The organism is Bacillus badius NBRC 15713 (genome assembly GCF_001591605.1).
Taxonomy (GTDB): domain Bacteria; phylum Bacillota; class Bacilli; order Bacillales; family Domibacillaceae; genus Pseudobacillus; species Pseudobacillus badius.
Genome location: NZ_BCVF01000020.1, coordinates 1 through 56573, shown reverse-complemented (window position 1 = coordinate 56573; position 56573 = coordinate 1). Strand labels below are relative to the sequence as shown.

General features: G+C 44.5%; 62 protein-coding genes and 1 riboswitch (1 of these 63 running past the window's edge). Of the genes, 40 read left to right on the top strand and 22 right to left on the bottom strand.

Annotation, left to right across the window (positions count from 1 at the left end):
- From trmL to BBA02S_RS11445, 5 genes are all read left to right on the top strand, one after another.
- Positions 1–98 carry the 3' portion of a tRNA (uridine(34)/cytosine(34)/5-carboxymethylaminomethyluridine(34)-2'-O)-methyltransferase TrmL gene (gene trmL / locus BBA02S_RS11460; RefSeq protein WP_041099052.1) on the top strand. The gene continues 376 nt to the left of window position 1, outside the view, so 98 of the gene's 474 nt are visible here — the last part of the coding sequence; the start codon falls outside the window, past its left edge; it ends in the stop codon at positions 96–98.
- 327 nt (positions 99–425) lie between these two features.
- Positions 426–2321 carry a PrkA family serine protein kinase gene (locus BBA02S_RS11455; RefSeq protein ID WP_041099054.1) on the top strand — a complete coding sequence of 632 codons (1896 nt, stop codon included), beginning with the start codon at positions 426–428 and terminating at the stop codon, positions 2319–2321.
- 114 nt (positions 2322–2435) lie between these two features.
- Positions 2436–3572, top strand: a complete 1137-nt coding sequence (gene yhbH / locus BBA02S_RS11450) for a sporulation protein YhbH (protein ID WP_041099056.1) — start codon at positions 2436–2438, stop codon at positions 3570–3572.
- Positions 3573–3685: 113 nt separating this feature from the next.
- Entirely contained in the window at positions 3686–3817 is a 132-nt protein-coding gene (locus BBA02S_RS20675; protein ID WP_087903765.1) for a 3-methyladenine DNA glycosylase, read from the top strand.
- A 76-nt stretch (positions 3818–3893) separates the two neighbouring features.
- The gene (locus BBA02S_RS11445; RefSeq protein ID WP_041114049.1) at positions 3894–5027 is read left to right on the top strand and encodes a zinc-dependent alcohol dehydrogenase; all 1134 of its coding nucleotides are present in this window, start codon (positions 3894–3896) and stop codon (positions 5025–5027) included.
- Between the two features lie 205 nt (positions 5028–5232).
- Here BBA02S_RS11445 and BBA02S_RS11435 read toward each other — a convergent pair whose 3' ends face one another.
- From BBA02S_RS11435 to BBA02S_RS11425, 3 genes are all read right to left on the bottom strand, one after another.
- On the bottom strand, positions 5233–6531 hold the full coding sequence (locus BBA02S_RS11435; protein ID WP_041099062.1) for an NCS2 family permease: 1299 nt from the start codon (positions 6529–6531) through the stop codon (positions 5233–5235).
- A gap of 397 nt (positions 6532–6928) precedes the next feature.
- On the bottom strand, positions 6929–7927 hold the full coding sequence (locus BBA02S_RS11430; RefSeq protein ID WP_041099064.1) for an inorganic phosphate transporter: 999 nt from the start codon (positions 7925–7927) through the stop codon (positions 6929–6931).
- 14 nt (positions 7928–7941) lie between these two features.
- A complete protein-coding gene (locus BBA02S_RS11425) occupies positions 7942–8559 on the bottom strand; it encodes a DUF47 domain-containing protein (RefSeq protein WP_041099066.1) in 618 nt (205 codons plus the stop codon).
- Between the two features lie 190 nt (positions 8560–8749).
- Here BBA02S_RS11425 and BBA02S_RS11420 point away from each other — a divergent pair, with 190 nt between their 5' ends.
- Entirely contained in the window at positions 8750–9598 is an 849-nt protein-coding gene (locus tag BBA02S_RS11420; RefSeq protein ID WP_041099068.1) for an aldo/keto reductase, read from the top strand.
- Positions 9599–9677: 79 nt separating this feature from the next.
- On the opposite strand, the gene BBA02S_RS11415 is transcribed toward BBA02S_RS11420, so the two are convergent.
- Positions 9678–10580: an RluA family pseudouridine synthase gene (locus BBA02S_RS11415; protein ID WP_231557203.1), complete on the bottom strand. Its 903-nt coding sequence runs from the start codon at positions 10578–10580 to the stop codon at positions 9678–9680.
- Between the two features lie 125 nt (positions 10581–10705).
- On the opposite strand from BBA02S_RS11415, the gene BBA02S_RS11410 reads away from it, so the two are divergent.
- Entirely contained in the window at positions 10706–11107 is a 402-nt protein-coding gene (locus BBA02S_RS11410) for a DUF5365 family protein (protein ID WP_052475227.1), read from the top strand.
- Positions 11108–11182: 75 nt separating this feature from the next.
- On the opposite strand, the gene BBA02S_RS11405 is transcribed toward BBA02S_RS11410, so the two are convergent.
- The 3 genes from BBA02S_RS11405 to BBA02S_RS11395 form a co-directional block, all read right to left on the bottom strand.
- Entirely contained in the window at positions 11183–11653 is a 471-nt protein-coding gene (locus BBA02S_RS11405; RefSeq protein ID WP_041099072.1) for a thioredoxin family protein, read from the bottom strand.
- A 1-nt stretch (position 11654) separates the two neighbouring features.
- Positions 11655–12071 (bottom strand): disulfide formation protein C, encoded by a 417-nt coding sequence (locus tag BBA02S_RS11400; protein ID WP_041099074.1) that lies wholly within the window; start codon positions 12069–12071, stop codon positions 11655–11657.
- Between the two features lie 157 nt (positions 12072–12228).
- Entirely contained in the window at positions 12229–12447 is a 219-nt protein-coding gene (locus BBA02S_RS11395; protein WP_041099076.1) for a YhdB family protein, read from the bottom strand.
- 179 nt (positions 12448–12626) lie between these two features.
- Here BBA02S_RS11395 and BBA02S_RS11390 point away from each other — a divergent pair, with 179 nt between their 5' ends.
- Together BBA02S_RS11390 and BBA02S_RS11385 are read left to right on the top strand one after the other, a co-directional pair.
- The gene (locus BBA02S_RS11390; protein ID WP_041099078.1) at positions 12627–14042 is read left to right on the top strand and encodes a SpoVR family protein; all 1416 of its coding nucleotides are present in this window, start codon (positions 12627–12629) and stop codon (positions 14040–14042) included.
- A 137-nt stretch (positions 14043–14179) separates the two neighbouring features.
- On the top strand, positions 14180–14833 hold the full coding sequence (locus BBA02S_RS11385) for a TrkA C-terminal domain-containing protein (protein WP_041099080.1): 654 nt from the start codon (positions 14180–14182) through the stop codon (positions 14831–14833).
- Positions 14834–14952: 119 nt separating this feature from the next.
- Here BBA02S_RS11385 and BBA02S_RS11380 read toward each other — a convergent pair whose 3' ends face one another.
- Positions 14953–15780 carry an EcsC family protein gene (locus BBA02S_RS11380; protein ID WP_041099082.1) on the bottom strand — a complete coding sequence of 276 codons (828 nt, stop codon included), beginning with the start codon at positions 15778–15780 and terminating at the stop codon, positions 14953–14955.
- 149 nt (positions 15781–15929) lie between these two features.
- Positions 15930–16031: riboswitch (purine riboswitch) on the top strand.
- A gap of 93 nt (positions 16032–16124) precedes the next feature.
- Between BBA02S_RS11380 and BBA02S_RS11375 the strand changes: the two genes are divergently transcribed.
- Entirely contained in the window at positions 16125–17417 is a 1293-nt protein-coding gene (locus BBA02S_RS11375) for an NCS2 family permease (protein ID WP_041099085.1), read from the top strand.
- 140 nt (positions 17418–17557) lie between these two features.
- Here the strand turns inward: BBA02S_RS11375 and BBA02S_RS11370 are convergent, their stop codons facing one another.
- Complete coding sequence (locus tag BBA02S_RS11370; protein ID WP_052475228.1) at positions 17558–17977, bottom strand: low molecular weight phosphatase family protein; 420 nt, start codon at positions 17975–17977, stop codon at positions 17558–17560.
- A gap of 123 nt (positions 17978–18100) precedes the next feature.
- The gene (locus BBA02S_RS11365) at positions 18101–18406 is read right to left on the bottom strand and encodes an ArsR/SmtB family transcription factor (RefSeq protein WP_041099087.1); all 306 of its coding nucleotides are present in this window, start codon (positions 18404–18406) and stop codon (positions 18101–18103) included.
- Positions 18407–18613: 207 nt separating this feature from the next.
- On the opposite strand from BBA02S_RS11365, the gene BBA02S_RS11360 reads away from it, so the two are divergent.
- The 12 genes from BBA02S_RS11360 to fumC all read left to right on the top strand — a co-directional run bounded on the left by BBA02S_RS11360 (position 18614) and on the right by fumC (position 34625).
- Positions 18614–19849: a dicarboxylate/amino acid:cation symporter gene (locus BBA02S_RS11360; RefSeq protein ID WP_041099089.1), complete on the top strand. Its 1236-nt coding sequence runs from the start codon at positions 18614–18616 to the stop codon at positions 19847–19849.
- A 166-nt stretch (positions 19850–20015) separates the two neighbouring features.
- Positions 20016–20183: a twin-arginine translocase TatA/TatE family subunit gene (locus tag BBA02S_RS11355; RefSeq protein ID WP_061786752.1), complete on the top strand. Its 168-nt coding sequence runs from the start codon at positions 20016–20018 to the stop codon at positions 20181–20183.
- Positions 20184–20542: 359 nt separating this feature from the next.
- On the top strand, positions 20543–22498 hold the full coding sequence (locus BBA02S_RS11350) for a transglycosylase domain-containing protein (RefSeq protein ID WP_041099091.1): 1956 nt from the start codon (positions 20543–20545) through the stop codon (positions 22496–22498).
- Positions 22499–22926: 428 nt separating this feature from the next.
- Positions 22927–24591: a dihydroxy-acid dehydratase gene (gene ilvD / locus BBA02S_RS11345; protein ID WP_041099093.1), complete on the top strand. Its 1665-nt coding sequence runs from the start codon at positions 22927–22929 to the stop codon at positions 24589–24591.
- A gap of 428 nt (positions 24592–25019) precedes the next feature.
- On the top strand, positions 25020–26735 hold the full coding sequence (ilvB, locus tag BBA02S_RS11340; RefSeq protein WP_041099095.1) for an acetolactate synthase large subunit: 1716 nt from the start codon (positions 25020–25022) through the stop codon (positions 26733–26735).
- Complete coding sequence (gene ilvN, locus BBA02S_RS11335; RefSeq protein WP_041099097.1) at positions 26732–27253, top strand: acetolactate synthase small subunit; 522 nt, start codon at positions 26732–26734, stop codon at positions 27251–27253. The genes ilvB and ilvN overlap by 4 nt, the downstream gene beginning before the upstream one ends.
- A 28-nt stretch (positions 27254–27281) precedes the next feature.
- Positions 27282–28307, top strand: coding sequence for a ketol-acid reductoisomerase (ilvC, locus tag BBA02S_RS11330; RefSeq protein WP_041099100.1), 1026 nt, complete (start codon positions 27282–27284; stop codon positions 28305–28307).
- Positions 28294–29841, top strand: a complete 1548-nt coding sequence (locus tag BBA02S_RS11325) for a 2-isopropylmalate synthase (RefSeq protein WP_041114051.1) — start codon at positions 28294–28296, stop codon at positions 29839–29841. The genes ilvC and BBA02S_RS11325 overlap by 14 nt, the downstream gene beginning before the upstream one ends.
- Before the next feature lie 18 nt (positions 29842–29859).
- On the top strand, positions 29860–30969 hold the full coding sequence (gene leuB / locus BBA02S_RS11320; RefSeq protein WP_041099104.1) for a 3-isopropylmalate dehydrogenase: 1110 nt from the start codon (positions 29860–29862) through the stop codon (positions 30967–30969).
- A 121-nt stretch (positions 30970–31090) separates the two neighbouring features.
- Positions 31091–32503, top strand: a complete 1413-nt coding sequence (gene leuC / locus BBA02S_RS11315) for a 3-isopropylmalate dehydratase large subunit (RefSeq protein WP_041099106.1) — start codon at positions 31091–31093, stop codon at positions 32501–32503.
- A 12-nt stretch (positions 32504–32515) separates the two neighbouring features.
- Positions 32516–33109 carry a 3-isopropylmalate dehydratase small subunit gene (gene leuD / locus BBA02S_RS11310; RefSeq protein WP_041114052.1) on the top strand — a complete coding sequence of 198 codons (594 nt, stop codon included), beginning with the start codon at positions 32516–32518 and terminating at the stop codon, positions 33107–33109.
- A 142-nt stretch (positions 33110–33251) separates the two neighbouring features.
- Positions 33252–34625 carry a class II fumarate hydratase gene (gene fumC / locus BBA02S_RS11305; protein WP_041099111.1) on the top strand — a complete coding sequence of 458 codons (1374 nt, stop codon included), beginning with the start codon at positions 33252–33254 and terminating at the stop codon, positions 34623–34625.
- Positions 34626–34689: 64 nt separating this feature from the next.
- On the opposite strand, the gene BBA02S_RS11300 is transcribed toward fumC, so the two are convergent.
- Positions 34690–34893: an alpha/beta-type small acid-soluble spore protein gene (locus BBA02S_RS11300; protein ID WP_041099113.1), complete on the bottom strand. Its 204-nt coding sequence runs from the start codon at positions 34891–34893 to the stop codon at positions 34690–34692.
- Positions 34894–35185: 292 nt separating this feature from the next.
- On the opposite strand from BBA02S_RS11300, the gene BBA02S_RS11295 reads away from it, so the two are divergent.
- Positions 35186–35446 carry a metal-sensitive transcriptional regulator gene (locus BBA02S_RS11295; protein WP_041099115.1) on the top strand — a complete coding sequence of 87 codons (261 nt, stop codon included), beginning with the start codon at positions 35186–35188 and terminating at the stop codon, positions 35444–35446.
- A 70-nt stretch (positions 35447–35516) separates the two neighbouring features.
- Here the strand turns inward: BBA02S_RS11295 and BBA02S_RS11290 are convergent, their stop codons facing one another.
- On the bottom strand, positions 35517–35720 hold the full coding sequence (locus BBA02S_RS11290; protein ID WP_041099117.1) for a hypothetical protein: 204 nt from the start codon (positions 35718–35720) through the stop codon (positions 35517–35519).
- A gap of 130 nt (positions 35721–35850) precedes the next feature.
- Positions 35851–36063, bottom strand: a complete 213-nt coding sequence (locus BBA02S_RS11285) for a YheE family protein (RefSeq protein ID WP_041099119.1) — start codon at positions 36061–36063, stop codon at positions 35851–35853.
- A gap of 130 nt (positions 36064–36193) precedes the next feature.
- Here BBA02S_RS11285 and BBA02S_RS11280 point away from each other — a divergent pair, with 130 nt between their 5' ends.
- From BBA02S_RS11280 to BBA02S_RS11265, 4 genes are all read left to right on the top strand, one after another.
- Positions 36194–37327 carry a DUF445 domain-containing protein gene (locus tag BBA02S_RS11280; protein WP_041099121.1) on the top strand — a complete coding sequence of 378 codons (1134 nt, stop codon included), beginning with the start codon at positions 36194–36196 and terminating at the stop codon, positions 37325–37327.
- Between the two features lie 67 nt (positions 37328–37394).
- A complete protein-coding gene (locus BBA02S_RS11275; RefSeq protein WP_041099123.1) occupies positions 37395–37748 on the top strand; it encodes a YlbF/YmcA family competence regulator in 354 nt (117 codons plus the stop codon).
- A 166-nt stretch (positions 37749–37914) separates the two neighbouring features.
- Positions 37915–38778 carry an HAD hydrolase family protein gene (locus tag BBA02S_RS11270; RefSeq protein ID WP_041114053.1) on the top strand — a complete coding sequence of 288 codons (864 nt, stop codon included), beginning with the start codon at positions 37915–37917 and terminating at the stop codon, positions 38776–38778.
- 105 nt (positions 38779–38883) lie between these two features.
- Positions 38884–40374 (top strand): coproporphyrinogen III oxidase, encoded by a 1491-nt coding sequence (locus BBA02S_RS11265; RefSeq protein ID WP_370670955.1) that lies wholly within the window; start codon positions 38884–38886, stop codon positions 40372–40374.
- Positions 40375–40466: 92 nt separating this feature from the next.
- On the opposite strand, the gene BBA02S_RS11260 is transcribed toward BBA02S_RS11265, so the two are convergent.
- The gene (locus BBA02S_RS11260; protein WP_041114055.1) at positions 40467–40649 is read right to left on the bottom strand and encodes a YhzD family protein; all 183 of its coding nucleotides are present in this window, start codon (positions 40647–40649) and stop codon (positions 40467–40469) included.
- 134 nt (positions 40650–40783) lie between these two features.
- Here BBA02S_RS11260 and BBA02S_RS11255 point away from each other — a divergent pair, with 134 nt between their 5' ends.
- From BBA02S_RS11255 to BBA02S_RS11240, 4 genes are all read left to right on the top strand, one after another.
- The gene (locus BBA02S_RS11255; RefSeq protein ID WP_041114056.1) at positions 40784–41680 is read left to right on the top strand and encodes an ABC transporter ATP-binding protein; all 897 of its coding nucleotides are present in this window, start codon (positions 40784–40786) and stop codon (positions 41678–41680) included.
- A complete protein-coding gene (locus BBA02S_RS11250) occupies positions 41673–42917 on the top strand; it encodes an ABC transporter permease (RefSeq protein WP_041114094.1) in 1245 nt (414 codons plus the stop codon). The genes BBA02S_RS11255 and BBA02S_RS11250 overlap by 8 nt, the downstream gene beginning before the upstream one ends.
- Positions 42918–43002: 85 nt before the next feature.
- Positions 43003–43944, top strand: a complete 942-nt coding sequence (gene yhaM / locus BBA02S_RS11245) for a 3'-5' exoribonuclease YhaM (protein WP_041099136.1) — start codon at positions 43003–43005, stop codon at positions 43942–43944.
- 75 nt (positions 43945–44019) lie between these two features.
- Positions 44020–44193 (top strand): sporulation YhaL family protein, encoded by a 174-nt coding sequence (locus tag BBA02S_RS11240; protein ID WP_041099139.1) that lies wholly within the window; start codon positions 44020–44022, stop codon positions 44191–44193.
- Between the two features lie 42 nt (positions 44194–44235).
- Here BBA02S_RS11240 and BBA02S_RS11235 read toward each other — a convergent pair whose 3' ends face one another.
- The 5 genes from BBA02S_RS11235 to BBA02S_RS11215 form a co-directional block, all read right to left on the bottom strand.
- Positions 44236–45132 (bottom strand): peptidylprolyl isomerase, encoded by an 897-nt coding sequence (locus tag BBA02S_RS11235; protein WP_041099141.1) that lies wholly within the window; start codon positions 45130–45132, stop codon positions 44236–44238.
- A gap of 234 nt (positions 45133–45366) precedes the next feature.
- Positions 45367–45552 (bottom strand): hypothetical protein, encoded by a 186-nt coding sequence (locus tag BBA02S_RS11230; protein ID WP_041100212.1) that lies wholly within the window; start codon positions 45550–45552, stop codon positions 45367–45369.
- A gap of 156 nt (positions 45553–45708) precedes the next feature.
- Positions 45709–46245, bottom strand: a complete 537-nt coding sequence (locus BBA02S_RS11225) for a DUF3267 domain-containing protein (RefSeq protein WP_041099143.1) — start codon at positions 46243–46245, stop codon at positions 45709–45711.
- A gap of 176 nt (positions 46246–46421) precedes the next feature.
- Complete coding sequence (locus tag BBA02S_RS11220; RefSeq protein WP_041099145.1) at positions 46422–46991, bottom strand: HTH-type transcriptional regulator Hpr; 570 nt, start codon at positions 46989–46991, stop codon at positions 46422–46424.
- 151 nt (positions 46992–47142) lie between these two features.
- On the bottom strand, positions 47143–47502 hold the full coding sequence (locus BBA02S_RS11215; protein WP_052475229.1) for a YtxH domain-containing protein: 360 nt from the start codon (positions 47500–47502) through the stop codon (positions 47143–47145).
- Positions 47503–47681: 179 nt separating this feature from the next.
- On the opposite strand from BBA02S_RS11215, the gene yhzF reads away from it, so the two are divergent.
- Positions 47682–47870 (top strand): membrane protein YhzF, encoded by a 189-nt coding sequence (yhzF, locus tag BBA02S_RS11210; RefSeq protein ID WP_041099147.1) that lies wholly within the window; start codon positions 47682–47684, stop codon positions 47868–47870.
- Positions 47871–47949: 79 nt separating this feature from the next.
- Here yhzF and BBA02S_RS11205 read toward each other — a convergent pair whose 3' ends face one another.
- Positions 47950–48468 (bottom strand): tryptophan transporter, encoded by a 519-nt coding sequence (locus BBA02S_RS11205; protein ID WP_041099149.1) that lies wholly within the window; start codon positions 48466–48468, stop codon positions 47950–47952.
- A gap of 145 nt (positions 48469–48613) precedes the next feature.
- The gene (locus BBA02S_RS11200) at positions 48614–49033 is read right to left on the bottom strand and encodes an HIT family protein (protein WP_041099151.1); all 420 of its coding nucleotides are present in this window, start codon (positions 49031–49033) and stop codon (positions 48614–48616) included.
- A gap of 152 nt (positions 49034–49185) precedes the next feature.
- On the opposite strand from BBA02S_RS11200, the gene BBA02S_RS11195 reads away from it, so the two are divergent.
- Positions 49186–49923: an ABC transporter ATP-binding protein gene (locus BBA02S_RS11195; RefSeq protein WP_041099153.1), complete on the top strand. Its 738-nt coding sequence runs from the start codon at positions 49186–49188 to the stop codon at positions 49921–49923.
- Positions 49920–51140, top strand: a complete 1221-nt coding sequence (locus tag BBA02S_RS11190; RefSeq protein ID WP_041114057.1) for an ABC transporter permease — start codon at positions 49920–49922, stop codon at positions 51138–51140. The genes BBA02S_RS11195 and BBA02S_RS11190 overlap by 4 nt, the downstream gene beginning before the upstream one ends.
- Before the next feature lie 87 nt (positions 51141–51227).
- On the opposite strand, the gene BBA02S_RS11185 is transcribed toward BBA02S_RS11190, so the two are convergent.
- Entirely contained in the window at positions 51228–51743 is a 516-nt protein-coding gene (locus tag BBA02S_RS11185) for an antibiotic biosynthesis monooxygenase family protein (protein WP_041099157.1), read from the bottom strand.
- Positions 51744–52041: 298 nt separating this feature from the next.
- On the opposite strand from BBA02S_RS11185, the gene hemE reads away from it, so the two are divergent.
- From hemE to BBA02S_RS20995, 6 genes are all read left to right on the top strand, one after another.
- The gene (hemE, locus tag BBA02S_RS11180) at positions 52042–53085 is read left to right on the top strand and encodes a uroporphyrinogen decarboxylase (RefSeq protein WP_041099159.1); all 1044 of its coding nucleotides are present in this window, start codon (positions 52042–52044) and stop codon (positions 53083–53085) included.
- A 19-nt stretch (positions 53086–53104) separates the two neighbouring features.
- Positions 53105–54046, top strand: coding sequence for a ferrochelatase (hemH, locus tag BBA02S_RS11175; protein WP_041100216.1), 942 nt, complete (start codon positions 53105–53107; stop codon positions 54044–54046).
- A gap of 21 nt (positions 54047–54067) precedes the next feature.
- A complete protein-coding gene (gene hemY / locus BBA02S_RS11170) occupies positions 54068–55474 on the top strand; it encodes a protoporphyrinogen oxidase (RefSeq protein ID WP_041114058.1) in 1407 nt (468 codons plus the stop codon).
- A 118-nt stretch (positions 55475–55592) separates the two neighbouring features.
- Positions 55593–55766 carry a hypothetical protein gene (locus BBA02S_RS20670; protein ID WP_156136630.1) on the top strand — a complete coding sequence of 58 codons (174 nt, stop codon included), beginning with the start codon at positions 55593–55595 and terminating at the stop codon, positions 55764–55766.
- Positions 55759–56154, top strand: a complete 396-nt coding sequence (locus tag BBA02S_RS11165) for a hypothetical protein (protein WP_052477345.1) — start codon at positions 55759–55761, stop codon at positions 56152–56154. Before BBA02S_RS20670 ends, BBA02S_RS11165 begins: the two co-directional genes overlap by 8 nt.
- 23 nt (positions 56155–56177) lie before the next feature.
- Positions 56178–56339, top strand: a complete 162-nt coding sequence (locus tag BBA02S_RS20995) for a hypothetical protein (RefSeq protein WP_169799360.1) — start codon at positions 56178–56180, stop codon at positions 56337–56339.
- Positions 56340–56573: the final 234 nt, after the last annotated feature.

Sequence of the window (56573 nt, the reverse complement as noted above, 5' to 3'; positions counted from 1 at the left end):
CGATGAATGGAAATGTAAGATCGTTAAATTTATCCAATACAGCGGCCATTTTGGTCTACGAAGCTCTGCGTCAGCAGAACTTCTTGAAATTATCTTAAGAAAAAAGCACTGCAGCCCGGCTGCAGTGCTTTTTTTTGTGTTCATTAGGCACCTGGTTTATCTTCGTATCCAGCAGTGAAGATTGCGGCAAGGAAGGCAACGATCACGCCTAAAATGAGTAATAGATTCATTTTTCGTACCCCTTTCTTAAGAAGTCTTTTCCTGCACACTATTTTTATTATAGCTGAAAGCACCTGCAAAGAAAACGCCAACTTCTTTCAAATTAAGGACAATCTATGATTCCGCTTTTTCATTAGCATGTTAAGAGATGTACGGGCATAGGATTTAGTAATCGTTCTCTAATTACGCAAAAGCGGGAGGTCTATATGGATATCTTAAAAAAAGTCGAACAATACCGTGAAGAAGAAGAAAAATTAAAGTGGGAAGGCACTTTTGCGGAATACCTGGACATCGTCAAACAAAAGCCTTGGGTAGCTCAGTCAGCTCATTCTAGAATTTACCATATGATTAAAGACAAAGGAATTGAAACAGAAAATGGCGCCAAAACATACAGCTTTTTCAGCTCCGAGCTTTATGGGCTGGAAGAGGCACTGGAGCGCCTCGTAGAAGAATATTTCCACCCTGCAGCCAAACGGCTGGATGTGCGCAAGCGAATTTTATTGCTGATGGGGCCGGTCAGCGGCGGGAAATCCACGCTCGTGGCTATCTTGAAAAAAGGAATGGAGGCTTATTCAAGAACAGAGCGAGGCGCTGTTTATGCGATTAAAGGCTGTCCGATGCATGAAGATCCTCTCCATCTAATCCCGGAACATTTACGGGGAGATTTCCATGAGGAATATGGCATCCGCATTGAAGGCAACCTGTCGCCGTTAAACATGATGAGATTGCAGGAAGAGTACAATGGACGGATTGAAGATGTAATGGTGGAGAGAATCTTTTTCTCAGAGGATAAGCGGGTAGGGGTCGGCACGTTTAGTCCATCCGATCCGAAATCTCAGGATATTGCCGATCTGACAGGCAGCATCGATTTCTCGACGATCGCCGAGTACGGTTCGGAATCTGATCCGCGCGCTTACCGGTTTGACGGGGAATTGAACAAAGCCAACCGCGGGCTTATGGAGTTTCAGGAGATGCTGAAATGCGATGAAAAGTTCTTGTGGCATTTACTTTCCTTAACCCAGGAAGGCAACTTTAAAGCAGGAAGATTCGCTCTTATTTCCGCCGATGAATTAATTGTGGCCCATACGAATGAAACAGAATACCGTTCATTCATTTCCAACAAAAAGAACGAAGCGCTTCACTCCCGGATCATTGTTATGCCGATTCCGTATAATTTAAAGCTGTCGGAAGAAGAGAAAATCTATGAGAAAATGATTCGTGAAAGTGATGTGTCCGATGTCCATATCGCGCCGCATACGCTGAAAGTGGCTGCCATGTTCACGATTTTAACTCGCTTGAAGGAGCCGAAGCGCGGCGACATTGACCTTGTCAAAAAAATGAGGCTATATGACGGAGAAAGTGTAGAAGGATATAACTCCGCCGATGTCGACCAGCTGAAAAAGGAGTACCAGGATGAAGGGATGAGCGGCATTGATCCACGGTATGTCATTAACCGCATTTCATCTACAATCATTCGTAAAGAGGTAGCTTCCATTAATGCGCTTGATGTTCTCCGCTCCCTGAAAGAGGGACTCGATCAGCATCCGTCTATTTCAAACGAACAGAGAGAAAAGTATTTGAACTTTATTTCTGTCGCCAGAAAAGAATACGACAATATTGCCAAGAAAGAAGTGCAGAAAGCATTCGTTTATTCATATGAAGAATCAGCCAAAACGTTAATGGACAATTATTTAGACAACGTGGAGGCGTACTGCAATAAATCAAAAATGCGTGATCCGCTGACAGGAGAAGAAATCAATCCGGATGAAAAGCTAATGCGCTCCATTGAAGAGCAAATTGGCATTTCTGAAAACGCCAAGAAAGCATTCCGGGAAGAAATATTAATCAGAATTTCCGCATATGCCCGAAAAGGAAAGCGATTCGACTACCATTCTCATGACCGCCTTCGGGAAGCCATTCAGAAAAAGCTGTTTGCTGACTTGAAGGATATTGTCAAAATTACCACTTCCACAAAAACTCCTGATGAACAGCAATTGAAGAAGATTAACGAAGTGGTGGCCCGCTTAATTGATGATTACGGTTATAATTCTGTATCAGCCAATGACCTGCTGCGCTATGTGGGCAGCCTGCTGAACAGATAGGAGAAGAGGCAGCCTTTTGGGCCGCCCTCTTTTTTCCTTTTTCGATGGCAACGTTCGTACAACTGCACCCTGGCAGGCATACAATAAAATGAAGGAAAGGAGAGAGGATAGGAGATGAGTGAGCATCATGTATCCCGCGAAAATTGGTCTCTTCACCGCAAAGGATTTGATGATCAAGAACGGCACAAAGAAAAAGTGCAGGATGCCATAAAAAAGAACTTGCCTGATTTGGTGACGGAAGAAAGCATCATCATGTCAAATGGCGATGAAGTCATCAAAATTCCGATTCGCTCGATTGAAGAATATAAAATCCGATATAACTATGACAAAAACAAGCATGTGGGGCAGGGGGACGGCGACAGTCAAGTAGGGGATGTTATCGCCCGCGACGGCAGCCCTGCCGATGGCCCGGGAAAAGGAAGCAGTCCAGGCGATCAAGCCGGAGAAGATTACTATGAAGCAGAAGTTTCCTTTATGGATTTAGAAAAAGCCTTCTTCAGTGAACTGGCACTGCCTAACTTAAAACAAAAAGAGGAGGCGCCCTTTACTGTTGAAGATATAGAATATAACGACATTCGGAAAACTGGGTTAATGGGCAACGTTGATAAAAAGAAGACGCTGCTGTCTGCCTATAAGCGGAATGCTTTGACGGGTGAAGCGAAATTCCACCCGATTTTGCCTGAGGATTTAAAATTTCGAACATGGACGGAAATAGAGAAGCCGGAGTCCAAAGCGGTGATTCTGGCAATGATGGATACGAGCGGCTCTATGGGGGTCTGGGAGAAATATATGGCCAGAAGCTTCTTTTTCTGGATGGTCCGCTTTTTGCGGACAAAATACGAAACAGTAGATATTGAATTTATTGCCCATCATACCGAGGCCAAAGTAGTCAGTGAGGAGCATTTCTTTTCTAAAGGAGAAAGCGGGGGAACCATCTGTTCATCCGCCTATCGCATGGCATTGGAGCTGATCGAAGAGAAATATGATCCGGTCCGCTACAATATCTATCCGTTTCACTTTTCAGATGGCGATAATTTATCTTCTGATAACTTGCGCTGTGTCAAGCTTGTAGATGAATTAATGGCTAAATCCAATATGTTTGGCTATGGCGAAGTCAATCAATACAATCGTAACAGCACGCTGATGAACTCTTATAAAAATATTAAAGACAACAAGTTCAGGCATTATATTTTAAGGCAAAAAGCAGATGTCTTTTATGCAATGAAAAGCTTCTTCGGAAAAGAAGAATAAACGAAGGTACCTTATTGAAGCAAAGCTTCTTGTTCAATAAGGTACTTTTTTTTGTTTAGTTCGCCTTGATCAGGAAATAAATAAAAAGAGCAAACAAAAGGAGCGATGGCTAAATGAATAAGAAGGATAGCAACTATCAAGAACGGGAAAATCTGTCTATTGAACAAAAGGAAAAGAAAAAGCGCGGGGAAGATATTGAACCGCAGCGTGAAGTCGACAAGCCGACGGCCCGTTCGGATTCGTAACATAGAGAAAGAAGCAAGTTATTAGCAAGCGGTCACCGGGTATAGGACGAAGAAGCCGATCAGAAGGAGGGTGCCTATGAAAGCTGTCACGTACCAAGGAGCGAAAGATGTACAAGTGAAAACTGTAGAAGACCCCGTTTTGAAGAAAAAAGATGATGTGATTGTCCGAATTACATCAACAGCGATTTGCGGATCAGATTTGCATCTTTATCAAGGAAATATGCCGCTGCGTCCGGGATATATTATTGGCCATGAACCAATGGGGATCGTTGAGGAGGTCGGCCCGGATGTGACCAGGGTGAAAAAAGGGGACAGAGTCGTCTTGCCGTTTAATGTCGCTTGCGGGCATTGCTATTACTGTGAGCATGATATGGAAAGCCAATGTGACAACTCCAACCCGCATAAGGATACAGGAGGATACTTTGGCTATACAGAGCAATATGGCGATCACCCGGGCGGCCAGGCAGAGTATTTGCGGGTGCGTTTCGGAAACTTCATGCCGTTTGTCGTGCCGGAATCATGTGAACTGGAGGACGAGGCCCTGCTATTTATGTCCGACGTTCTGCCGACAGCTTATTGGAGCATCGAGCATTCCGGCATGAAGCCTGGTGATACTGTCGTTGTGCTCGGGAGCGGTCCTGTCGGATTGATGGCTCAAAAGTTTGCCTGGATGAAAGGAGCGAAGCGGGTCATTGCCGTTGATTATCTGCCTTACCGCTTGGAGCTTGCCAAAAAAATGAACAATGTGGAAGCGTATAATTTTTCCGAGTATCCTGAAATGGGAAAGCACTTGAAGGAAGTAACGAATGGCGGAGCAGATGTGGTCATTGATTGCGTCGGCATGGATGGAAAGAAATCGGCGATTGAGAAGATTGAACAAAAGCTGAAGCTGCAGGGAGGCACTTTAAGCGCCATCAATATGGCCAAAGATGCGGTCAGAAAATTCGGCACCGTTCAGCTGACAGGCGTATATGGCTTAATGTACAATATGTTTCCGCTCGGCAACTTCTTTGAAAGAAATGTGACACTGAAAATGGGACAGGCCCCGGTGATTCATTATATGCCTGAATTATTTGAGAAAATCACGGCCAATGAATTGAATCCGGCAGAAATTATTACTCATATTATGCCGCTTGATCAAGCACCGCTCGCTTATCAGATTTTTAACGATCATGAAGATGAGTGTATAAAAGTGGTATTGAAGCCTTAAAAGCCGGCATTTTCGCGCTCTGCCAAGCCCAGGTGGCCTGCTTTTTTCACTCTTGGAAAGCGAAACGCCTGGAATGGAAAGCAGCTGTTCCCATTCACAAGCTAAATAAAAAAGGCCTCAGACCCGCTCCCTTATCAGCGAGTTTGTCTGAAGCCCGAGAAGAAGCCAAATTTCGGCTTCTTCTTTTCTCATTCTATCCTTGATATTAGTGAGGCAAAAAGGCCAGCTGATAAAAGAACAGAATGGCAAAGATATAAACAAGCACATGCACTTCACGGAATTTTCCGCGGACGACCTTCAACAGCGGATAGGAGATAAATCCAAGGGCGATACCCGTGGCGATACTGGACGTTAAAGGCATGCTCAAAATAATTAAAAATGCCGGGAATGCTTCATCAAGTTCGTTCCAAGTGATTTTGGCCACACTTTCCATCATTAAGCAGCCAACAATAATAAGGGCCGGAGCCGTAATTGCCGGCAAGCCTGATACCGCACTGACGAGCGGCCCGAAGAAGGCGGCCACCACAAACAGTGCGGCCACAACAACTGTCGTAAGACCTGTCCGTCCTCCGGCAGCAACTCCTGTAGAGGATTCAATATAAGCGCTTGTCGGACTTGTACCGAAGATGGAACCGGCAGTCGCGGCAACAGAATCGGCTAGAAGCGCCTGGCGCGCGCGAGGCAGTGTTTTGCCCTTCATCAATCCAGCTTGCTGGGCGACAGCAATCATCGTCCCGGTTGTATCAAAAATCGTCACCAGCAAGAAGGAAAATACGACCGCATATAAGTCATGCTGGATCACATCGCCGATAGCAGCCAGCGGGTTGGAGATAATGAGTCCTTCAGGCAGAGAGGGTGCTTCGATCACTTTGGTGATTTTCAGCTGGCCGGTAAAGTAAGCGATGATACTTGTAACCAGCATGCCAATAAACAATGCACCATTGACCCTTAATACCATCAATACAATCGTAATGGCCAGTCCCGCTAGAGCTAAGATCGCTTCAGGGCTATGCAGATCACCAAGCTTAACTAAGTTCTGCGGGTGGTCCGCAATCAATCCAGTCTGGCGCAGGCCGATAAAGGCAATAAACAGTCCGATTCCCGCTGTAATGCCGTGCTTCAAGTTATCAGGAATCGCAATAATTAATTTTTCACGGAAAGGCGTAAGAGATAAAGCAATAAAGATCAGTCCGGCCACGAAAACAGCAGAGAAAGCAGTTGCATACGTAATGTCAGTATGAGAGCCGACAACAGAGTAAGCGAAGTAAGCATTCATCCCCATTCCGGGAGCGATCGCGATCGGATAGTTGGCCATCAGAGCCATCCATAGCGTACCAATGACAGTAGCGATGATCGTAGCAGTAAAGACTTGATCAAATGGCACTCCCGCATCTTTCAGGATAATCGGGTTAACAACAACGATATAAACCATTGTTAAAAAGGTCGTCAAACCAGCGATAATTTCTTTTTTTGTATTTGTTCCATTTTCCTGTAATTTAAACATTGGAAACCTCCAAAATACGAACATTAAAAACCACACTTAATATAATATTCGTTTTGATAACCTGATGCAATAGGAAAATAGAAAGCCCCCGCTTTTTAACCGTCAAGTCTTCAGCAGGGGCGGCAGGCAAGCGAAAGCCTTTCAGCGTTTTCATTGAGCTGGGCGGGATATCCGGTTAAGATAGAATTAATAGCGGGCGCACCGTGTAAAGAAAGGACATCGGAAAGGAGAAGACCTATGCCTGGAAGCAAGCAAGAAAAGATACTGATTATTTTAATGTTTGTCATCGCTTTGGTTTTATTTTTAAATATATTGAGGAAATACGTGCTCTAATAAGAGGCTTTAATGCAGTCAGTTAAAAAAAGCTGTCCCGCAATCTGATTGCGGAACAGCTTTTTTATAGGAACAAATTAAGAATAAAATAAGTTAAGCCGGCAATAGCTGCAGAAATCGGCAGTGTAATCACCCACGTAATCAGCATGCGCTGCGCCGTTCCCCATTTGACCCCGCGAATCCGGTGGGAAGCGCCGACCCCTAAAATGGAAGACGAAATGACGTGTGTGGTACTGACCGGCAAGTGAATAAACGTTGCACTGAAGATAATAGCGGCTGAGGTTAAATCGGCTGCCACTCCATTCACCGGGCGGATTTTCATGATCTTTCCGCCAACCGTTTTAATGATTTTCCAGCCCCCGATGGATGTTCCAAGTCCCATAGCGGCCGCACACGAAAATTGCACCCAAAATTGAATGTCGGTCGTTGATTGATAGTTGTTGGCAATCAGTGCCATAGTAATGATCCCCATCGCTTTTTGGGCATCATTTGTTCCATGTGTATAAGACTGCAAAGCCGCCGTCGCGATTTGAAAGTGGCGGAAGCGGCGATTCGTTTTTGGAAGGTTGTTGTCCTTAAAGACGACTTTGAATATGCTGTAAATAATAAAGCCGCCGATGAAAGCAATGATCGGTGAAAGAATCAGCGCTTGGATGATTTTAAGGAAACCGCCGTAATTTAAAACGCCCACACCGGCTGCTGCAATGGCTGCCCCGGCGATCGAACCGATCAAGGCATGGGAAGAGCTGCTCGGAATCCCGTAATACCACGTAATTAAATTCCATAAGATAGCGGAAATTAAAGCGGCCAGGATAACGGTTGAACCGTTCTGCAGCATGAAGGGATCAACGATATCTTTCGTGATCGTCTTGGCCACTCCGGTAAAAGTCATGGCGCCTAAAAAGTTCATGGTAGCTGCTAAAATAATAGCATGGCGCGGCTTCAAGGCTTTGGTGGAAACTGAAGTAGCAATAGCATTCGCTGTGTCATGGAAGCCGTTAATAAAATCAAACGATAAAGCGCAAACAACGATCAGTACAGTAATCATAAGTAAAGAATCCATAAATAAGGCGCTCCTTAAGCGTTTTTCATGATGATAGTTTCCAGAGTATTAGCCACGTCCTGGCAAAAATCAGCAATTTGCTCCAAGCTCTCGTAAATTTCTTTCAGCTTAATCAGCTGAATCGGATCCTTCTCTGTCACAAAGAGATGTTTAATGGACTGGCGGCGGACGCCGTCACAAGTGGTTTCATAATCTTTAATTTTAATGACATGTTCGCGGATGGATAGCAACTTTTTCGTTTCCAGCAATTCAACAGCCCGCTCAATTTCAGCGGCACAACTCCGGATCGCTTCAACGAACTTGACCATATATTCATCAGCATTGATGATGGAGTACATTTCAAACATCGCCGCTGTTTCTTCTAAGCCATCAAGGACATCATCCATGCTCATCGCAAGTGCCAAAATGTCTTCCCGCTCGATTGGCGTGATAAACGACTGATTTAATTCTTTAATGACTTCATGAATTAATTCATCGCCTTTTGTCTCGAACGTTTTCATTTCGTTATAAAAGATTTTCAAGTCGCTGGCGTTCTGTAGCTTATAGTCAGCAAAGTAATTGGCACTTTCCTTCAAATTAACTGCAATTGAATTAAGCAAGACAGTAAATTTATCCTTCTTTTGTTTAAACAATTTGAAAAGCCTCCTAATTATAAAAAAATGGCTAACAGCACTATTTTACTTGAATAGAGCAGAAGAAAAAAGAGTTTGTCGAAAAAAGGCAGAAAAAAATTATCAATTTCAGCAGCTATTAAGATTGAAATAGTCGCTTCCACTTTTATTTGGCGGTAAAATAAAAACAAAGTCGAAAGGAGGAATCAAAATGAAAGTTGCTGTGAACTTGCAGGATACGTTGACATTAAACAATGGACTGGCTATGCCGCAGGTAGGTCTGGGCGTATACAAAATGACGGATGAAATCGAGGCCAACTTTGCCATTCAGTCAGCACTGCGCATGGGATACCGGCTGATTGATACGGCATCTCTGTATGAAAATGAACAGATCGTTGGTGATGCTGTCAAAGAAAGCAGCCTCCGCCGTGATGAAGTCTTCCTTACGACAAAGGTGTGGAACAGCGATCAAGGATATGATCAAACGCTGAAAGCCTTTGAAACCTCTTTGAACAAGCTGCAAACAAGCTATTTGGACCTGTATTTGATTCATTGGCCTGGAAGAGAGAAAGAGAAATACCGGGAAACATGGCGGGCATTCGAACGATTATATAGTGAAGGAGCTGTCAAAGCGATCGGTGTATGCAACTTCCAGGTTCATCACCTAGAAGATCTGCTTGCTGTCTGCAATGAAGCCCCGGCAGTCAATCAAATTGAAAACCATCCATACTTGACCCAGGAAGAAGTGAGAGCGTATTGCCGGGAAAAAAACATGATCGCAGAAGCTTGGTCGCCGATTGCCCGCAACAAGCTCGCCAGTGAACCGACGCTTAACCATATCGCCAAAAAACATGGTAAATCTGTTTCGCAAATTATTTTGCGCTGGCATCTGCAAAACGGAACCGTCGTGATTCCGAAGTCTGTTCACCCGGAACGAATTAAAGAAAACAGTGAGCTTTTTGATTTTCAGTTGTCTCTGGAAGATATGAAAAACATTAACGCCCTAAATAAAGGAGAAAGGTTTGGCCCTGATCCTGATGAATTTAATAATGGATTTTAGAATTAAGAGAGCCGGCCGCTTAGGCATACCTGCTGGAGCCGTTTCGAGCTCCAGCAGATTATTTGCAATATCCGATTCCTTACTCAAAGAGTGAGCGGATGTCGTCCGGAACAGCGGATTGGCAAGTCAGCGTTTCCCCGGTAAACGGATGCGGAATTTCAATTTCCGCCGCATGAAGCGCCTGCCTGTGAACGATCGGCTTTCCTCCATAAAGAAGGTCGCCGGCAAGAGGGTGGCCAATGGCAGAAAAGTGGACGCGGATTTGATGGGTGCGTCCGGTCGCAAGCTGGCACTTTATGACAGACAGCTGACGGCTTTTATTATGCTTCAGCACTTCAAAGCGGGTGAGTGCCGGCTGCCCGGATTTTGACACGCGCCTTTTCGTCGGGTGATGCCTGTCCCTTCCAATCGGTTCATTAATCGTTCCTTGAGCTTTTCGCAGGATGCCATGAACAGCGGCCACATATGTTCGTTTAATCAGCCGGTTTTCTAATAAGCGGGAAAGGACAGTGTATGCTGCTTCATGTTTCGCGAATAGAACAACGCCGCTTGTCTGTTCATCCAGGCGATGAACGTGGCGGATAAAGCTCCTGTCGCCGGCTGATTGCAGATGATAGGCAGCCGCGTTCAGCAGCGAGCCGTTTTCTTGCTCGTCGTTAGGGTGCGTTTTCACTCCTGCGGGCTTATCCACAACCAGTAAATGATCGTCTTCATATAAGATGGCAATGTCAAGGTATGAAGGAGCAGGAGCATCCCCGGCATCACGGAACAGGGGAATATGCAAAACATCGCCTTCTTGAAGAGGCGTTTGCCAACTTAAGGATTGACCATTGACTTGAACCGCTTTCTCCATTCTCCACTGATGAATCATTTTTTTAGAAAGCTGCCACTCATTTTTTAAAATAAAGTCCACTGTTTTGCCGATCCATTCTTTAGGAAGGCTCAGCTCATAAACAGGGCCTTTTCGCTTCGTCTTATACAAAATGTTCCCACCTTTCATCTATCTTATCCCATTTCACAAAATTACCAACGTTATTAAATAGGTTATATGTTATCCTTGAATTATCTATCATATGATGAATCAGATATAGCAGGGAAGGTGTTTTTTTGAAAGTAATTATTGCCTCCACTATTGAACAAGAAGAGAGAATCAAGGAGCTAGTCGGGCAGTTGAAAGAAGAAATATTCCCGCGTTTCTTTGAAAAGGAAGAATTGCAGTCTATGTATAATTTCGGCATACTGCAATTGACAGAATATCACTTTCAGCGTTTTGACAATCTTCAAGATGCTTTTCAAGTGATTTCCAGCCTCCAGACGATTATATCTATCCTTGAAACAGACGAGCCTGCTGAGTTACCTGTGCACTATCAGGAAATGTTTGAAAGAAACACGCTGATTTTGCAGGAGTTTGATATTGATTTCCCTTTCTTTCTCAGCCACTTCACGCACAAAAAAACCCCTGCATCCTATTTAGCCTTCGCCATACCGGCCAATACGTACTTAATTTAAGCCTTCTGCTCAGCCAGAAGGCTTTTTTCATTTATGACAAAACAATCCCCTGCCGTTGCAGGCAGGGGGATAAGGCTACTTGCCTTTGTATTTGTCCAGGAATTGCGCCAATGCTTCTTCGGGCTGGCCGCCGACAAGGCGTTCCTGTTCCACGCCGTTTTTAAAATAAATAAGAGTCGGCGTCCATTCGATTTGATAAGGAGCTCCTTCTTTTTCAAATTCAAGCAGGTTAAATTGCTTAATATCAACATTTTTCTCTTTAGCCATCGGCATCAGCACCGGTGTTGTCGCTTTGCAATGAGAACATGTCGGGCTGTAAAAATAAACAAACAGATCTTCGCCGTTTTTCAGCTTTTTGTCGAGCTCGTCCGGCAGGATCAGGTTGCTGTAATTCGGGTCATCCAGCTGTTTAATCGTTTCAGGATGAAGCTCTTTTTTGCCGTAAGGATTGTCCTTAGCGGCTTGATTTTGCTGGTACTTTGTCAGAAAGACAATTCCGCCAAATAAAACTAAAACAACAGCTGCAAAAATAATGATTTTTTTCATGCTAAGCCACTTCCTTTCTTTTAATTACGAGCAGGCTGGCTGTGAAAATAATAATGAATGCTGTAAGCGCCAGAAAAGGGATGGTAATAAAACCAAACCAGTTAATGTACATGCCTGTACAAGGCACCCTGCCGCATGCCGGAGCTGTATTGGTCAAAAAATCAACCTTTTGAATGGCATAATGGTAAAGGGAAATACATCCTCCAACAGCTGAAAGGGCCAATGAATAACGGGCGGCTGCTGTATCCTTCTTGATGATGGCAAGGCCGAGAATGAGGACGAGCGGGTACATCAGGATTCTCTGGTACCAGCAAAGCTCGCAAGGCTCGTATTTCATCACTTCAGAAAAATACAAGCTGCCAAGCATCGCAATAAAGGAAGCTCCCCAAGCGATGAAAAGCAGATTTTCTTTTTTCATACGTTCTCCTTCTTTGTATAAATTTCTCTAGATGATTATAGTATTAGCCGCAGAAGAAAGTAAAATAATCAGCATGCAGAAAACAGAACATCATTAAAAAGCAGCTGGAAAGAATGATGAACACTCTTCCCAGCTGCTTGTCACTGGTGGAATTTTCCTAGGCATTTAATGAATTGGCATGTTCTACATAGTGGAACAATGTATAAAAAGTTTTTTCCACAGCAGAATAGGAATTAGGGAAGGAGCGGGCGTGAAGAAAGTGTTCAATTTTCTTCGACAGCAAATGATCTTTCGTCCGCACCATTAAAATGAGCAGGTTTGTCCAATCTGAGCGATGGACATAGTACAGAACACGGTCATAATCTGTATAATCCATTGCTTATCTCCCCTCCATTAGAGGACTATCTATAGTATATGTCCCTGCCGATAAAACTCTCACTGTAAATAATGGGATGGCAGCCGGTTGAAAATAGCAGGCGGATTTTGGGAAAAGGGGTATGACCTTTTGCTTTTTTTCATAAGTATTTGTTAAAGGGCAAAAGGGGGAAAGCGAAAATGAATGAGGCAGAAATGAAGGACCTTCAGTATGCCATTGATGAAATTACTGAAATTGCGACGGGATTCGGCCTTGATTTTTATCCAATGAGATATGAAATTTGCCCGGCGGAAATTATTTATACGTTTGGCGCTTACGGGATGCCGACAAGGTTTTCCCATTGGAGTTTCGGCAAACAGTTTTTCAAAATGAAACTGCAGTATGATCTAGGCCTTAGTAAAATATATGAGCTCGTCATTAACTCTAATCCATGCTACGCGTTCTTGCTTGACACGAATTCATTGATTCAAAATAAGCTGATCGTCGCTCATGTGCTTGCCCACTGCGATTTCTTCAAAAATAATGTCCGGTTCCAGCAAACGAACCGTCATATGGTGGAAAGTATGGCAGCGACAGCTGACAGAATACGCCAGTATGAAATCGATCACGGCAAGGAAACCGTAGAAGAATTTCTGGATGCGGTTCTGGCGATTGAAGAACATATCGATCCATCGCTTTTGCGGAGACAGCTGAATTGGCAGGCCGAGGAAGAAGAGCTGGAAACGGAAACAGAAAAGAGAAAAGGACCGTACGATGATCTTTGGCGGCTTGATGAAGCAGCAACTGTCGATTTGGTGCCGAAGAAGATGAAAAAAACAATTCCGCCGCGCCCTGAAAAAGATGTGATGCTGTTCATTGAACAGTACAGCCGGGAATTGGAGGACTGGCAGCGAGACATCATGACGATGGTCCGTGAAGAAATGCTTTATTTTTGGCCGCAGCTGGAAACAAAGATCATGAACGAAGGCTGGGCTTCTTATTGGCATCAGCGCATCATGCGTGAGCTGGATTTAACATCAGGAGAAGCGATCGAATTTGCCAAATTAAATGCCGGTGTCATCCAGCCGTCCCGGACGTCCATCAATCCTTATTATTTAGGATTGAAAATGTTTGAGGATATTGAAGAGCGTTACAATCATCCGACGGAAGAAATGAAGCGCCACGGAGTTAAGCCAGGGTCCGGACGGGAGAAGATGTTTGAAGTTCGGGAAATTGAATCTGACATTTCTTTTTTGCGCAATTATTTAACGAAAGATTTAGTTTTGAGAGAAGACATGTATTTATTTCAGAAAAAAGGGAAAGACTATAAGATAACCGATAAAGAATGGACAAACGTCCGCGATCAGCTTGTCAGCATGAGGGTCAACGGAGGATTCCCTTACTTGACCGTAAATGACGGCGATTACATGAAAGCCGGAGAGCTGTATATTAAACATTGGTACGAAGGCATTGAATTGGATCTGAAGTATCTAGAAAAAGTGTTGCCGCATTTATATACACTTTGGGGAAGAACGGTTCACTTGGAGACAATGGTAGAAGACCGCGAAATCCTCTTTAGCTTCAGCGGCCATAAAGTGCAGCGCAAATATTTGTAGCAAGCGGGTGTCCGGATTTCCCGGCCGCCCGTTTTTAGTGTGCGCCCATTTCTGCCAGGCTGTTTTTTATTGTAGTTTTATTTCCAAAGAAGAAGGGAAATATTTCTTGAGGCTAACTTCCAGATGGGGGGAAAACAATGGGAATCGTTTTTATGGTTCTTTATTTCTTTATTGTTGCTTTTGTTATCGAAATTTCTGTTATCTTATTTAATTTAACCGGGCTTGAGGAGGAGGTTTCCCGTTACCAGGTTGTTTCCATGCTTACAAATACAGGGTTTACCACAGACGAGGCCCAGCTGATTATTGATCATCCTGTTCGCAGGCGGTTAAGTATGTTTCTTATTTTGTTTGGCGCTTTTTCACTTGCGGTCATTATTTCTTCTATTACCAACATTTTATCAAGCGATTTACGTTTAAAAGAATTAATGATTATTAATCTGGTGCTGCTTGTCCTTTTGATGACGGGAAAAACGCCCATCATTCGAAAAAAGCTAAAAACGAAATTGAACAGCGAAATGGAGAAGAAGCTGGAAATTTCAGAGCTGCCAATTAAGGATGCCCTTTATTTAGAGGAAGACGATTTAGTGACGGATATAGTGATCGAAGAGGATTCTCCGTTTATTGATGCCAAAGCAAAAGATATTATCGGCAAAGAGGAGGATATCAGTATCTTATTTATTAAGCGCGGCAAAGTGAGCATTCGCCATAAGCTCTATGACGAAACGCTTCATGAGGGTGATCAGTTGTTTATTTATGGAAATAAACAAGCAATTGAGAAAAAATTTTCTTAAGCAGAGAGGAACAGGTCCCTAGGAGATGTTTCTGCTGCTGAGAAGCCTTTATGGCTTTCTATCCCTGTGGACTGCTCCTCTGCTTTGTCGTTGCGAATAGCCTCCAAAGATTGGAAAGGTTAGTAAGAAGAATGTTCAGATTCAGAGTGGGAGGCGTGCAGCCGTTCCATCACTCTGCGTTTCTTATACAGCATAGCTGCATTCTCTGCTACATCAAGAACAGCCGTCCGGTTTGTGAAGGCACCGAAGACTATGCCCGCTATTGGAATAAGCTGAAACATTTTTTTAGACCCCAATTGATCGCGGTACGTATACATTACTTCCCGCCACCCTTGCAGCTGTGATATCATTTCCTGGCTTTGTCTTCGCCCCTGGTAGAAGCTTGCCAATTCCGTTAAAATGGCTTTTTTGCCGACCACATCGGAAGAAGTGAATTGCAGGCATTTAATAATGAAGACACGCTCTTCTTTTTGTTTTGGATCATAGCCATAGGCGATGGCTATTTCCTGAAGCGTTTTCAACGATAAACCAAGCAAAAGAGGAATATCTGCAGCCAGCGTAAATACGCCGCCGACCCCGGTTGAAGCGCCTTGAACGGTTGCCATATTGGCGCGCGATTGCTTTAGCTCCTCTGCTACAGCATCCATCTTTTTTAATGGGACGGCCGCTGCATCAGCAACTGATTCAACGGTTATCCCCGGATTAGCTGCTTCAATTTTCTTTAGAATGCTTTTTTCCTGCACAAGATATTGTCCGCCTGTTTGTACGAAGCTGCCAACCTCCTCAAGCAGCAGCGCGAGCTTGTTTTGAATGATTTTCGGTGTTACTTTATCGAGCAATTTAAAGGGAAGGCGCGCCATCTTGTCCCAAATCCCTAGGTGTTTTTGTTCGTTCTCCCATTTTTCAATAGCCGCCAGTTCGGCTGCCAATTGCTGCTTCGTTTCCATAGTTATCCCAACCCTTTCCTGTGTTAGTTAATGTACGGCAGCAATCCGCCGCAAGTTTCAAAAAAATGAATGGCTGCCGTAAAGTAAAGAAGATTGCGAATTTAAGAACGCGAATTTACTTGTGATTTAGAGTCTGATATAATTCTCGCAATATAATGAAATAAACCCTTTGTATATGTTCAAGAATAGGGCTTGAACGTTTCTACCAGGCTGCCGTAAATAGACTGACTACAAAGGATTGCAGACAAGCTGTTTCATTTGTTTGCGATCCTGTATGACAGTTGGCAGCTTCCGTCTTAGACGGGAGTTTTTTTATTGGAATCCAAATAGCGGGGGAGCGCACAATGAAACATTTTTTTGCTTTTCAAGAACGGGGAACGACCTATAAGCAAGAAACACTGGCGGGCATTACCACATTTTTATCAATGGCTTATATTCTCGTCGTGAATCCGATTATCTTAAGCCAGTCCGGAATGGATAAAGGGGCCGTATTTACAGCGACGGCTTTATCAGCTATCATCGGCTCTTTGTTGATTGGCCTGCTGGCTAATTATCCAATTGGGATTGCGCCAAGCATGGGGCTTAATACATTTTTCACTTTTTCGGTCTGCGTTGGTATGGGAATTCCTTGGCAGACAGCCTTGACGGGTGTCTTTATTTCTGGTGTTTTATTTGTTATTTTGAGCTTGTTGAAAATCCGTGAGATGATTATCAACGTTATTCCACAAGATTTAAAGCATGCGATTGCCGGCGGAATCGGCTTTTTTGTGGCTTTCATCGGCCTGAAAAACGCCGGCATCATTACCGCAAATGAAGGAACCTTTATCGGAATCGGCGACTTGCATTCTCCGACTGTGCTGCTAGCGATCTTCGGCTTTATTGTCACGGTGATTATGATGATGCGCGGCATTGGCGGCGCCATTTTCTATGGAATGGCGATTGCCACTATCGCCGGCATGCTCGTTGGCTTAATTCGTGTGCCTGGAGAAGTGGTGGGCGCCATTCCTAGCCTTGAGCCGACCTTCGGTGAGGTATTTTCCCATTTGCATAGTATTTTCACACCGGAAATGCTTGCGGTTATTTTTACTTTTCTCTTCGTTGCTTTTTTTGATACAGCAGGTGCGCTCATTGCGATTGCAAGCCAAGCAGGATTAGTAAAAGACAATAAAATTCCAAACGCCGGAAAGGCGCTGCTCGCTGACTCGGCTTCAACGGTGATCGGCTCAGTTCTCGGCACTTCTACGACAGCAGCAATGGTCGAATCAAGCGCCGGCATTGCCGCAGGAGGAAGAACGGGCTTTACATCTATCGTCATTTCCGCTTTGTTTGCAGTGGCGCTATTCTTTTCTCCGCTGTTGTCCGTTATTACGGCAGAAGTAACCGCACCGGCTTTGATCATAGTCGGCTCTTTAATGGCGACAGAAATCAAGCATATCCGCTGGGAACGGGTTGAAATTACGATTCCTGCTTTTATTACTATTATTATGATGCCTCTTACTTCCAGTGTGGCCAGCGGCATCGCTCTTGGTTTTATTCTTTATCCAATCGCCATGATTGCAAGAGGACAAGCGAAAGAGATCCATCCTTTGCTATATGTTTTATTTGCAGCTTTCCTTGCCTATTTTATTTACTTGTAAACCATTCGCTCTGTAAGGCCTTCATATTCCTGTCTTAATCGCTCATGTAAAGGAGCAAAATGGGATACAGGCATCGGCAGCATTCTTTAATAAAGCTAAAAAATTAAGCCTCTTTATCGACACTCAGAAGATAAAGAGGCTTAATCTAATTCATGGAGCAAGTTTTTTACATGTCCAGCAAGCCTATCGCATACGATTTGATAAGCCGCCCATTTCTCTGCTATATCTTGACAATACTTCGGGTTTGGAACATCCCAATGAAGGACTTTCTTGTTAGAGGCAGGTAAGAGGAGGGGTTCCTGATCACGCTCAAAATCATAAATATTCACGATCAAGTCCGCTTTTTGTATTAAATGAGGCGCCAGCAGAATCGGCTTTTTTGCGGTAATATCTATATTAACTTCCTTCATTGCTTCAATTGAAAGATCATTCTCCCGGACTTTGGTGAACGAGGCACTCACAAAGTTCAGGGAAGGATCATTCAACTTGGAGGCCCATCCCTCTGCCATGATGCTTAAGTCATTTGCTGTAGAGAGAAACAAGATGTTTTTATTATTCATTTTCAAAGCCCCTTTGCCATCGTTCTATTTCTTTTTTACCCCCTTTTTCTAAAAATATGCCTCACTATCAAAATGATTGCCAGGCAATAAGTTTAAGGTATTAGGCATAAAGAATGAAGCTGGTTAATGGTGTTTGGCATGTTCGATGGCTTGAGAAAGAAGATCGATCACATGTTCATCGTCATGGGAATAGAACAAAGTCGTCCCTTCCCGGCGGTATTTAACGAGACGCAGGTTTTTTAAAAAACGGAGCTGGTGGGAAACTGTTGACTGAAGCAGCGACAGTTTTTCAGCAATTTCATTAACTGAATGCTCACCGTTAAACAGTAAATTTAAAATCCGGAGACGAGTGGGATCTGAAAGGGCTTTAAAGGTTTGAGACACAATAAATAATGTTTCTTCATCCAGATCGATATGTTTCTTTTTCATCCAATTCCTCCACTAATCTTTTTATTTATCGTACCAAATCAATGAAATAGCTGTCACTGCTAAAGTAAAAGAGGCGGTGGTTTAAAAATAAGAAAAAAGAGGTAAATTTAACTATGTTTCACATTTTTTATTTTTTTATCTTTTTTGTTTTTTTTGACTATGATAAAATTTGTGTCTGATGACCGATTTTAGGAAAGGGGAACGTGAATGAAACTCACTGGGAAAATTATCATCGCTTTAATTGCCGGTGCCATAGTCGGGCTGCTGCTCAATATATTTGCACCAGATGCCTACAACGTTTTAGATCCTTATCTTTTTACCCCGCTTGGCCGTATTTTTCTCAATCTCATTAGCATGCTGGTTGTGCCGATCGTATTTTTATCTATTATTCTAGGAGCCGCAGGGCTTGGCGATCCGAAAAAATTAGGTCGGATTGGATTGAAAACGGTTTCTTATTTTTTAATTACTACTACTATTGCTATTGTTATTGGCTTGAGCATTGCCAGTATCGCACAACCCGGAAAAGCGGGAGATTTCGATACGAAAAACGCCGAGTTTACTGCTGAAAAGGCCCCTCCTGTCGGAGAAACCTTGCTGAATATTATTCCAAAAAATCCGCTTGAGGCAATGACCCAAGGGAATATGCTGCAAATTATCGCATTTGCTCTTTTTATCGGGCTTGCCCTAACTGCTTTAGGAGAAAAAACAAAGGGACTGCTGAATTTGGTCGAACAAGGCAACGAGGTTATGATGTATCTTGTCGGCTTTGTCATGAAGTTCGCTCCGTACGGCACGTTTGGCTTGCTGGCTTCCGCCATCGGAAGCCAAGGGTTGTCTGCGATCAAGGCAATGGGAGTTTATATGATTTGTGTGCTTGCGGCTTTGTTTATTCATGGAGCTTTGACGTATGGAGGAACGATTTTGCTGCTGGCTAAAAAGAGCCCGCTTTGGTTTTTCAAAAACTTTGCACCGGCCATGAGTGTTGCTTTCAGTACATCAAGCAGCAATGCTACTCTTCCGCTTTCTATGGAAGTAGCTCAAAACCGCTTAAACGTGCCGAAGTCCGTCAGTTCCTTCGTTCAGCCGCTTGGCGCCACTATCAACATGGACGGAACTGCTATTATGCAAGGGGTTGCTACAGTATTTATTGCGCAGGTATACAATGTAGATTTAACGATGGGCGAACTGACGACTGTTGTTCTTACTGCCGTATTAGCCAGTATTGGAACAGCCGGCGTACCTGGTGTCGGTTTAATTATGCTGGCTATGGTTTTAAGCAGTGTCGGTCTGCCTGTAGAGGGCGTAGGACTGATTTTGGGTATTGACCGCATTCTTGATATGACCCGGACAGCTATCAATATTTCCGGTGATGCCGCTTGTGCTGTGTACGTAGCAGAAACAGAAAAGAAGAGAACGATTAAAGCTCAGCGCACCGGTGCTTAAAAAGAGATCAATCTAAATAGATAGAATCATTTGAGGATATATTTCTTCGTCTCGCCGCAGGTGTGTCAAAAAAGGCACACTTGCTTCTTTTTTATTTTTATATTTTTCCTTCTTGTTGTATAATATCGCTATTAACAGCTTGTAAAGCAAAAGGAGATAATTGTGTATGAATCTCGGTTTCGGAGAAATAGCTATTATTCTTATCGTAGCCTTATTGCTTTTCGGACCTTCCAAGCTTCCGCAGCTCGGAAAAGCAGCTGGACAAACGCTGCACGAGTTTAAACGTGGCATGAAAGGCATTATGGACGAGGAAGAGGAGAAAAAATTAAAATAAATAAAAGATAGAAGCTGACGGCGGCCGGCCGCCGGCTTTTTTTTGCATTGAAAGGAAACCGAGCTCTGCCCAAAAGAGAGACGGCATATGTTCAGTTGTAAAACGCCGTTTGTTTTATTGCTTATAATTTTACTTAAATAGATTTTATTTACTTAAATGGAGGTAATTTAGGTGATTTTTTACCCGAATTGACTTGAAAATTGGCGATTCAAAGCCGATCAGTTATAATAAAGCTCTGATTGTGTCTTAATTAGTTATTGTAAAAGAATGTAATTTATAAATAAGAGACACAATTAGATCAGGCTCTTAGCCTAAAGGCAAAGAGGAATTTGCTTATTCAGGAGGCAAGAAATAAAGGTATGAATGCTATTAGCAAAATGATCAAAAATTTGTGGAGAAAATTTCATCTCACGCAAATTATGATTTTACTTGTATCGGTTATGGTTTTAGCCGGTTTAGGGTTTATCGTTTACTTTATGAAGTCAGCGGACGTGGAGACCTTGAAGAAAGGGCTGTCTCAATCCACGATTCTTTACGATGTAAATGGTGATAAAGCGAGCAAGCTGTCGGCCAACCGCTCGGACAGCGTGCCGATTGCCAAGATGCCAAAGCACTTGCAGAATGCTGTTGTCTCTATTGAGGATCACCGTTTTTACGAGCATAATGGTTTTGATTTAAAAGGAATGAGCCGGGCCCTTGTGAAAAACACATTTTCCGGCGGTGTCGTGCAAGGGGGAAGTACGATTACCCAGCAATTGACCAAGAATGCGTTGCTGTCACCAGAGCAAACCTACAAAAGAAAAGTAGAAGAGCTGTTTTTGGCTATTGAGATTGAAAAGGTATATAAGAAAAAAGAAATACTGGAAATGTATTTAAATACCATCTATTTTGGAAGCGGGGCATGGGGCGTACAAAACGCTTCAAAAAAATACTTCGGGAAAGACGTCAGCGATTTAACTCTTAGTGAATCGGCTATGCTTGCCGGGATCATTAAGGCGCCATCTGTGCTTGATCCATATAAGAATTTGGATAAAGCGGTTGATCGCAGAAATGTCGTGCTGAGTCAAATGGAGAAGTATGGATACATCACGAGCGAAGAAGCGGCAAGCGCTAAGCAGGCGCAGCCGGAGCTTGATGACCGGAGCGGCGATCCATTGAAAGGGAAATATCCGTATTATACGGATGCTGTCATTAATGAAGCGATCAACCGTTTTGGTTTGACACAAAATGAGCTCCTGACAAAGGGATATGAGATCTATACTTCCATGAATCAGGAAGTGCAGGCGGGTCTTGAACGAGTATACAAAAAAGACTGGCTGTTCCCGGATTCAGTCAATGGCGACCCTTCTCAAAGCGCGGCTGTGCTGATCGATCCAAAGACAGGCGGGGTAATGGCGATCGTTGGGAAACGCGGTGAGCACGTATTTAGAGGATTTAACTACGCTACCCAGATGAGAACATCCCCTGGCTCAACGCTAAAGCCGCTTGTCGTGTATACACCTGCTCTGGAGGAAGGATACACGCCGACATCCATGCTGGAGGACAAGCCGCAAAAATTCGGAGACTATGAGCCAACCAATTATGGAGGCAGATACCGGGGAGAAGTAACAATGAACAAAGCGCTTGAAAAATCCCTGAATGTGCCTACTGTGTGGCTGTTAAATGAAATTGGCTTGTCTAAGGGGCTGGATGCGCTGGAACGCTTCGGCATCCCAGTGGAAGAAAGCGATAAGAACCTGTCGGTTGCGCTAGGCGGAATGACAAAGGGGGTATCTCCTTTGCATATTGCTCAGGCCTATACGACATTCCCGAACGGGGGAATTCGCAAAGACGGCTTCTTTATTCAGAAGATTATCGGCCCGGATGGCGAGCTGCAGCCGAAATGGATGCCGAAAGAAACGAAAGTGACAACGAAAGAGGTAACGGATGATATGAATGCCATGCTCTTAAACGTTGTTGAGCGCGGTTCCGGAAAGAAAGCAAGAATACCGGGAATGGAGCTGGCAGGCAAAACAGGATCGACCCAAGTGCCGATCCAGGGGGTTACAGGAACGAAAGACCAATGGTTTGTCGGTTACACTCCAGACGTTGTCGGAGCAGTATGGCTCGGCGTGGAAAAGGCGAGCGAAACGAACCACCTCGCTACGAACAGTTCCGAGGGGGCAGCTCCGCTGTTTAAAGAGATTATGGAAAGAACACTTCCAGAGCTTGAAGGCACCTCCTTTGATGTCGATTCGATTGATGAAGAAGAACAAAAGCCGGAGAAAAAAGGCTGGCTGGATAAAGCGCTGGATAAGCTGAGCGAGCTATTTTAAAGAAGGCCTCTTCAAATCCGTTTAACAACGGAATTTGGAGGGGCTTTTTTATATATTAATTTCTCCAACACCAGAGTGAATGGTCGTTCATAGAGAGGAGAGCAAAAATCCATGAAAAAAGTTTTACTTTTTATGAAATTTTTTCAGAAAAACAAAAAGCGGTCATATCAACCTTGTAAGCGATTGCACTTTTATGGCAGGAAAGGCTAATAATTTTAATTGTCTAAAAATTTACGAAAAAGGTGTTGACCTCTAGGAAAAAGCAGGATATGATTGACCACAACATAAACTTAATTTTCAGATTTGATCGATAAATGATTATTGACGAAATATTAGAAATTAGGGCTAATGCACTTGCAGCAGCTTGATTTTTAAAACACCATCATTTTTAGCAGTGTATGCAGCTAGAGAACACCTGGAGGGATATTATGCGCAGCGATATGATAAAGAAAGGGATCGACCGTGCTCCCCACCGAAGCTTGCTTTATGCAGCCGGAGTGAAAACAGAGGATCTTCATAAGCCTTTTATCGGGGTTTGTAATTCCTATATTGATATTATTCCGGGGCATGTGCATTTAAACAAATTTGCCGAAGTAGTTAAGGAAGCAATCCGCGAAGCTGGAGGCGTTCCTTTCGAATTTAACACAATCGGCGTAGATGACGGCATCGCAATGGGGCATATCGGAATGAGGTATTCCTTGCCAAGCAGAGAGCTAATTGCCGATGCAGCCGAAACAGTCATTAATGCTCACTGGTTCGACGGAGTGTTCTATATTCCTAACTGTGACAAAATTACGCCCGGTATGTTAATGGCAGCTGCCAGAACAAATGTCCCTTCCGTATTCGTTTCCGGCGGACCGATGGAAGGCGGAAAAACAAAAGCAGGAAAGCACCTATCGCTTGTTTCGGTATTTGAGGGAGTCGGCGCTCACCGCTCAGGAAAAATGTCAGCCGAAGAGCTGCTGGAAATTGAGGAGAATGCTTGTCCGACTTGCGGCTCATGCTCAGGAATGTTTACAGCTAACTCCATGAACTCTTTGATGGAAATGCTCGGCATGACACCGCCAGGAAACGCTACGATCGTAGCGACATCGACAGAACGCCATAAGTTAATCAAACAGGCTGTTCATCATTTAATGGATTTAATTAAAAACGATATTAAACCAAGAGACATTATTACAAAAGAAGCAATCGACGATGCATTCGCACTGGATATGGCTATGGGCGGCTCAACGAACACGGTTCTTCACACGCTGGCAATCGCACATGAGGCGGAAATTGATTACGACTTAAGACGAATTAATGAGATCGCCGAAAAAGTGCCTTATTTAGCTAAAATCAGCCCAGCTTCTGATTACACTATGCAGGATGTTCACGAGGCGGGCGGCATCAGCGCCATTATTAACGAACTTTGCCGCATCGGAGTTCTAAATAGAGATCGCGTGACAATTACAGGGAAATCTGTTTATGAAAATGTACAGCAAGCGGATATTACGAACGAGGCAGTTATTCGCAAAAGCGACAATCCATATAGTCCCGTCGGCGGGCTATCGATCTTATTCGGCAACCTGGCTCCGGATGGAGGAGTCATTAAAGTCGGAGCTGTGGATCCTTCCATTCAGACATTTATGGGAGAAGCCATTGTATTTGATTCACAGGAAGAAGCTCAGGAAGGCATCAACAATGGGACTGTACGGGAAGGTCATGTCGTGGTGATCCGCTACGAAGGACCTAAAGGCGGACCGGGCATGCCGGAAATGCTGGCCCCAACAGCGGCCATAGCCGGACGAGGCCTTGATAAAAAAGTCGCGTTAATTACAGACGGAAGGTTTTCTGGAGCTTCAAGAGGCATTTCTATCGGTCATATTTCACCGGAAGCTGCTGAAGGAGGACCAATTGCCTTCATTGAAAACGGCGATCAGATTATCATTGATTTGCCGAATAGAACGATTAACGTGGTTTTAACAGAAGAAGAACTGGCTGAACGAAAGCAAAACTGGGAACAGCCGGAGCCAAAAATTAAAAAGGGCTATTTAGCCAGATACTCCAAGCTTGTCACTTCTGCAAATACAGGCGGAGTGATGAAAATTTAATTATTAAATCGTTGACGAGGAAAAAGTTGTAAGAAAAGGTATTCACAGAGAGCCGGCGGGGCTGCGAGCCGGTATACCCCTTACAGCGACATCCCCTCTGAGTGCCGGTCTGAACGGAAACAATTAGGATCGGTCGAGTAGAACTTACTCGTTATCAAAAAGGACAATCACTGTTCGATTGTCCATGAGGTGGCATTTGCGAAAATGTCATAAACCAGGGTGGTACCGTGAAAGGAAAAGTCTTTTCACCCCTGCGCTTAGTAGATTAGTAGGCGTGAGGGTGTAAAGACTTTTCTTTTTGTTTTTATTCAGGCTATGCAGCACCATGAGGATGATTTCAGCTCATGAAGTCACAGCAGCATTGCCTTTGCTTAAAGAGCCCAATCACTCTTGCGATTTAGGAAAACAACAATTTGGAGGGAAATTGGATGAACGCAAAAGTAGAAACAAAAGCCAAACCGTTGAAGCAGGCCATGAGTGGAGCTGAACTCTTTATTGAAGCGCTGAAAAAGGAAAACGTAGAAGTTGTGTTTGGCTATCCGGGCGGGGCGGTTCTGCCTCTGTATGATGCTCTCTACAGAAATCCGATTCGCCACATCTTAGCAAGGCACGAGCAGGCCGCAATCCATGCAGCAGAAGGGTATGCGCGTGTATCAGGAAAGCCGGGAGTCGTTATCGCCACTTCCGGGCCAGGGGCGACAAATCTTGTAACGGGCATTACAGATGCAATGATGGATTCTCTTCCGCTCGTTGTCTTTACCGGCCAGGTAGCAACAGGGGTTATCGGGACAGATGCTTTCCAGGAAGCAGATGTCATCGGAATTACAATGCCGATTACTAAACACAATTACCAAGTGCGAGATTTAAACGAGCTGCCAAGAATTATACGGGAAGCCTTTCACATTGCAACCACTGGCCGTCCAGGACCAGTGCTGATCGATATCCCAAAAGACATCGCAACAACCGTTACTGAGCCTACATTCGTTACGGATGTGCACTTGCCGGGATATCAGCCGAACACGACACCAAATGTTTTACAAATTAAAAAGCTGGCCGAGGCAATTGCTCAAGCTGAAAAGCCATTGATTTTGGCTGGAGCGGGCGTGCTGCATGGCAAAGCAGCCGAGGAATTGCTTGCTTTCGCCGAAGAAACAAACATCCCGGTAGTGAACACGCTGCTTGGACTCGGGTCATTCCCTGCCGATCATCCGCTGTTCCTCGGGATGGGCGGCATGCATGGGACATACACCGCCAACATGGCTATGTACGAGGCGGATTTGTTAATCAATATCGGCGCCCGTTTCGATGATCGTTTAACCGGTAACTTGCAGCACTTCGCACCAAATGCCATGGTTGCCCATATCGATATTGACCCGGCGGAAATCGGCAAAAACGTAGACACTCATATCCCGATTGTAGCTGATGCAAAAGAAGCTCTGCAGAAGCTCCTTGACTTGGAGCTGACGGCACCAGAGGCGAACGAGTGGCGCCTGCACTTAAAGCAAAGCCAAAAAGAGTTTCCGCTTTGGCAATCCGAAGAGGAAGAGGGCATTTCTCCGCAGCAATTAACAAAAATGATTCACGATGTGACAAGCGGAGAGGCCATTGTAACAACGGATGTAGGGCAGCATCAAATGTGGACAGCGCAATATTACGGTTTCAGCCAGCCAAATCGCTGGGTAACATCAGGCGGTCTCGGCACGATGGGCTTTGGCTTCCCGGCTGCGATCGGTGCCCAAATTGCTCATCCAGATGATACGGTCGTAGCGATAGCGGGAGATGCCGGTTTCCAAATGACTTTGCAGGAGCTGGGACTTGTAGCTGAGCTGAAGCTGCCTGTAAAGATCATCATTTACAACAACCAGGCACTTGGCATGGTTAGGCAGTGGCAAGAGAAGTTTTATGAGGAAAGATATTCGCAATCCTTACTTCCGTGCCAGCCGGACTTTGTACAGCTAGCCGGGGCATACGGCATTAAAGGCTACTCTGTCTCCACAGAAGAGGAAGCAGAGCAGGTGCTTAAAGAAGCATTGACCAGCCGCGAGCCGGTTTTGATTGATTGCCGGATTAAGCGGAAGGAGAAAGTGTACCCGATGATTGCTCCAGGAAAAGGACTTCATGAAATGATTGGGGTGAGACCATGAAACGCACAGTGACGGTAACCGTTCTTAACCAAAGCGGTGTGTTAAACCGCATTACCGGATTATTTACGAAGAGACAATTCAACATTGAAAGCATTACGGTAGGTCCTACAGAAACAGAAGGGATTTCCAAGATGACTGTTATCGTTCATGTAGAAGATGAGCGGGTAGCTGAGCAAGTGCTGAAACAGCTCAATAAGCAAGTGGATGTGCTGAAGGTGACTGATATTACTGATCAGGCAGTTGTATCAAGGGAGCTTGCTTTAATTAAGGTACTGACAACGCCGCAAACGCGAGCGGAGATTAATGTCATTATCGAACCGTTCCGGGCGACGATTATTGATGTCGCTAAGGATAGTGTCACTATTCAAGTAGTTGGAAATTTCGAAAAAATCGAAGCGATGATTGAATTGCTCCGCCCTTACGGCATCAAGGAGCTGTCGCGTACAGGCCAAACGGCTTTAACACGCGGATCGCAAAAGCAAGTCACTGATTTGAAGCAATATTCAATTTTAAAATAAACAACTAAAATTTGGAGGATGATGAAAAATGGCAAAAGTATATTATAACGGAGATATCAACGAAGCGGTTTTAGCAAATAAGAAAGTGGCAATCATCGGCTACGGTTCACAAGGTCATGCTCACGCACAAAACTTACGTGAAAGCGGCGTAGATGTAATTGTTGGTTTAAGACCAGGAAAGTCTTGGGATCAAGCAGAAAAAGACGGTTTTGATGTAAAGCCGGTTCGTGAAGCAAGTGCGGAAGCAGATTTAATTATGATCCTTCTTCCAGACGAGTACCAAACAGCAGTTTATAAAAATGAAATTGAGCCTGAATTAAGTGCAGGAAAAGCGTTAGCGTTTGCTCACGGCTTCAATGTTCATTTCAACCAAATCGTACCGCCGGCAGATGTGGATGTATTCCTTGCTGCTCCCAAAGGCCCGGGTCATTTAGTGCGCCGCACATATGAAGAAGGCGCCGGAGTACCAGGATTGATCGCGATTTACCAAGATGTGACTGGCCAAGCAAAGGACGTTGCTCTTGCTTATGCGAAAGGAATCGGGTCTGCTCGCGCCGGAGTGCTGGAGACAACGTTCCAAGAAGAAACAGAAACAGATTTATTTGGTGAACAAGCGGTGCTTTGCGGCGGCGTATCTGCCCTTGTAAAAGCCGGATTCGAAACTTTGATTGAAGCGGGATACCAGCCTGAAGTTGCTTACTTTGAGTGTTTGCATGAATTGAAATTAATCGTTGATTTAATGTACGAGGGCGGTCTGGAAGGAATGAGATATTCTATTTCCGATACAGCTCAATGGGGTGACTTTGTATCAGGTCCGCGCGTCATCACTGCGGAAACAAAAGAGCGGATGGGCGAGGTATTGAAAGACATTCAAACAGGCAAGTTCGCGAAAGGCTGGCTGCTTGAAAATCAATTAAACCGTCCGGAATTTACAGCTATTAATGCAAGCGAAAGCAAGCATCCAATCGAAGTAGTAGGAAGAGAGCTTCGCGCAATGATGCCATTCGTCAAAAAACAATCCAAGAAGGAAGTGACGGCCGGTGCGAAAGGTTGAGATCTTTGACACAACATTAAGAGATGGGGAACAGACACCTGGAGTTAACTTAAACACTCTTGAAAAGTTAGAGATTGCCAAGCAGCTGGAGAGACTAGGGGTTGACGTCATTGAAGCGGGCTTTCCAGCCGCTTCAAAAGGCGATCTTGAGGCGGTGCAGCTGATCGCCAATACGGTTAAGAACAGCTCCGTGACCGGTCTCGCCCGCTCCCATGAAAAAGATATTGATGCTGCATGGGAAGCATTAAAACAATCAGCAGAACCGCGCATTCATGTGTTCTTGGCAACTTCGCCTATTCACCGTCAATACAAGCTGAAAATGTCAAAAGATGAAGTGGTTGAGAGAGCGGTAGCAGCCGTGAAGTATGCGAAAACAAAGTTTGCGAAAGTTCAATTTTCAGCAGAGGACGCTTGCCGCACAGAGCCTGAATTTCTGGCGCGCGTCACAGAGGCTGCTATTGATGCCGGAGCTACTGTGATTAACATCCCTGACACTGTCGGGTATATTACGCCAAAAGAAATCAAAGAGTTGTTTTCCTATCTAAGAAACAATGTTTCGAATATTGATAAAGCCATTTTGTCCGCTCACTGCCATGACGACCTTGGCATGGCAACAGCCAATTCTCTGGCAGCCATTGAGGGAGGGGCAGGACAGGTGGAAGGAACGATTAATGGAATCGGTGAACGGGCAGGCAACGTAGCACTTGAGGAAGTAGCGGTTGCCCTTCATATCCGCAACGATTTCTATGGGGCTACAACGAATATGAAGCTCGCTGAGATTAAGCGCACAAGCAGTCTCGTTTCCAAATTAACGGGCATGACGGTACCGGCAAACAAAGCCGTTATCGGCGACAATGCGTTTGCTCATGAATCAGGTATTCATCAGGACGGCGTGCTGAAGGAAAAGACAACATATGAAATTATTACGCCGGAATTGATTGGTGTGAAATCCAATAAACTTGTGCTTGGCAAATTGTCCGGCCGCCACGCATTTAAAAATAAAGCGATTGAGCTTGGATTTGATTTAACAGAAGAAAAACTGAACGAAGCCTTTAAGGCATTCAAAGACTTGGCGGATAAGAAAAAAGAAATTATGGATGAAGATCTTTTCTCTATCCTTGCCGATAAGCAAACGGAAGCTGTCGATGTCAGCCATTATGAATTAAATAGCATTCAAGTTCAATATGGCACTGAAAACATTCCAACAGCAACTATTTCAGCTACCTTGCCGGATGGTAGGCAAGTGACCGAAGCGGCTACTGGATCAGGAAGTGTGGAAGCGATTTATAACACGCTTGAACGCCTGCTGGATGAACCGGTTAAGCTCCATGATTACAAAATTAATTCAGTCAGTGCCGGACGGGATGCCCTTGCAGAAGTGTATGTACGAATTAAGCATAAAGGCATTGAAACAAGCGGCCGCGGCACAGCGCAGGACGTACTGGAAGCTTCAGCCAAAGCTTATCTGAACGCGGTCAATCGGGTGTTAACGTTAGAGGCGCAGCAGTCAGAAGCACAAAAAGTACACATTTGATGTAACGGAGGGGTTAATGTGAAAAAGAATATTGCCGTATTGCCTGGAGACGGGGTCGGCCGGGAAGTAGTGAAAGGAGCGACTGCTGTGTTGGAAGCAGTCGGACAGAGGTTCGGCCATGAATTTGAATTCGAATATGCCAACATTGGCGGCGCAGCCATTGATGAGTCAAATAATCCTCTTCCGAATGAAACATTGGAGCTTTGCAAGCAAAGCGATGCCGTTTTTTTAGGAGCGGTAGGAGGACCAAAGTGGGATAGCCTTCCTTCGCACATGCGTCCGGAGCGTGGATTGCTGGCGATTCGTAAAGAGCTTGGTTTATTTGCTAACCTTCGTCCGGTTATCGGTTTTCACAGCTTGCTGCATTCTTCGCCACTCAAACCCGAAATTGCAGAAAATGTGAATTTGATGATTGTACGTGAACTGACAGGCGGCTTATACTTCGGAAAACCAAGCGAGCGCCGCGGTGAAAGCGGAGAAACCGTTGTTGATACATTGCAATATACAAGACAAGAAATTGAGCGGATCATAGAAAAAGCATTTGAACTAGCTATTATTCGCAACAAAAAGCTCACTTCTGTTGACAAAGCGAATGTGCTGGAATCAAGCCGGATGTGGCGTGAAATTGTGAACGAAAAAGCGGCTCTATATCCGCAGGTAGAAGTGGAGCATATGTATGTGGATGCAGCAGCTATGAAGCTGATCAGCCGTCCAAAAGACTTTGACGTCGTCGTAACAGAAAACTTATTTGGTGATATTTTGAGCGATGAAGCTTCCATGATTACAGGTTCACTCGGCATGCTGCCGTCAGCAAGCTTGACAGGAGACGGATTCGGCTTGTATGAACCGGTCCACGGCTCAGCACCAGATATTGCCGGCTTTAATAAGGCGAATCCGATGGCGATGATCCTTTCAGCAGCGTTAATGCTGAAATACTCCTTCAATCTAAGGGAAGAGGCGGAGTCTATTGAACAGGCCGTTCAGGAAGTGCTGAACGCCGGCTATCGGACACCTGACCTGCAGCCAAATGGAAATATGGTTGTCGGCACAGAAGAAATGATTGAAATTGTGGCTCAGCATGTAAAAGAAGGCTCCGCTATTTCTTCTATTATGGGAGCTTATATGTAAGCCAAAATCAATGGACAGTATAGAGAGGATTCCGTATTTTCCACCAGGAGATCGGAATCCCTCTTTTTTCAAAAGCGATGTTTCATCATTAAGCTAAAAAAGACAGTGAGGGGGCTGTTTTATGGCACCAAAAACAGTTATTGAGAAAATTTGGGAACAACACGTTGTACACAGAGAAGAAGGAAAACCGGATCTTTTATATATTGATCTTCATTTAGTACATGAAGTGACTTCTCCGCAAGCATTTGAAGGCTTGCGCATGAATAACCGCCAAGTCCGCCGTCCGGACTTAACCTACGCGACTATGGATCATAACGTGCCGACGGTCAACCGCCATATCATTAATGATCCCGTCTCTAAAAAGCAGATGACGACACTTGAGCAAAATTGTAAAGAATTTGGCATCGAACTAGCCGATATTAACCATCCAGATCAGGGGATTGTACACGTTATCGGTCCTGAGCTTGGCTTAACACAACCAGGAAAAACGATTGTATGCGGAGATAGCCACACATCTACGCACGGGGCTTTTGGCGCTTTATCGTTTGGAATTGGCACAAGTGAAGTAGAGCACGTGCTAGCTACACAAACTCTCTGGCAATCCCGTCCAAAAACCTTGCAGGTAAAAGTAACTGGAAAGCTTGGTTTTGGCGTGACAGCGAAAGACTTAATTCTTGCGGTCATTGCTAAATATGGTGTTAACGCAGGGACAGGCTATATTATAGAATATACCGGCGAAGCGATCCGTGAGCTATCTATGGAGGAGCGGATGACTGTCTGTAACATGTCCATTGAAGCAGGGGCACGTGCTGGCTTGATTAGCCCGGATGAAAAAACGGTTGAGTATTTGCGAGGGCGCCGTTACGCTCCACAGGGAGAGGAATTTGAAAAAGCGGCTCAACATTGGCTGGCGCTTGCGACCGATGAGGGCGCAGAATATGATTTAACGCTTGAAATTGCCGGAGAAGAGATTGAACCGCAAGTCACTTGGGGAACGAATCCATCCATGGGAAGTGGCATCAGTGCATCCGTTCCTGATCCTGAGCAGTTTGAGCGTCAAGCAGACCGTGAATCTGTTGCCCGGGCATTAGACTACATGGAATTGGCAGCAGGCACGCAGCTTGAAGAGATTCCCGTAGACTATGTATTTATCGGCTCCTGTACGAATTCACGTATCAGCGATTTGCGGGCAGCTGCGGAGGTGGCAAAAGGCAGAAAGGTTCAGGAAGGAGTGACAGCCATTGTTGTTCCTGGATCGCAAACGGTGAAGCAGGCAGCTGAAGCGGAAGGATTAGATCAAATATTTATCGACGCTGGCTTTGAATGGCGGGAGTCCGGCTGCAGCATGTGCCTGGCGATGAACGATGATATCGTTCCATCCGGAAAACGATGCGCCTCCACTTCTAACCGCAATTTTGAAGGGCGTCAAGGAAATGGTTCCAAAACGCACTTAGTCAGCCCGCCGATGGCTGCCGCTGCCGCTGTTACCGGCAAGTTCACTGATGTTCGCAAACTAGCCAAAGTGCATCAATAAGGGGGAAGAAACATGGAAGCAATCAATAAATTCAACGGTATTGTCTGCCCTCTCAACCGTGTAAATGTGGATACAGATCAAATCATCCCAAAACAGTTTTTAAAGCGGATTGAACGGCAAGGCTTCGGCCAGTTTCTATTCCATCATTGGCGTTTTGATGATGATGGGAATAAAAGAGAAGACTTTATTATGAATCAAATGCAATATGAACAGGCTGAAATTTTAGTGGCGGGTGAGAACTTCGGCTGCGGCTCTTCCCGGGAACACGCTCCATGGGCATTGCTTGATTATGGCTTCCGAGTGATCATTGCTCCTAGCTTTGCTGATATTTTCTATAATAACTGCGTCAAAAACGGCATTTTGGCGATTCGCCTGACAGAAGCAGAAGTAAGTGAAATAATGGAAAAGGCGAAAGAGCCGGGGTATCGCCTATTCATTAATTTGAAAGATCAGGATATTACAGACAGAAAAGGATTTGCAGCTGACTTTGACATTGATCCCTATTGGAAGCAAATGCTTTTAAATGGCTGGGATGAAATTGCTGTTACCCTCAACCTTGAGGATGAAATCAGCAGCTATGAAAAGAAAGCGGAAAGCATAAGTTAATTCTATATGTAGATGGAGCAAAAGGCTGCGGATAAACGCAGTCTTTTGCTTGTATTTTCACTTGTTTATGGAAATTGAAAGGAATGATTTACATATAAACAGGGAAAAGTGATACAGGAACATGAGATGAGGAGGAATTAAAATGGAATTTAGAATAGAACGAGATACGTTGGGAGAAATGAAAGTGCCGGCAGATAAATATTGGGGGGCACAGACGCAGCGAAGCAAAGAGAACTTTCCGATAGGAACAGAAAAAATGCCTATCGAGGTGATTCATGCATTTGCTCAGTTAAAAAAAGCGGCAGCCATGGCCAATGAACAGCTCGGCAAGTTGCCTGCTGAAAAAAAACAAGCAATTGTTCAGGCGTGCGACGAAATAATTCAAGGAAAGTGGGATGGCCATTTTCCGCTCGTGGTCTGGCAGACAGGAAGCGGCACCCAGTCTAATATGAATGTGAATGAAGTCGTGGCCAGAAGAGGAAGTGAAATTGCTGGCAAAGAGAAGCTCATTCATCCAAATGACGATGTCAATATGTCACAAAGTTCCAATGATACTTTTCCAACCGCTATGCATATCGCTGCCTATCACGAGGCAGCGCAGCGTTTGAAACCGGCTCTTGTCCAGTTTAAGAAAACGCTTGAGCAGAAGGAAAAGGAATACATGCATGTAATTAAAATTGGCCGCACCCACTTGCAGGATGCTACACCGCTAACTCTCGGACAAGAAATTTCCGGATGGCGAGCGATGATTGACCGGAGCATGGAGATGCTGGAACAGGCACAGCAGTATTTGCTTCGCTTAGCTATTGGCGGCACTGCCGTAGGCACCGGTATTAACGCGGATCCGTCATTCGGCCATAAGGTAGCTGAACAGCTGGAAAAGCAAACAGGGTATCGATTTGAATCGTCCCCAAATAAGTTTCATGCGCTAACGAGCCATGATGAGCTTGTTTATTTTCATGGAGCGCTGAAAGCCCTCGCGGCTGATATGATGAAAATAGCGAATGATATACGCTGGCTGGCGAGCGGTCCGCGCAGCGGCATCGGGGAACTTACCATTCCTGCAAATGAGCCGGGCAGTTCAATTATGCCAGGAAAAGTAAACCCGACGCAAAGTGAGGCGATGACAATGGTGGCGGCTCAAATATTCGGAAACGATGCAACGGTCGGCTTTGCTGCAAGCCAAGGGAACTTTGAATTAAATGTTTTCAAGCCGGTAATCATCTATAATGTGCTTCAGTCTATCCGCCTTTTGGCTGAAGGGATTCAGTCATTTGACAAAAGATGTGCAGCTGGACTTGAAGCGAATAAAGAAGTGATCCAGCAGCTAATGGAACGCTCGCTGATGCTTGTTACAGCTCTTAACCCGCACATTGGTTATGAAAAAGCAGCCGAAATTGCCAAGCTGGCTCATAAAGAAGGATTAACATTGAAGGAAGCCGCCGTTCAAACTGGTTATCTGACGGCAAAGCAATATGATGAATGGATTGATCCTTCTAAGATGGTTAATCTCTAAATCAGCAATAGAGCCCCTGAATATTCAGGGGCTCAAGCCATTTGTATGAAATTGTAAAGCTAAATTAGCGTTGGAAACCGCTCATTTGTTGTTGAGCCATTGCTACAAGACGCTTAGTGATTTCTCCACCTACAGAACCGTTAGAACGAGATGTTGAATCTGCACCAAGTTGTACGCCGAATTCAGAAGCGATTTCGTACTTCATTTGGTCGATAGCTTGTTGAGCACCTTCAACTAAAAGTTGGTTGTTGTTGTTGTTGTTTGCCATGTTTTGTCATCTCCTGTTGTGTGTTTTTTTTTTTTTGGCTGGACCCTCTGGAATTGCACCAGCACGCATTGACTGCGTCCAGACTATCTGGTTAGGTCCACCGCTTTGAAGTGTTGCTGTTTGTACTACTAGTATGTTTGGATTCAAAAAGTTTATTCAAAAATATCGCTTGGCAATTTATTCCTGTTCATTTGACGTTTAAAAGGTGTTTTTTAAAGCATTATGCTATACTGATGATACATATCGACAATGAAGTGGATGATCTATTCTAGGAATAAGAGGTGACGGAGTTATGGAATACAACCGCGATGTAAAAAACCGGCTGAATCGGATCGAGGGGCAAATAAGAGGTGTTATTAAAATGATGGAAGATGACAAGCATTGCAAAGAAGTAGTGACTCAATTGTCAGCTATCCGTTCGGCTGTGGATCGATCAATTGGATTAATTGTAGCCAAAAATTTGGAGAGCTGTATCAGAGAAGCCAATGAAAAGGGGCAAAATGCAGAGGAAGCTATCCAAGAAGCTGTGAATATGATTGTTAAAAGCAGATAAGCTGTTCTTAACGTGCCAGACCTTCTAATCGCATGACGATAGATGTCCGGCACGAAAAGGACAGCTTTGTTTATTGTATCTCTGAGTTTGGCGGCGCCTCTTCTAGAAAAGGCGTTGTTTCTTCAATGTTGGCGGTGAGCGACTCGTCTCTTGTATGAACGGAGCCCCCGGAGAGTCCTTCATTAATCATTCGATCAATGTCTAAGTAAGCTTGGTCTTTTCCTTCAAATTGTGTGTCGGGCAAAAAGGAAAGGTCTTTGTTTTTTGGATCCATTGCTTAACGCCCCCCTTTATTATAAAGGCTTCGTTAACAGTTTCTTGGGCGTGTGAATAAGCCGAAAGCTGTTAGCGAAGCCTATTTATAATATGGACGCAAATGAAAAAAGCTATTCCAGCCATTTTGATTAACGGTCATAGACATGATAAAGCATTAAGCTGTGGATTTGCTGTTCGAGCGGCTGGCGTTCAGTCTCTGACGGTTGGTTTGACAGCCATTCGATCGTTCCATCGGGCAGGTAGTTTCCGGACATTCGTCTTTTTTTATAATAAAAAGAAAAGGCCCATCCGGGGAGCTGCTCTCCTTGATAAAGCGGTTTGTATTGAAAATGCAGCAACATCGTCTTCACCTCTCATTCATCATACCCTACCCTGTCAAACGCGACAATATTTGCTAACTTTCGCCAATTCCACTTATAATGAAAGAGCCGGCATCGCTGGTGATGAATAAATGGCAGGTGAATGATGCAGATGAATATAGTAACGTTGCTTATTTTTATGGTTTTCATCGGTGCAGCCATTGGGGCGGTCACAAATGCGATTGCCATCCGGATGCTTTTTCGCCCGTATGAGCCGAAATATATTGGCAAATGGAAGCTTCCATTTACGCCCGGCTTGATTCCGAAACGAAGGGGCGAGCTGGCTCGGCAAATTGGCAGAACAGTGGAAGAGCATTTGCTGACGCCGGAAAGCATTGAACGCAAGCTGAATGAACCAGACTTTCGCCGGGATGTAACCGTGATGTTGCAGAAAGAGGCAAAACCGCTGCTTGCTGCCGATCAGACGTTAGCCGAGCTGTTGGACAAGCTGCATTTTAAAGAGGCTGAGCAACAAACAGAGCGCTGGGTTGAGAGCTGGATCGACAATAAATATCACAAAATCAAAAGCTTCTACCTTGATCAGACGATTAGGGAATCGCTGCCTGCGCAATGGCTTGATACGATGGAGGAAAAAGTTCCTGATGTCTCCCGTTATATCCTGACAAAAGGTATAGATTATTTCTCCGGCTTGGAAGGAAAAACACGGGTCAAAAGAATGACAGATGACTTTCTTGCTGAATGGGGCAAGCTTGGCAGCATGGTGCAAATGATTTTGGGCAATACCTCACTGGAGGATAAAATTCAGCCGGAAATTATCAAGTTCTTAAGCAGTCCGGGCACAAAGGATTTGCTGAACACGCTCTTGCAAAAAGAGTGGGATAAGCTGCTTGATTGGAAGTGGGAAGATGTTCTGCAGAAATTCTCTGATGAAAAAGCGCTGACTAAAGGAAAAAGCTTCATTCTGCGTCAGCTTGATCTGGCTTCTTTATTCCAAAAGCCTGTGTCTGTCTTTTTACAGCCGTTTGAAGAGAAGATTATCAATGAAATTATTCCGCTGCTAGTGGAAAGAGCGGGCTCTGTAGTGGCAAGCCGCTTGCCGGCCATTATGCAGAAATTGCGGATTGGGGACATTGTCCGCGAACAGGTGGAAACTTTTTCTCTCGCACGCTTGGAACAAATCGTGTTGGATATTGCCCGCCGGGAGCTGAAGATGATCACGCTTCTTGGAGGCGTGCTCGGTGGAGCGATTGGCTTGATTCAAGGACTTATCATCCGTTTATTCTAGGAAAGTCTCGCGAACTTGCGCATAGTTTGTTAAAGTGAAGTCATGCTTACAATGAAGGAGGAAGAACATGGCAGCCAATTTATATGATCTGGCGTATGAAATGGAAAAAGGTCTGCGCCAAAGCCAAGAGTATCTCGCGTTAAAACAGCTGTATGCAGATGTAGAGGCTAGCGAGGAAGCAAGGGGAATTTTCGAGAACTTTCGAAATGTACAGATGCGATTGCAGGAAAAACAAATGACCGGGCAGGAGATCACGGAAGAAGAAGTGCAGCAGGCGCAAAAAACAATGGCTCTTGTTCAGCAGCATCCTCTCATTTCTAAATTGATGGAGGCTGAGCAAAGAATGAGCATGGTGATTGCAGATGTGAACAAAATTATTATGAAGCCGCTCGAGGAAATGTATGGAGCGATGGCAGAATAACGGTTAAGCATGTAAAGTGCCGGGTTTTCCCTGTAAAAAGGGAGAATCCGGCATTTCTTATTTTTTAGGCTGCCTATTGACTGTAATGACTTTTTAAAGCTTTGTTCTAAAGCCTGTTTTCTTCTCATAATTTCTAAAAAGGACAACATGAGGGGGGAACGAGAAGATGGCTTACCGTTTGTTAGCAATTAATATAGATGCGTTTGCCGGTCAAAACAAAGCACGGATCACGAGGTCAACGAAGGAAGCAATTCGCTATGCACGCAAAAAAAACGTGACTGTTTGTTTTTACTCTAACCGAGAATTGCCTCTTGTCAAGAAAATGGCGAAAGCCTTGATCCCGGAAAGTTGCTTGATTGCCCACAATGGAGCGTATGTAGCTTCTGAATTTGATAAACCGGTGTATATCCAGCGAGTGAATGAAGAATGCACATATGAAATGGTTCAGTTTCTGGAATCATTTGATTGTCAGGTAACACTTGCCACTGAAAAGTTTTCTGCCAGCAATAGAGGACGGCTTCCAGCTACATTAGTGAAGCGAAGCATGTGGCAGCGCACGCAAAAGTTCTTATATTCCCAGTATTTTGTTCATTCATTATCTGATCATTTATTTGAAGATCCGATTTCTCCTTTATCGATTCATGTCAAATTCTTTAAGCCGGGAGAAAGGGAAGAAGTGCTGCAAGCATTAAAAAATATGTTTAGTGAAGTGTCCTTCTTAAAGAAGGGAACGGATGAAATCGAAATCACTGCTTTCGAGGTAACCAAATGGAACAGTATTTTATATTTGGCAGAAAGAATGATGATCAGCCGTTCGGAAATTGCAGTCATCGGCGTGGATGAGGCTGATGAAGAAGTAATTAGAGAAGCGGGCATCGGAATTGTCATGGGGGATGCTCCTGAAAGTGTAAAACAGGCAGCGGATTGGGTGACGAGAACAAAAGAGGATGGCGGCATTGCCTATGTGATTAAAGAGCTGCTCCGGCACCAAAGGAAGGGAGCGGAGGAGGAAGTGAATAAACTGGATTAAGCGGCAGGCAACGCCGCTTTTTTGATGTGCGGGTTGATTCGATCTTGACCGCAGGTTTGCCGATTCAGTATGCTTAGGGAAGGAAATAAAGAAAGGTGAATGAACGTGTTAATTTATATAAAAGGATTGGAAGACGAGCGCTTCGTGCGGCCGCTTCAGTTGATCGCCAACTTATTTTTTGAGGAAACGGATATCTGTTTGGAGAACAATGGCCGCAGCGAACTTGAAATTGATATCCAATTAGTAGATGAGGGGGAGGAAGTCGCCGCTTCAGCCGTTTTGTTGGCGGCTGGCGAAGAATACCGGGCGAGCTATAGAAAAGCCGTTACGGTCCTTGAGGGGAAAGAGCATTTTAAGCAAGTGAAGAACGTTGTTTCTCATGTGTTTTTACACGTATTGCAAGATTACACAAAGATCACGCAAAAATGGGGCATCTTAACTGGCATGCGGCCCACCAAGTTGCTTCATAAGCAGCACCAAGCTGGCGTGCCGGCTGAAGAAGCGCGCCGAAAGCTTCAAGAAGATTATATGATCACCGAAGAAAAAGTGCATTTAATGGAGCGGATTCTGGAACGGCAGCTGGCGATGGTTCCTGATTTATATGAAGTAAAAGAAGAAGTCAGCATTTATATCGGCATCCCGTTTTGTCCGACGAAATGCGCGTATTGCACCTTTCCAGCCTATGCTATTCAAGGAAAGCAAGGAAGGGTATCCTCATTCTTGAGCGGGCTTCATTATGAAATGGAGAAAATCGGACAGTGGCTGCGGGAAAAAGACGTGAAAATTACAACTGTGTATTACGGCGGCGGGACGCCGACAGCCATTACAGCCGAGGAAATGGACGAATTGTACGAGCTGATGTATAAAGTATTTCCTGATGTAGACAGCATTCGGGAAATTACTGTAGAAGCAGGGCGGCCGGATACCATTACTCCCGAAAAGCTTGCGGTTTTAAGAAAATGGAACATTGACCGGATCAGCATAAATCCGCAGTCTTACACACAGGAAACATTGAAAGCGATCGGGCGCCATCATACCGTAGAAGAAACCATCAGCAAGTACCGCATGGCAAAGGAACATGGAATGAACAACATCAATATGGATTTGATCATTGGCCTTCCGGGTGAAGGAACGGAAGAATTCGCCCATTCTCTTGAGGAAACAGAAAAGCTGATGCCGGAATCTTTAACGGTTCACACACTGTCATTTAAGCGCGCCTCTGAAATGACCTTAAATAAGGAAAAATATAAGGTGGCGGACCGGACAGAAGTGGAACAAATGATGAATATGGCCGAGCAATGGACGAAGGAACACGAATACGTTCCCTATTACTTATACCGCCAAAAAAATATTCTGGGCAACCTGGAGAATGTAGGATACTCCAAACCGGGACGGGAAAGTATTTACAACATTATGATCATGGAGGAAGTACAAACCATCATCGGCATTGGGTGCGGGGCGGCCAGCAAGTTTATTGACCGTAAAACTGGCAAAATCGAACACTTTGCCAATCCGAAAGATCCAAAAACCTATAATGAACGGTTTGTGGAGTACACAGAAAAGAAAATTAACAAGCTGAACCAGTTGTTTTCATGAGCCAGTTTCGAAAAAAAGAGCCGCAAAATTTGCCGGCTCTTTTTTTGAAGATAAATCAAGCGGTTTAAGAAAGGCACTGAACCGCTTTTATGTTATACATGGAATAAAACGAGCTTGCCGAGAGGCGACGTACAGCGATGAGTATACTCTTCATAGTCGTGCTGCTGCAGCAACTGCTGCCCCTGCTCTTTTGCTTCTTCATCGTTACGGGCTTCAAATGATTCATCGAGCAGCTTTTCCCCATTTTTTTTAAAAACCGTTAATTTATAAACCATTATTTCCCCTCCCTGAAGGTGATTCACTATTCATTGTACACAATTTTGGATTTTTTCTAAATATTTTATAACGAAATAATTTTGTGGAACTTTTTGCTTGCTTGGGCGTATGTTTTAGAGGGGAGTGATAAAATATGCTTGTTTTGGAAAATGTAACAAAACGTTTTAATGATTTCACCGCCGTCAACGACCTATCCTTGCAAATCCCGGAGAGGGAGCTGTTTGGTTTTCTTGGGGCCAATGGTGCGGGAAAAACAACCACCTTTCGTATGATATTAGGTATTTTACAGCCAAATGCAGGTGCCATCCACTGGAACGGGAAGCCTATTAATTACAAAGTGAGCCCGCTGATCGGTTATTTGCCTGAAGAAAGAGGGCTATATCCGAAAATGAAAGTGAAAGATCAAATTGTTTACTTAGCCCGTCTGCGCGGAATGGATAAAAAAGAAGCAGCAGCCGAAACGGACCGCTGGCTGGAGCGTTTTCATGTGCCTGATTATGCGGGGAAGCGGGTAGAGGAATTATCGAAAGGAAACCAGCAAAAAATCCAATTTATTTCTTCGGTTGTCCATAAACCGCAGCTGCTGATCCTCGATGAGCCATTCAGCGGCCTGGACCCTGTTAATGTAGAGCTGTTGAAGGAAGCGGTTGTTGAGTTAAGAGAAAGCGGGACAACCATCGTATTTTCGAGCCATCGAATGGAACATGTGGAAGAGCTTTGCGAGAATGTATGCATGATGCATCGCGGGCGTCCAGTCGTCCATGGCAGTCTTCGCGAGATTAAGCGTTCGTTCGGAAAGAAAAATGTCACGGTACAGGCTGACTTCAATCTTGATTTTTTAAGGGAGATTCCCGGCGTTTTACGGACGAAAAACACGGCGGAAGGCATGGTGCTGCAGGTTGCCAAGGAAGAAACGTCCCAGCACATTTTTGCAGCTTTGCAGGAAAAAGGATTTGTGACGAGGTTTGAGCTGGAGGAGCCTTCATTGAATGACATTTTTATTGAAAAGGCGGGAGCTTCCTATGAATAACTTTTGGATGATTCTTTCCCAATCGTATATTAATAAATTGAAAACCAAGCCATTCATCATTACGACGCTGCTGGTGGCTGCCGTCATCATTGCCGCAGCCAATTTTGAGCAGATTTTCTCCAATTTTGGTGACGATAATGAACAGGCAAAAGTAGCTGTAGTGGATCAGACAGGAGCGCTGTACGAGCCGCTCAAAGAGCAGCTGGCAGCTGCGGGAGCAAATGTTAAAGTTGTCAAAAGCGATCAAACAGAAGCTCAATTAAAGAAGGATGTAGAAAAAGAAGCGTATAAAGGTTATCTCTTGTTAGAAAGAAACAGCGAAGGAATGCCGTCTGCCACCTATAAGGCGGAGAACATTGCCAACAGCAGCCTTTCCTCTGAGATCCGTCAAGCTCTGCAAGCTTTAAAAACAAGGGAAGTAGCGGGGAAGCTGCAGCTGACGGATGAGCAAATTCAACTGTGGAATGCACCGGTTTCGTTTGACACGATTGCGCTCGCTAAAGGAGCTAAATCAGAGGAAGAACTGATTCAAGCCCAAGCACTTGTTTATGTTTTGCTGTTTCTTATTTATTTGTCCGTTATTATGTATGCCAACATGATCGCTTCTGAGGTAGCTATTGAAAAATCTTCGAGAGTGATGGAGATTTTAATCTCAAGTGTCTCCCCGATAAAGCAAATGTTTGCGAAAATTTTAGGCATCGGCCTTCTCGGGCTTACCCAATTAGTGATCTGGTTTGCTGCCGCTTATATAGCCATGGTCAATCAACCCGACGGTTCTCTCGTTCAATCGATCGGATTGCAATCCGCTTCTGGGTCGATGATCATTTATGCGATTCTGCTATTTATTCTTGGCTACTTCTTATATGCTACGATTGCCGCCTTGCTTGGCTCACTCGTTAGCCGCCTTGAGGACGTTCAGCAAATGATGACACCGCTCACTCTCCTCGTCATGGCTGGCTTCTTCATTTCCATGTACGGCTTGGGAAACCCGGAATCACCGTTTATTACAGTGACTTCCTATGTGCCGTTTTTTACGCCAATGATTTTATTTGTCCGCATTAGCCTTCTTAGCATTCCGCCATGGGAAATCGCTCTTGGCTTTGGGGTTTTGATTGCTGCCATTATAGTGTTTGGGATCATTGGTGCCCGCATTTATAAAGGGGGCGTCTTAATGTATGGAAAATCTAATTCATTAAAAGACATGAAAAAAGCGTTCGAGCTGTCAAAAGACAACTAGTTGGCAGTCGAGTCTGCCTTGAAGAATGATTCCAGAGATTGTTATGTTATAATTAGCTCACTAATACCAAGGAGGGGGAGTCAATTTGCAAGGGATTACCCATTATGAAGCAGGACAAAGCGTGGAAAGTTATTTGTTAATCAAATCAGTAACAAAAAGTGTAGCGGTAAATGGCAATCCCTATTTAACGCTGATTTTACAAGATAAAAGCGGTGACATCGAAGCTAAGCTTTGGGATGCTAAAGAAGAGACGGAAAAGCAATACCAGCCGCAGACCATTGTGAAAGTAAAGGGAGAAATTCAAAATTACCGCGGCCGAATGCAGCTGAAAATCCGGCAGATCCGGCCGGCTGGTCCGCAAGATGGAAAGCAGATCAGTGAATTTATCGAAACGGCTCCGCTCAGCCAAACCGATATGGCGGATGTGGTTACCCAGTTTATTTTTGAAATGCAAAATCCTCATATTCAGCGTATTACCCGCTTTTTATTAAATAAATATCATACGGAGTTTTTAGAATATCCGGCAGCAACAAAAAATCACCACGAGTTTGTGTCAGGTCTAGCTTACCATGTGGTATGCATGCTGAAATTAGCCAAATCCATTGCAGATCTTTATCCTTCGCTGAACCGTGATCTGTTATATGCGGGTGTAATCTTGCATGATCTCGGCAAGGTCATTGAGCTGTCCGGTCCTGTATCTACAGTGTATACGGTCGAGGGGAACTTGCTTGGCCATATTACCATTATGGTCAATGAGATTGGCAAGGCAGCAGAGGAGCTTGGAATAGAAGGGGAAGAGGTCACTATTTTAAAGCATATTGTTCTCTCTCATCACGGTAAAGCAGAATGGGGGAGCCCGAAGCCGCCGATGATTAAAGAAGCGGAAATTCTCCATTATATCGATAATCTTGACGCCAAAATGAATATGCTTGACCGGGCATTGGAGCGAACGAAGCCGGGAGAATTTTCCGAGCGGGTGTTCGCGCTTGATAACCGTTCGTTTTACAAGCCGCATTTTTCTTCTTAACATGTCCAATTTTGGGCATGTTTTTTCTTTTGGTGAATACACTGTTTACAAATGCGGACAAGGAAGGGGATTAAGATGATCATTCCATTATGGGTTTATGCAGTTGTTGCGGGAATTTTCTTCAGTGCATTTATGACGATTAAAACATCAAGAGCGGATAAAAAGGTGGATGAGGCATTCATTGAGCAAGAAGGACAAGTTTATATACAAAGAATGGAGAAGGAGCGCGAGCTGAGAGCAAAGAATTAAGCAGAAAGCGTCTGTCTTGCGAGACAGACGCTTTCATTATGCTTACTTTTCTTCTTTATCGGATTTTTTATCAGAATCAGACGAGCCTCCGAAAGCTCCTTTTAAATCTTCGTCTTTTACTTTAACGTCAGCAGCCTTCAACTCTTTATCGAGCTTTTTCTGGATCGTTTCCGGATCAGCTTTCGATTGTTTTAGTTCTTTCGTTAACTCTGCTTTCATATCTTTGAAAGGTTTTTTCTCTTTCATATCAGTAATTTCAATGATATGGAAACCTAAGTCGGACTTAACCGGCTTGCTGATTTCGCCTTTTTTCAATGTGTCAAGCGCTTTAGAAAACTCTGGGACAAATTGCTCGCGGCTTTGGCTGTCCACCCAGCCTAAGTCTCCGCCGTTTTGTGCGGAACCTGGATCAGATGAATATTCTTTCGCCAATGCGTCGAATTTCTCGCCTTTTGCCAGCTTGTCTTCTACTTCTTTTGCTTTCTTTTCATCCTCTACCAAGATGTGGCGGATTTTCATCGGCGGCTGCCATTTATCATAATACTCTTTGACTTCCTTATCCGTTACTTTAATATCGGAGAGGGCCGCTTTTTCTCTCAAAAGCTCTAATTTCAAAAAGTCTTTAAAGCCTTTCTCATCCAGGTTATACTGGGCCAAAAACGCTTCATATTGCGGGCCAAGCTGTTCCTTGGCTTTTTTCAGCTCTTTATCCACTTCTTTATCGGATACTTCATATTTCTCGGAGAGTACCTTTTTGTACATAACCTCTTGAAGAGCTTGTTCCATTTGCGGAGAGTATTTCTCCTTCATCGAGTCATACAGTTCTTGCTGTGTCACATCTCCTGCTTTCGAAGTAGCAACGACATCGTCCCCGGCGCCGCATCCAGCCAGGCCGACCGCCCCTGCAACTAAAGAAGCAGACAGGATCCATTTTTTCATCTCTAAACAACTCCCTGATTAATCAGCCGGCCTTCATTGCAGCAACGGCTTTTTCAAATTTTTGTACAGGACATACTATATCATATTTTCATCAAGCAGCCAAAAAATTCAATCTGAATAAACAGACAAAGCAGGCTCCCATGATCGATTAAACAGGAGTGAGGAGGGCGGGCGGACCCAGCCATCCGTCTTTTGAGCAAATTAAAAAGAGCCGGCTTTCGCAAGCGGCTCTTTTTATGTAAACAAAATTTCTACATAAGACGAGATCAATAAGATCGTAATATAGATATTAATAGTACGGAAAATTTTAGGGTGGCGTTCTTCCGGGATCTCTTTTTGAACGCAAAGAATATTCGTCATACGGTTAATATTATAAAGAATTAAAGCTGAAAAAATAATAAACACGATAATAACGGAGATCACTTTATCCCCTCCCCTGTTTGTTTTTGTTCATATTTTGTTCACATGTAATAAACATAACAAAAATTGCGTTAAAAAGATAGAGAAATAGTTGAAAGCAGAGAAGGGACTCTCTGCTTTGCATAGACGAACTGATAGTTTAAAAAATCAGCCGTTTTATTGAGGGATAAGAATTTCATACCCTCGGTCGTGTTCCTCGATGACCGCATATTTTGGAGAAGCAGCCATGGCTTTAAAGTAAAGCAAATCAATGGCGCACATGCCCGTATGAAAAGCAGCCAGCATAGTAAAGTAATGAATATAGTGAGGGAACATAATTCCGCAAACAAGCAGGGCTGGATTAATGGTGAAAAAAGGCAGTAACAGGCTTGCCATAAATGTTTTTTTAGGAACGGGCTGTTTTATGTTAATCGAGATAATTGGCATACAAAAATAAGTGATTTTGCACTGGCATTTTATTTGGCGCCAATAATGCAAAATCGGTAAAAGATGCACAAGCTTGTGCAGCGGATAAACCGCAAGCAAAGCTAGAAGAAAAACATGAAAATACCCTGAATACAATGTTTTTGAAAAGAGCGATTGCATGAAGGCAAAGCTGAATGAAAAAAACAGCGTTGTCAGCAAAAGAGAATACATCAAGATCTTGTTCGATCCGTATCTCTTTTCAAAATCAAATGTACGCCAGCATTTCATCGGAATCATCCCTCCGTTTGACGTTAAGAACTTGCTATTGCCTAACCACTTTACGCTGTGTATAAAGAAAAATCAACCTATTTTTTGTGAACAATAAGTAAAGTTATCAGGCAAAACAGGCAAGCATAAGATCCAGGAGGGAGGGGCCGGGTATTTTCGCTGGAAGGAAGGGGAGCTTACACTTGTTGCTCAAATTTTTTCTTGCGTAACTTTCCATCTTCCTCATCTAAATCTTCGCCGATATTATGCATGGACTTCTCGAATATATCAACGAAGTCTTCCCCGTAAATATTTTTGACGATAGACATCACTTCCATCATATCGGGGAACTTGCCAAACAATTCACGAAGCGGCGCGCTGCCTGCAAATACGGAATTTGTGTCAGGATCAAAGTTTTCCATCAAGTCAAGCAGCAGCTGCTCGCCTTCTTCAGTGATTTCCACATAAGTATTCCGTTTGTCTGTCTCTTTCTTTGAAAATCTTAAATAGCCTCTTTCTTCTAATTTTTTTGAAAAATTAAAAGCGGTAGATACATGCATGACTCCGAATTTCGCAATATCAGAAATAGAGGCTCCTTTTAAATGATAGGCAATCCACAGAATATGATGCTCGTTAATATTTAAGTCATAAGGCTTGATCCAGCGCTGCCAATCCTTTTCGATCGCTTTCCATAGGGCTTTGCTTAATTGGGCCATTCTCTGGCTAAAAATAAGCGCTTCTTTCAATGAGTACTGATGATTTGTCATTTTTGCACCTTCTTTTCCGAATTCTTTCACTCCTAATTAATAGTAAGTTATATAGACTGTTAATATTATTATGCCAATAAAGTAAAAAATAATAAAGATGTAAATTAACAAAATTTTCGAAAAAAATGGAGAACCGGTGACGGTTCTCCATTTATTTTCGGGCGGGCAGTGTTTTTTGCAGATCTTCAACTGTTTTTTGCACTTCGCTGATATCTTGCTGCAGCTTTTGAATGGTTGGCTCTGTACTTTCCTTCCATATTCCGGCACTTACTTTTAAGCCATCCGCTACTTCCGGGATATTGTCTTTGCTGACGTCCTTTAACTGGATAACAGCTTTCTTGACTTCGCCAATGTCCGCTTTAATCGTCTGCGTGTGGTTTTTCAAGCTTGCTTGGGCTGTTTTCACCCGTGCTCTTGCTTCTTGGCCGGACATCGGCGCATTGAACAAAGTGACAGCCGCCCCGGCGGCAGTGCCAGTAATCAGGCCGATTAATAATGCTTTTTTATCCACTTTCTTCACCTCACATTAATGATAGCATTCTCTTTTAAAAACAAAATCCCTTTAATTTGCTGGGGACAGGTACATTGCTGCCCGAAAGATGCATAGTATGTAGAAAGACCCCGCTTTGCTATATTTCCCTTACACCATAAAAAGCAAACAGTTGATTTTAGTTAAAGGAGTGGCATAGCATGGAAGGAATCATTTTCGGATTATTTGCGCTGAGTTTCATCCTGCTGATCAGCATGATTTATCACATCCGATCGATCTGGAGGCCGGGCATTTCGATGTCGAGACCTCTGTTAATCAAGAAAGCTCGTATCCTTGGAATTGCCGGGGGCTTTATTTTACTCATCGCGGTACTGCTGTTATATAGGTAAGTATAGCAAAAGGACTCCTTTGTTTTCAAAGGAGTCCTCAGGCTGTTGGCAGACGCTTGCTTCCTTCGCTGTAGAAAAGTTAGGCTGGCTCCGCTAGATTCGAGCGCTTCAGCACAGATTGGACAATCGGATAAATGATCGCCATTACAACGGCATTTACAGCTGAAGCAGGAAGTACAATCGTCAAGAATAAAGCAGCAAATGGTCCCGGCAGGCCAACTGTTACGAGAGCCGAGCCCAGGAAGACAACGCCGGAAACAATCGTTCCGACAGCGGTTAAAGCGGCGGCTCCAACGGTATTTTTGCCGTAACGGGCAAATAGAAGAAACAAGCCATAAAATACAACAGCAGTGACCGGCTTATCAAGCATGTTGGGAATCATTCCGCCCGGGAAAGAAGTGGTCAGGCCGGAAATAACGCCGGTGACCAGCCCGGCAAGCAAGACGCTCTTTAGGTTCGGAAACAGCAAAATGCCTAAAAACATCATAGTCAGCATCATGTCAGGTTTCATTCCAAGAAACAGTCCCGGCATCACCGTGTGCAAAACAGCCCCCATCCCTATTAATAGTGACAGGGTAACTAAAGATTTCGTATTCATTTCTCATCTCTCCTCTTCTCATCTCGTCTCAATCTCGCTTCTCCTGACATACACTCGTTGTTGCCAGCGAAAAGGTAGGATAAGTATATCATACAACAAAGGGCGGAGGAAGCTGAATATTCTGTCAAGGACTCCGTCTTTTTATTTAAAGGCGGGCAGAAATGTCTTGAGCAATCTTTTGCAAATCGTCTCCCGTGTATTCATTGTCGTGTGTTTTAAACACAGGATGGAATCCGTCTTCTCGTCCAAAGCGCGGAATGAGGTGAATGTGATAATGAAAGACTGTTTGACCCGCTGCTTCTCCGTTATTGTTTAGAATATTTAATCCTTCCGCGTTATAAGCCGATTTCAAGGCTTTGGCAATGAACGGCACCCGCTGGAACAAGCTTCCCGCTTCTGTTTCAGAAAGTTCAAATACGTTTTTCTTATGTTTTTTAGGGATAAGCAGTGTATGTCCTTTGGTTACTTGGCTGATGTCTAAAAAAGCATATACTTCCTCGTCTTCATATACTTTGGCAGAGGGGATTTCACCATTAACGATTTTACAAAAAATGCAGTCGCTCATTTTTTTCATCCTTCCTATGTATAATTGCCAAAATTTTATCATAAAAGCGATTTTTATTAAATACACAAGTATAAAGATGAGGTTGAACCATGAGATATTGCGGATATTTTGTTAAAATAAGCGTATGACATTATGAGAAAGGACGTTTTTTTATGTCTTTATTAACGGTAGAAGGGCTAGTTGGCGGTTATACCCGCAAACCGGTGCTGAAGGATGTATCCTTTTCAGTCAATAAGGAAAGCATCGTCGGCTTAATTGGTTTAAACGGGGCAGGGAAGAGTACAACGATTAAGCATATCATCGGGCTGATGGAACCGAAAAAAGGAACCATTTCTATCAATGGGCTTGCTTTGCAGGATAGTCCTGAGAAGTACCGGCGCCAGTTTTCTTATATTCCCGAAACGCCGATTTTATATGAAGAACTAACGCTTGAAGAGCACATGAAGCTTACGGCCATGGCCTATGGGCTCACAGAGGAGGAGTTCGGCCGGCGGATCGGCCCATTGCTAAAGGAATTTAGGCTGGATTCGAAAATGAATTGGTTTCCGGCTCACTTTTCTAAAGGCATGAAGCAAAAGGTGATGATTATGAGCGCCTTTTTGACAGAGCCTTCGTTGTACATTATCGATGAACCTTTTGTGGGTCTTGACCCGCTCGGCATTCAATCGCTTCTTGATTGGATGAAGAGAATGCGTGATGGCGGCGCTGGCATTTTAATGTCCACGCATATATTGGCGACAGCGGAAAAGTACTGTGACGCCTTCATCATTTTACATAACGGTGAAGTTCGGGCGCAAGGAACAATCGGAGAACTTCGCGAACAATTCCAAATGCCAGGTGCGTCTCTTGATGATATCTATATTCAACTGACAAAGGAAGAAGAGCAATGAAGCAAGTAGAAGAGTTATGGAAATCGAGGATTACGGCCTATTATACCGAGCTGCGCAAGTATTTGCGCTATATGCTGAATGATCATTTGCTATTCGTTCTTGTCTTTGGACTGGGTGCGGCCTTGTATTATTACAGCGGCTGGATCAAAACACTGGATGAGACGTTTCCAGCGCCGCTCGTCATGGCTGTTTTTCTGGGAGCACTGCTTGCTTGGAGCCCGGTTTATACATTTTTAATGAGGGCAGATACCGTTTTCCTGCTGCCGCTGGAAGAAAAAATGGCTCCTTACTTTCGCAAAGCGATTACGGCGAGCTTTCTTTCCCAAAGTTACTTGTTAATCGCCGGTCTTGCTTTATTTATGCCGCTATATACACAGGTCAAAGGCGGCTCCATGAAGATTTTTTTCGTTTGGCTGATTTTAATCGCCGTCATGAAAATTTGGAATTTAACCGTTCGCTGGCATGTGCTCAAAGTTCAAGAAAAAGAAAGCCGCCATATAGATTGGGGAATTCGGCTGATAGTTAATATCTTGCTGCTGTATTTTGTGTTTTCCGGTGCCCCGCTTCTTTTCATCCTGGCAGTGGCGGCCGCTATGGCAGCCTATTATATATACTGCGGCAAAAGGGCGCGTCCTATGGTGTTAAAATGGGAAACACTTGTGGAGCTTGAGGAAAAGCGGATGGCCGCTTTCTACCGCTTAGCTAATTTATTTACCGATGTGCCTCATTTGCGGGGAACTGTGAAACGGCGCAAGTGGCTGGACAAGCTTCTGGGCCAAGTGCCGTTCCAGCCGGCAGGGACGTATACTTACTTGTTCCGGCGCACGTTTGTCCGTATGAACGAATTTTTCGGTTTGTACATCCGCTTGACTGTGATGGCGGCTCTTATTATCGGGTTCAGCGGGCAAGCCGTCCTGCAGCTCATTATCGCTTTATTGTTTATTTACTTGACGGGGTTCCAGCTGCTGCCGATGATTCGCCGTCATGAAACAAAGATTTGGGTCTTTTTATATCCGGTCGCGCCTGAACAAAAAAGCGCTTCGCTGCTGGATTTAATCGGCCGTCTGCTTTTGCTGCAAGCTGTCATCTTCGGTTTAGCAGCATGGGCAGGCCACTCGTTAAGTCAAGGAGGCATCGTTTTAGCAGCTGGCGCAGTATTTGCTTTGTTTTTTGCTAAAATGTATGCGCCGGCCCGCCTCCACAAAATGGCCCGCTAGAAAAATGAGAGCAGACAATATAAGAAAAGACAGCCAAAACGGGATACTTCCCGATTTTGGCTGTCTTTTTTCTGTTTGAAAATGAAACTATTCATTTTCCCTCGGCACCATATAAGTTGTTACGTAGGAAGGGCTTGAGAAAATATGCGGCTGGTTATCTACGCCGGCTTCCGGTTTTTTTGTTTCATGAGCCTGCTTGAATTCCTTAGAGTCTTTCCAATTCGTAAATGACTCCCGGTCTTGCCATTGCGTCAAGATGACATACGTATTTGAAGTGAGCGGGCGAAGCACACGGATCGCTATAAATCCTGGCGTATTTTCAATCGCCCGGGCCCGTCCTTTAAAGCGGTATTCAAAAATCGGCCGTCCCTCGTCTGTTACAGGAATGTTATTGCATACAACAAAGCCGTGATCCGCTAATTCTCCGGAAGCATCAATGACCTCGTATTTTCGGGGAGATTGAAACAGCGTTTTTTTGCTGTTTGTTTCATGAAGAAGGGTGGCTCCTTCCGCATTTTCCATAAAAATGATGTTTTCAGATGCGTGTTTTTCCTGAAGCTGCTTCATAAAATTGTATGTACCTGTAGTGATGAAAATATTCATGTCCTCACCTCGTTTAGTGATAATTACTATCTTATATTATATATTACTTTACACTTAGTTGCTGTGCTCTAAACTCTCATAATAAGCAGAAAAACAGGAAGGAAGTTCCTAATTGAAGGCAGGCTCTCCGTTTCTTTGGAGAATTTATGACATTTAGGGGTCCACGCTATACTTTTTGCCTTAAAACTACTATAGTGTAAACGTATAAATAGATACGATTGTTCGCTTATTTCCGTTTATGGACTGAATAGAAAGTGATAGATCAACTTTTGAAGATATGAAAGGTGGATGTGCAGCAGTGGTGCGAAAAATTAATGAAACATTTTTAAAAGCGGCAAAAGGGGAAAAGACGGAGTATACACCGGCTTGGTATATGCGCCAAGCGGGCCGTTCTCAGCCGGAATACCGCAAATTAAAAGAGAAATACTCCCTTTTCGAGATTACCCATCAGCCTGAATTATGTGCTTATGTCACAAAGCTTCCGGTCGATCAATACGATGTCGATGCCGCTATTCTTTATAAAGATATTATGTCTCCGCTTCCAGCAATCGGTGTCGATGTAGACATTAAATCAGGAATCGGTCCAGTGATTGATAACCCGATTCGTTCTTTAGCTGATGTCGAAAAGCTCGGCCAAATTGATCCGGAAAGCGATGTTCCATATGTGCTTGATACGATTCGTCTGCTGACGGAAGAGCAGCTTGACGTGCCGCTTATCGGCTTTGCCGGCGCGCCATTCACGCTCGCAAGCTATATGATCGAAGGCGGCCCTTCAAAAAACTACAACAAAACAAAAGCTTTTATGTATGCTGAGCCAAAAGCATGGCAAGCATTGATGGACAAGCTGGCTGAGATGACAGTGACTTATGTGCGCGCCCAAGTAAAAGCGGGGGCCCGAGCTATCCAAATTTTTGATTCATGGGTCGGAGCGTTAAATGTTTCAGATTACCGTTTATTTATTAAGCCGGTCATGGAGCGTATTTTTAGCGAACTGCGCGAAGAAGATGTTCCATTAATTATGTTCGGTGTAGGGGCAAGCCACCTGGCGAAAGAATGGCATGAACTGCCGCTTGATGTGGTCGGTCTTGATTGGCGCCTTCCGGTACAAGAGGCGAGGGCAATGGGCATCACAAAAACAGTGCAAGGAAACCTTGATCCGGCGATCCTGCTTGCTCCGTGGGAAGTGATTGAAGAAAGAACACGCGCTATTTTAGATGCAGGCCTTGCTTCGCCAGGCCATATCTTCAATTTAGGGCATGGAGTGTTTCCTGAGGTCAATCCAGACGTATTAAAGCGCTTGACCAGCTTCGTACATGAATACAGTGCACAAAAGCGAAAATAATGCAGCAGAGGTGAGCAATGTGACAAAGAAAAAAATGGGCTTGTTAGTCATGGCATACGGAACGCCATACAAAGAAGAAGATATTGAACGTTATTACACACATATTCGCCGGGGCAGAAAGCCGACGCCGGAAATGCTTGAAGACTTGCGTTCCCGCTATGAAGCAATCGGCGGCATTTCGCCGCTTGCTTCGATTACACAAGAGCAGGCGGAAAAGCTTGAACAGCATTTGAATGGTATACAAGAAGACATTGAATTTAAAATGTACATCGGCTTAAAGCATATTGAGCCGTTTATTGAGGATGCTGTCCAGCAAATGAAAGCAGATGGAATCGAAGAAGCGGTCTCAATTGTGCTCGCCCCTCATTTCTCCACATTCAGCGTGAAGTCTTATAACGGACGGGCGAAGGCTGAGGCAGAGAAAATTGGCGGACCAGAGATCACCTCAATTGAAAGCTGGTATCAAGAGCCGAAGTTTATCGATTACTGGGCGAACAAAATAAAAGAAACCGTTGCCAGCATGTCAGCGGAAGAGCGCGCCAATTTTGTCATGATTGTTTCTGCACACAGCTTGCCGGAAAAAATCATTTCAATGGGGGACCCTTATCCGCGGCAACTCGAAGAGACAGCAGAACTGATTGGCCAAGCATCAGGCGTAGCTAACATCGAAATTGGCTGGCAAAGTGCAGGAAACACTCCGGAGCCATGGATCGGCCCGGATGTACAAGACTTAACACGCGATTTGTTCGAGCAAAAAGGCTATCGCGCCTTTCTTTATGTGCCGGTTGGATTTGTAGCTGAGCATTTGGAAGTTTTATACGACAATGATTATGAATGTAAAGTGATCACTGATGAGATCGGTGCGGCCTATTATCGCCCGCCGATGCCAAATGCCCGTCCGGAATTTATCGAGGCGCTTGGTGAAGTGGTTTTAAAACACTTGGCAACACACACAAACTAATAAAAAGAGGGCGATGAAACTGTGCTGGGCGAAAAAAAGAGGGTTGTTGTTGTAGGCGGCGGAATTACAGGGCTGACAGCAGCCTACTATTTGCAAAAAGCAGCTAAAGCCAGCCAGCTCCCGTTAGCTGTGACGTTGATCGAAGCAACCCCCCGCCTGGGCGGCAAAATCCGAACGATGAGAAAGGACGGCTTCATTATTGAGAGGGGGCCGGATTCCTTTCTCGCCAGAAAAGAAAGCGTCAGCCGGCTGGCTAGAGAAGCCGGGCTTGGCGATCAATTAGTGGCTAGCAAAGCCAGCCGTCCGTATGTACTCGTTAATGGCAAACTCCATGCGATACCGGCAGGATCAATGATCGGCGTCCCGACTAAAGTGACTCCTTTTCTTGCGACCAATCTTTTTTCCGTGGCTGGAAAATTAAGAGCCGGAGCGGACCTTTTCCTGCCTAGGACAGATTTCGATGGCGATATCTCACTTGGCGGCTTTTTCAGGCGGCGTCTTGGCAATGAGATTGTCGAGAACCTCATTGAGCCGCTTTTATCAGGCATTTATGCCGGTGACATTGACAGGCTGAGCTTAACGGCTACGCTTCCGCAATTATTAACTAGAGGCGGAAAGCCTCCCCGCAGCCTTATCCTCAGTTTAAGACAGTTGTCTGCTATGCTGGCCAATGAGAGCGGCGGCTTTCTAACGCTGAGGGATGGTCTCGATACATTGGTGCAAGGCATCGAGAAAAGGCTGGAAGGCGGTTCCGTTTTAAAAGGCGTCCGAGTCAAGCGCATTGACAGACGGGAGGATGGCAAGTTCTTTTTAACGCTGAATGACGGCGTGAAAATGATGTGTGACAGTGTGATTGTGACAACACCGCATACTACCTTTCCCGCTATGATGCCGCAATACGATTTTTTTCATGAACTCAAGAAAATGCCGGCTATGTCGGTTGCAACGATCGCAATGGCTTTTCCTGAAGAAGCCGTCCCTCATTATGCGGATGGTTCAGGATTTGTTGTTTCAAGAAACAGTGATGTAACTATTACAGCTTGCACCTGCGTGCATAAAAAGTGGCCGCACACAGTGCCGGCGGGAAAAGCCCTGCTTCGCTGTTACGTCGGCCGGGCGGGTGACGAGGCCATCGTTGATTTATCAGATACTGAAATCGAACAAATTGTGGTGGAAGATTTAAAGAGAACGCTGCAGCTATCGGCACAGCCGGAATTCACGGTAGTGAGCCGCTGGAAAAACGCGATGCCGCAATACACGATCGGCCATAAACAGAGAATTGAAAAGATCGAAGCACACATTGACAAAAGCTTATCCGGTCTTTTTATCGCGGGCAGTTCCTTTAGGGGAGTGGGGATGCCTGCCTGTATCGAGCAGGGCGAGGAAGCGGCAAAAAAAGCCGCAGCATTTATACAAACGAACAACTGACAGAGACTGTTCCGAAATTCGGGAACAGTCTCTTTTGTTGATTGCAGGATAAACTTTATCGTATGGCCTTGTGAGAAGGGGAATACTAAGACCAGCACACAATAAAGGAGGTTTCCCTATGGAAAAAGGCGACGTAAGCCAATATCGGGAAAGTCCAAGCTTATACCTGAAGAAGGAAGCGAACGACGAGGTGCTGGAGATTAGCTCCACAGGCTACGGTTTGGAACCTGTGCTGAGGGAAGAAAGCCGTTCTGGGCATTCTCTTCTGCAAATGAAAGAGAAGCATGAGTAAAGAGCGAAAAGAAAACCTGGCGGACGGGATCGATCCGGCTTTGAAGGCGCGTATTGATAAGGAAACTGCCGGCCTGCGCTTCACGAAAAATTTTCGGTCGGCGACTGCGGAAGAGTGGTATCTTTTCTTTCCGGGATTTACAGGAGAACCAGCAGGCAGCGCGGCAGGAAAGGCGATCATCCATTATGAACTTTACGGCAACCGGGAAATATTTATCCATACAACGATTATTTACAGAGATCCAAGCATGGAAGAACCGGCCATGTACCCGCTTATTTATGCTCTTTCTGATGAAATCATCAATCGTCTTGTGGGCTATGCTGATACGCTGCTGTCCGTTCATGCCGGCCCAAATTCTTATCAGGCAGAATACCGCTCGCCTGAATAAATAAAAGGAAAGGATGGGATGAGATGGGGAAATGGAACGAACAAGCTGCTCCTAATAACAATATGGCGTCTTCTGAAATAAAAAGCGCGTTGGAACATAGCAAGCACCAGCCAGAGTTTTCGGAAGAATTAGCGGATGGCGGCGAAAGAAATCGATATGCAGAAGAGCAAAAGCTGAAAAGATAAAGCTGTGGGAGCTTCGTTTGTGCCGTTTGAATAGATGGACAGAGCACGCAGCAAGCCCTACTGCTTATAATAGGGCTTCGGACTGTAGACAAACTCAATGAAAATGGAAGTTTGTCCGCAGTCTTTTTTAGTTTTGCTCATGGATAGGCCTGTTGCTTTCCATTCCAGGCGTTTCGCTTTCCGCGGGGCGGGCGGCGAGCTTCCCCGGCGTCCAAGCGCCTGCGGGGTCTCGCC

Coding starts and splice junctions, on each gene's coding strand:
- BBA02S_RS11360 (WP_041099089.1), top strand. CDS start 18,614: ATGAAACTCACTGGGAAAATTATCATCGCTTTAATTGCCGGTGCCATA.
- ilvB (WP_041099095.1), top strand. CDS start 25,020: ATGAACGCAAAAGTAGAAACAAAAGCCAAACCGTTGAAGCAGGCCATG.
- BBA02S_RS11165 (WP_052477345.1), top strand. CDS start 55,759: ATGAGTAAAGAGCGAAAAGAAAACCTGGCGGACGGGATCGATCCGGCT.
- BBA02S_RS11185 (WP_041099157.1), bottom strand. CDS start 51,743: ATGAATATTTTCATCACTACAGGTACATACAATTTTATGAAGCAGCTT.
- BBA02S_RS20670 (WP_156136630.1), top strand. CDS start 55,593: ATGGAAAAAGGCGACGTAAGCCAATATCGGGAAAGTCCAAGCTTATAC.
- BBA02S_RS20675 (WP_087903765.1), top strand. CDS start 3,686: ATGAATAAGAAGGATAGCAACTATCAAGAACGGGAAAATCTGTCTATT.
- BBA02S_RS11400 (WP_041099074.1), bottom strand. CDS start 12,071: ATGAAAAAAGAAAATCTGCTTTTCATCGCTTGGGGAGCTTCCTTTATT.
- BBA02S_RS11375 (WP_041099085.1), top strand. CDS start 16,125: ATGAAACATTTTTTTGCTTTTCAAGAACGGGGAACGACCTATAAGCAA.
- fumC (WP_041099111.1), top strand. CDS start 33,252: ATGGAATTTAGAATAGAACGAGATACGTTGGGAGAAATGAAAGTGCCG.
- BBA02S_RS11445 (WP_041114049.1), top strand. CDS start 3,894: ATGAAAGCTGTCACGTACCAAGGAGCGAAAGATGTACAAGTGAAAACT.
- BBA02S_RS11285 (WP_041099119.1), bottom strand. CDS start 36,063: ATGTTGCTGCATTTTCAATACAAACCGCTTTATCAAGGAGAGCAGCTC.
- ilvD (WP_041099093.1), top strand. CDS start 22,927: ATGCGCAGCGATATGATAAAGAAAGGGATCGACCGTGCTCCCCACCGA.
- BBA02S_RS11435 (WP_041099062.1), bottom strand. CDS start 6,531: ATGTTTAAATTACAGGAAAATGGAACAAATACAAAAAAAGAAATTATC.
- BBA02S_RS11260 (WP_041114055.1), bottom strand. CDS start 40,649: ATGGTTTATAAATTAACGGTTTTTAAAAAAAATGGGGAAAAGCTGCTC.
- BBA02S_RS11390 (WP_041099078.1), top strand. CDS start 12,627: ATGAATGAGGCAGAAATGAAGGACCTTCAGTATGCCATTGATGAAATT.
- BBA02S_RS11420 (WP_041099068.1), top strand. CDS start 8,750: ATGAAAGTTGCTGTGAACTTGCAGGATACGTTGACATTAAACAATGGA.
- BBA02S_RS11455 (WP_041099054.1), top strand. CDS start 426: ATGGATATCTTAAAAAAAGTCGAACAATACCGTGAAGAAGAAGAAAAA.
- BBA02S_RS11385 (WP_041099080.1), top strand. CDS start 14,180: ATGGGAATCGTTTTTATGGTTCTTTATTTCTTTATTGTTGCTTTTGTT.
- BBA02S_RS11430 (WP_041099064.1), bottom strand. CDS start 7,927: ATGGATTCTTTACTTATGATTACTGTACTGATCGTTGTTTGCGCTTTA.
- BBA02S_RS11350 (WP_041099091.1), top strand. CDS start 20,543: ATGAATGCTATTAGCAAAATGATCAAAAATTTGTGGAGAAAATTTCAT.
- BBA02S_RS11225 (WP_041099143.1), bottom strand. CDS start 46,245: ATGAAATGCTGGCGTACATTTGATTTTGAAAAGAGATACGGATCGAAC.
- BBA02S_RS11290 (WP_041099117.1), bottom strand. CDS start 35,720: ATGGATCCAAAAAACAAAGACCTTTCCTTTTTGCCCGACACACAATTT.
- BBA02S_RS11405 (WP_041099072.1), bottom strand. CDS start 11,653: ATGAAAAAAATCATTATTTTTGCAGCTGTTGTTTTAGTTTTATTTGGC.
- BBA02S_RS11355 (WP_061786752.1), top strand. CDS start 20,016: ATGAATCTCGGTTTCGGAGAAATAGCTATTATTCTTATCGTAGCCTTA.
- BBA02S_RS11200 (WP_041099151.1), bottom strand. CDS start 49,033: ATGAGCGACTGCATTTTTTGTAAAATCGTTAATGGTGAAATCCCCTCT.
- BBA02S_RS11220 (WP_041099145.1), bottom strand. CDS start 46,991: ATGACAAATCATCAGTACTCATTGAAAGAAGCGCTTATTTTTAGCCAG.
- BBA02S_RS11205 (WP_041099149.1), bottom strand. CDS start 48,468: ATGAATACGAAATCTTTAGTTACCCTGTCACTATTAATAGGGATGGGG.
- BBA02S_RS11300 (WP_041099113.1), bottom strand. CDS start 34,893: ATGGCAAACAACAACAACAACAACCAACTTTTAGTTGAAGGTGCTCAA.
- leuD (WP_041114052.1), top strand. CDS start 32,516: ATGGAAGCAATCAATAAATTCAACGGTATTGTCTGCCCTCTCAACCGT.
- BBA02S_RS11380 (WP_041099082.1), bottom strand. CDS start 15,780: ATGGAAACGAAGCAGCAATTGGCAGCCGAACTGGCGGCTATTGAAAAA.
- yhzF (WP_041099147.1), top strand. CDS start 47,682: ATGGAAGGAATCATTTTCGGATTATTTGCGCTGAGTTTCATCCTGCTG.
- BBA02S_RS11255 (WP_041114056.1), top strand. CDS start 40,784: ATGCTTGTTTTGGAAAATGTAACAAAACGTTTTAATGATTTCACCGCC.
- ilvC (WP_041099100.1), top strand. CDS start 27,282: ATGGCAAAAGTATATTATAACGGAGATATCAACGAAGCGGTTTTAGCA.
- BBA02S_RS11195 (WP_041099153.1), top strand. CDS start 49,186: ATGTCTTTATTAACGGTAGAAGGGCTAGTTGGCGGTTATACCCGCAAA.
- BBA02S_RS11365 (WP_041099087.1), bottom strand. CDS start 18,406: ATGAAAAAGAAACATATCGATCTGGATGAAGAAACATTATTTATTGTG.
- ilvN (WP_041099097.1), top strand. CDS start 26,732: ATGAAACGCACAGTGACGGTAACCGTTCTTAACCAAAGCGGTGTGTTA.
- BBA02S_RS11270 (WP_041114053.1), top strand. CDS start 37,915: ATGGCTTACCGTTTGTTAGCAATTAATATAGATGCGTTTGCCGGTCAA.
- yhbH (WP_041099056.1), top strand. CDS start 2,436: ATGAGTGAGCATCATGTATCCCGCGAAAATTGGTCTCTTCACCGCAAA.
- BBA02S_RS11240 (WP_041099139.1), top strand. CDS start 44,020: ATGATCATTCCATTATGGGTTTATGCAGTTGTTGCGGGAATTTTCTTC.
- BBA02S_RS11190 (WP_041114057.1), top strand. CDS start 49,920: ATGAAGCAAGTAGAAGAGTTATGGAAATCGAGGATTACGGCCTATTAT.
- BBA02S_RS11295 (WP_041099115.1), top strand. CDS start 35,186: ATGGAATACAACCGCGATGTAAAAAACCGGCTGAATCGGATCGAGGGG.
- BBA02S_RS11280 (WP_041099121.1), top strand. CDS start 36,194: ATGAATATAGTAACGTTGCTTATTTTTATGGTTTTCATCGGTGCAGCC.
- BBA02S_RS11235 (WP_041099141.1), bottom strand. CDS start 45,132: ATGAAAAAATGGATCCTGTCTGCTTCTTTAGTTGCAGGGGCGGTCGGC.
- leuC (WP_041099106.1), top strand. CDS start 31,091: ATGGCACCAAAAACAGTTATTGAGAAAATTTGGGAACAACACGTTGTA.
- BBA02S_RS11250 (WP_041114094.1), top strand. CDS start 41,673: ATGAATAACTTTTGGATGATTCTTTCCCAATCGTATATTAATAAATTG.
- BBA02S_RS11370 (WP_052475228.1), bottom strand. CDS start 17,977: ATGAATAATAAAAACATCTTGTTTCTCTCTACAGCAAATGACTTAAGC.
- BBA02S_RS11395 (WP_041099076.1), bottom strand. CDS start 12,447: ATGGATTATACAGATTATGACCGTGTTCTGTACTATGTCCATCGCTCA.
- BBA02S_RS20995 (WP_169799360.1), top strand. CDS start 56,178: ATGGGGAAATGGAACGAACAAGCTGCTCCTAATAACAATATGGCGTCT.
- BBA02S_RS11275 (WP_041099123.1), top strand. CDS start 37,395: ATGGCAGCCAATTTATATGATCTGGCGTATGAAATGGAAAAAGGTCTG.